The sequence below is a fragment of the Pseudomonas sp. G3-39 genome (assembly GCF_054790485.1).
The window spans coordinates 692,542-750,212 of record NZ_CP186497.1 but is presented as its reverse complement, the minus strand read 5'-3'; the positions used below and the strand labels follow the sequence as shown (position 1 = coordinate 750,212).

The following is a 57,671-nucleotide window of genomic DNA, read 5'->3' as shown; positions in this document are numbered from 1 at the left end:
GTCGCGTTCTTCAGGGTGTTGTCATACAGCCACTGCGGCGCCGAACCCGAGCGACGCGACGGGTAGACCGGCATCTGGAACGTGTCCGGGTAGCTGTTGAACAGCGCAATCTGACCGGGGCTGAGGTGGGCCTTGTACTGGTCGAGATTGGCCTTGGTAATGGTGAACAACGGCTTGTCCGCCGCATATGGATCCGGGTGATGTTGGCCCGGTTTGTAGCCGGCGGGCGCCTGGGTGATGCCGCCGGTCCAGGCCGGAATGGTGCCGGCGGCGTTGCCCGCGCGCTCGGCGCCCATAGGCGTGAGGGTGGTTTTCAGTTGTTCGGCTTGTTGCGGGGTGATGGCGGCGAGGGCGCTGCCGGCGGTGAGGCCCAGAACCAGCGCCAGCGAAATTCGGGTCATGCTTGAAGTGTGAAACATGATCTTCTCCAAAGTACAAAAACCTGTGGGAGCGAGCCTGCTCGCGAAAGCGGTGTATCAGTCGACATCAATGTTGAAGGTGCCTGCCTCTTCGCGAGCAGGCTCGCTCCCACAGGGGGGATGAGGTGTTGCTGAAATCTCGTGTAGTCCCTTAAAGGAAATACTTGAGATTGAACCCGACGTTGTCGCGGTCGCGAATCCCGTTGTTCTGCCCGCCGCCCCAGAAGTTGGTGTACTGCACCTCGGCTTCGAGCTTGTTCTGGTAGTTGGCCTTGATCCCCAGGGTGTAGGCCTTACGCCCGTCGATGGTGTTGCCGGCCTGATAGCTGTTGCCCTTGAAGTCGTCCTTGTAGACGACGTAAGGCGACACGTTGACCCCGGCGTACACGTCGTTCCAGGTGCCGTTGAACATCACCGTGTAGCTGTAGGAGTTGCGGTTGACCTGATCATCACGATCACCGCCGGACACATAAGAGGTGTTGCCGGTACCGGCGTAATAGCGCGTGCTGCCGTCGTAGGCGGTGTATTGCAGACTGCTGCCGCGCAGGTGTTCGGAGGCCAGTTCGAAGATGCCGAACATCGAGTCGAACGACAGCGTCGGGCCGAAGTTGTAGATGCTGCCCAGTGAGGTGTTGAACGCTTCCACGCGCTCGGCGTTGTTGATCTCGCTGTCGAGGGTGACCATCTGCCCGCCGACGTTGATCGCCTTGCCGGTCACCGCCACAGCGGCACCGTTGGCCAGGTCGCCGATCAGATCGTTGGTGGCAGCGACACCGATCGGCAGGTTCGGTCGATAGGCGATCTCGCCGAATACTGAAGCCTGACCCAAAGTGGTGTTGAAGCTGAAACCATACATGCGGATGTCTTCGGCATAACGCCGATGCGCCTGAATGTTGCCCATCACATCGGCCGTCGCCAGACCGTTGGCCAGCGCCCCGGCCTGACTGCCGGCCACACCGGCGAGCATGTTGGTCAGGGCATTCATGTCGATGCCCTTGTAGCCACCGAGGTCAGCGGCGATGGTCGGCTCCTTGGCGTGGTAGTTAACCAGATACAGGCCGAACTCGGTGCTGTTGAGCTCCTCGGCGATGTAGCGAAACGCAAAGCCAAACTGACCATCGTTGCGCGCGTTGTAGTCCTTGCCGATCGATGCCACTTTCAGCGTATTGCCGTAGGCCGGTGTCACGCCGTTGGCGTACAGGCCGGTGCTTTTCAGCGCCGGGCCGAGCAATGGGTTGTTGCCCAGTGCGCTGTACAGACCGATAACGTTGCCGAAGCCCGGCACCGGGGTATCAAGCGCGGTGCCGCTGAAGTTGTTGTAACCGGTGTTGCCGCCATCGGCGAACAAGTCGGTCTGCGAGTAGAAAGTCCCGACCGGGTCGATGCGGGTTTCCTTCCAGTTGGTCTGGTAGAAGCTCTCCAGGGTCAGCGAATCGCTGAGGCCGATGTTGAAGCTCACCGCCTCCACCGGCATCAGCACTTCCTTGACCTCGGCCCCCGGCAAGCGGTACTTGGCGGCGTCCACCGGGTTGGTGGTGTTGATCCCGCCGCGATAGAAAATCCCCTCGCCCCAGTTGAACACCTGACGACCGACCCGCGCGGTGACCGGCATCTGCGCCACGTCCCAGTTGCCGTAGACATAGGCGTCGAGCATCTCGATCCGGCTGCCGGCGATGTCGCGGGTCTGGCTGGTGAAACGGTCGTCCTGCGGATAGCTCTGACTCGGTTGCGACGGGTTGTTGTTGCGGTAGTAATCGTTGCGCTTGTCCATCAACTGGGTGTCGTAGAACGCCGTGCCGCGCAGGAACATCCCGTAGTTCTGGTAGTTGGCCTCAAGCTCGGAAGTGATCTTGTACACCTCGGAAACCAATCCGGTGTCGAAGTTGCGATTGCCGTCGTTGGTGTTGACGTCGTCGTTGTTCTTGTCACGGCCCTGCACCCGCCACAAGCGACCATAGGACAGTGTCGTGTCGATGGAGCCGGTGACCTGATTGTCCAGCACGCTGAACTCCGCAGCCTGCAGCGCATCCACCGCGCAGAGTTGCAGCAGTCCTGCCAAGCCGACACCGGGCAATGCCACGCCGGTGAGGCGCAATCGAGTGTTGATCATGGGTTCCCTCCTTCCTTGTTCTTATTGTTTTTTGCGTGGCCGCGATGGCTACGGTGCCAGTCCAGCGCGGACATAAATCCGGCTGTGCGCGCCGAAATGGCTGAGCAGTTTGAACAGCTGCTGATTGAGTGCCGGATGCTCGAACGTCTCGCGCTGCAACTGATTGCCGCTGCTGAAATCACTGGTCACCGGGGCCGTCTCCAGCCACTGGCCGATGGTTTCATCGAACGCCGCCGAGTCTTCGACCGACTCGGCGCTGACCACGTCGCGCAGGTAGTCCACCGAGTACGGCGGATAGTGTTGGTCTTGAGCGACATCGGCGTAGGCCGCGAGCATCGGATGCGCCTGACCGGTGCGCAGCACGCGGCGCAACCAGGTCGACTGGTACTTCTCGATTTCCATATGGCGGGTGGCGACGCGCTCGATCGAGGCTTTTTTATCATCGGCAAAACCGGCCAGCGCCTTGCCTTCCAGCAGCAACAGACTCGGCAGTTCTACGCCGGGCAGCGGCTTGGCGTGATACGGCTGGGTCAGGTCCTGCACGTGGTGCGCGCCCCATCCGAGAAAGCGGTAACCCCAGTAGGGATGGCCAGAGGCAAATGCCAGTCGCGCCAGGCCCAGGTACTGATAGGCGCGCCAGTCCGGCCAACTGCGCTGAAGAAATCCGGCAGCGGCATACACCACCGCGCTTTCATGGAAGAAGCCCATGTGGAACGGCGCCTGCGAGCTGTACTGAAAACGCGCATCGCCGAACGGCTGCGGGCCGAAGCCATACAGCGCGCCGACCTCGCCGGGGTTGTCGCTGAACAGGTTGATGTCGTGACCGTAATCCGGCTCGTCGGCGGCGCTTGCCAGCACCGCCAGCGGTGCAACTTTCTCGCCGTCCGCCACGCGGATGAAACGCTGGCGATTCCATGGCGAAAGCGTCTGTTCGACCATCACCTGATCGGCACTGAGATGTTCGCGTTCGGGCAGGTCTTGGCCCGGCAGCGGCTGAATGACCATCGCCAGATGAATGCGCGGATTGAGCCGCAACGCGGTGAGAAAGTCGTGGCGCAGATGGTCGCTTGGTACGGCGGGCAGCTTCAGGTTGTCGGGGCGCGGCGGGTATTGGGTGAAGTGTTCACGGGCGAAGCGTTCCTGCTGGTCCAGCAACGCGACCACGGCCGGATACTGTTCAGCGAGAAAACGCTCCAGCGGCTCGACCTCAACCGCTGGCGCATCGCGCAGCGTCGGCAGTGCCTGCAACGCCAGATAGCTGCCCACCGTGTGGTTCGACCAGCCCCACGCCGTCGGGGCCGTGGCACAAAGCAGCAACAGGAGAAAGGTCAGCTTCATTGCTTTTAATTCTTATTGGAGGTGCTGTGGGGGTTGAGCCTAACAACCACCTCCGGCGCTGACACTGTCCGATCTCACCAGAAAAAGTCTCCGATAGCGCCATTTCAGGCTCACCGTCCATCCGTGTAGGAGCTGCCGAAGGCTGCGATCTTTTGACTTTGATTCTTTAAAAACAAGATCAAAAGATCGCAGCCTTCGGCAGCTCCTACAGGGGATTTCCAGTGTCTGGTTACGCGGGGTAACCGGTGATTTTGCGGATGCTCTGGTACAGCGGCTTGAGCTGGCGATACATGCGCAGGTACACCTCGTTGTACAAACGCTCATAGACCTGCTGCGCCTCGGGCTGCGGTGTGAACACCGCGCCCACCCGCGTCATCGCGGCGATTGCCGTGGGGAAATCCGCATACAAGCCCAACCCCACCGCACAACAGATCGCCGCGCCCAGCCCGGACGCTTCGTACACATGCGGACGCTCCGCCGGCAGGCCAAAAATATTCGCCGTCAGCTGCATCGCCGCATCGCTCTGCGAACCGCCACCGGCCACCCGCAGACGCTTGACCGACACCTTCGAACGCCTCTCGATGTTCTCCAGGCCCTGGCGCAACGCATACGCCAGCCCTTCCAGAATCGCCCGGTAAATGTGCGCGCGGGTGTGCACGTCGCCGAAGCCGATCATCGCGCCTTTAGCCTCGACGCCCGGCTCACGAATCCCCGGCGACCAATACGGTTGCAGCATCAGCCCCATCGACCCCGGCGGCACCGCGTTGACCAGCGCATCGAACAGTTGCTCGGGTTCAATGCCCTGCTCTTTCGCCTGCTGCATCTCGCGCAGGCCGAACTCGTTCTTGAACCAGCTGACCATCCAGTAACCGCGATAAATCATCACCTCGCAGTTGTACTGATCGGGCACCGCCGAGGGGTACGGCGGGATCAGCGGGACGATTTCCAGATAGCGCGAACGGGTGCTGGTGATCGTCGCGGTGGTGCCGTAAGACAGGCACACGGTGCTCGCATCGACCACGCCGGCACCGACCACTTCGCAGGCCTTGTCAGCGCCCGCGGCAATCAGCGGCAAGCCCTCGGGAATTCCGGTGTGACGGCTAGCTTCAGCGCTGATATAGCCAAGGGTTTCGCCGGGTTTGTGCAAGGTCGGCAATTGCTCCGGACGCACCGCCAGCGCCTGCCATTTCCAGTCGCTGGGCGCGGCCCATTTCAGGCGCTTGAAGTCGAACGGCAGATAGCCGACGCAGCAACCCACCGAGTCGACAAAGCGCCCACACAAACGATGGGTGAGAAACCCCGAGAGCAGCAAAAACTTGTCGGTCGCCGCCCAGATTTCCGGTTGATGTCTAGCGATCCAGTTGGCCTCGGCCTGCGCGCGAAAATAATCCACCGTCGCCTGCGCGCCGACCAGTTTGAACAGCCAGCCCCACGGCCCCTTGATCCCGCCCTCGACTTCGCTCTGGCGCTGATCGAGCCACAGAATGGCCGGGCGCAGAGGCTTGCCCTGAGCATCGACGTTGATCACCGTGCCGCGCTGGGTGGTCAGCGACACCCCGGCAATCTGCGAGCGATCAATCCCGGTTTGCGCCCATACCTGCTGGCAAGCCTCGCCGAGTTTCGCCCAGTAATAGTCCGGATCCTGCTCGGCCCAACCCGGTTGCGTCGAGTAGTACGCCTGCAATTCGACCTTGCCTTTGCCCAGCAGATTGCCCTGCAAATCGAAGAGCAATGCGCGCACGCTCTGGGTGCCGTTGTCGATCGCCAGCAGGTAGCGCTTGTTCGAGTGGTTATCCATGGCGCTCTCTTCAAGGGGCATCAAGGCGTGGCATCCGGCAGACCGTGATGGCGTTGCCACAACGCCCGGTAACGCTGCAGCTCTTGCTGCCAGTGTGCATCGTCCCAGCCCAGTCTTGGCTGGCAGAGTTGGCGGATGGCAGCGAAATATTCTTCACCACCGCGCGCCAGCAACAGGCCCAGACGGGTGCGGCGCAGCAACAGATCATCGAGGTGCAGCACCATTTCCGCTTCGCAGGCAAAGGCCAGCTCTGCCCACAAGGTGTCGGTGTTGCCGACCGTTTCGTGACCCAACTCGGCGATCAGCTGCGCCAGTCGCGGCAGGTCGCGACCGTGGCGTCCGGCCAGCCGTCGCCACTGTTGCGGGCTGAGTCCGGGAATCGTCAGCGGCGGCACCGGTGCGAACACTGGCGCGGCATCATCTTCGAAAGAGCGACCGAGCATATCGGCACAAGCCTTGAGCACTTCGATGGCTTGCGGGCGAAACGTCGTCAGTTTGCCGCCAGCTAACGTGACGCACCCCGGCTCCTGCCACAGCACATGTTCACGGGTTTCATTCGACGGTTTGCCTTGCTGCTCACCCGCCGCGCTGCCCACCACCGGACGTACGCCGGACCAGGTCGACAGCACATCGCTCGCCGTCACTTCGGCACCTGGAAATTGTTGCGTGCAGGCCGCCAGCAGATAGTCGAGTTCTTCGGCGCTGATGCTCGCGCTCTGATCCAGATTCTCGCGATGATCGAGGTCGGTGGTGCCAACCACCGTCGCCCCTTCCCAGGGAAAAACGAACACTGGCCGACGGTCGCGCTCATGCAAAAAAGTGAAGGCCTGCGCCACCGGCAAACGCCAGCCCGGCAGCAGCAGATGGCTGCCACGCAGCGGGCGCAATTGCCGCGGAGCCTCGGGCAAACGCAGGCGCTCAGCCCACGCTCCGGTCGCCACCGCCAACACGCCGCAACGCAATTGCAGCGATCCACCCGCTTCGCAGTCCTCGATCTGCACCCCACACACCCGACCGTTTTCGCGCAGCAAATGTTCGACGCGCACCCCGTTGAGCACTACCGCGCCATCGGCTCGCGCTTCGCTTAACACGCGCATCACCAGCCGTGCGTCATCGGTCAGCGCATCGACAAAACAGGTGCCGCCGAGCAGGTAATTTTCCTTCACCCCCGGCGCGAGAAAACGCAGTTGCTGCGCGTCATGAAAACGATGGCTGCGGCGTCCGGCCAACGCGTCGTAAACCGACAACAAGCCACCGAGCACACGCGGCCCGGGAAAGCCGCCGCGATAGTGCGGCATCATGAAACTCATCGGTTCCACCAGTCCCGGCGCTTCGTCGAGCAGACGCTGACGCTCACGCACCGAATCGCGGGTCAGGCGCCACTGGCCCTTGGCGATGTAACGCAAACCGCCGTGAACCATTTTCGACGATCGGCTGGAGGTGCCCCAGGCGAAATCCCGTTGCTCCAGCAGCAGACAACGCCAGCCACGCCGTGCCGCTTCGCGCAGAATTCCAGCACCGCTGATGCCGCCGCCAATCACGATCAGGTCCCAGGTTTCGTCGGTCAATGTCGGCAAGGTTTGCTGGCGCCACGCGGCGTTCCAGTCCGGGGGCATGATCGTCACTCCTGCAACAGCGTGCCGGGGTTGAGGCGCCCGGCCGGATCGAAGTGCCTGCTCAGCGCCTGCAAGGTATCCATCGCCAGCGCGCCTTTTTCGCGCGGCAGGTACGGCGCGTGATCCTTGCCGACCCCATGCTGGTGGCTGATGGTGCCGTGGTTGTCGACGATGGTCTGGCTGGCCGCGTGCTTGAGCGCCTGCCAGCGCGCCAGCGTCGCCGGATAATCCGCCGCCGGGCGAAACACGTAAGTGGTGTAGATGCTCGAGCCTTCGCCGTAAACGTGGGACAGATGGGTGAACACATGCACCCGCTCGCCCTGCGCTGCCAAGGCATCGCGCAGGCTGTTTTCGATCAGGTTGAGCAGGTGGTCGACGTTGCTCCAGTCGGTGGCGGTTTCCAGGGTGTCGACCACGTAACCGGCGTTCCACAGGTTCTCGCGCAGGTAGGGGAAACGGAAGCGGTTCTGCGCCCACTTGTTGCCGAGCAACGTACCGGTAAACACGCCACCGAAGGCTTTCAGATGCTGGCGCGCCTGGCTCAGCGACAGCGCGTTTTGCCGACGGTTGCCGGTCACGCCGAAGGTCAACAGGCACTTGCCTTCACCGGCGCCGCGCAAGCTCAAGTACTTCTCCAGCCAGGCGATCTGCTGCGGATGACCGGCCAGCGCCAGTTGGGTTTCGGTCTCTACCGCGTTCGACAGGCGTAACATCGACAGCGGCACTCGTGCCTGGGCCAATTGGCGGATCGCTTGCAGCGCCTTGCTCCAACTGGGCAGGAACACTCCGTAAAAACGTTCATCAGCAGGCAGCGGACTGACTCGCACTTTGACCTCGGAAATGATCCCGAAACGACCCTCGCAACCGAGCACCACTTCGCGCAGATCAGGCCCCGCCGCCGAAGCTGGGAACGTCGGAATTTCCAAGGGCCCGGCGAAAGTTTCCAGGGTGCCGCCAGCGAACAATTGCTCGATACGCCCGTAGCGCAACGACTGCTGACCGCTGGAGCGACTGGCCACCCAACCGCCCAGCGTCGACAGCTCCCACGACTGCGGGAAATGCCCCAGCGTGTAGCCGCGAGCGCGCAGCTGACTTTCCACCTGCGGACCACTGGCACCGGGGCCGAACGTCGCCAGTTGGCTATGCTCGTCGAGGTCGATCAGGCGATTCATCCGCGCCAGCGACACGGTCACCACCGGCCGCGCCGAATCCGGCGGATTGATGTGCCCGGCCACCGAAGTGCCGCCGCCGTAGGGAATCAGGCACAGGTCCTGCTCATGGGCGAGCGCCAGCAATTGGCGGATCTGTTCGGCAGTTTCGGGAAACGCCACCGCATCCGGATAGTTGCCCAGCGCACCTTCGCGCAGCGCCAGCCAGTCCGGCAGGCTCTGGCCTCGGGCGTGCAGCAGACGGTCATGGGCATCGACGCTGTACAAGGCGTGCGCCGCCAGCCGCGAGAGCGGCACCCGCGCCAATGCCGACTCCAGCGTGGCATTGGGCAACACGTGCCCGGCCCCCAACCGTTCATGGAGAAAGCTCGCACCCTGCGCCGGCAGTTCGACCACCGTTGTTGCCTCTCCCCAGCCGTTCCAGCGTCGCATGCGTGTGTCCTTCTTATACAGTCTGATCAGTGATGTGGCAGGCCTCCATACTAGTCAGCGGCCAAAAAGTGTCACGGTCGCATCCGGCCAGTTCGAGTAGCCAATTGAGTCAAACGTCGCGCAAGTGCCAGCCATTTACTTTAGTCGGGGTTTCAAATTACCTTTCAGGCATTCATTCGCTCACGCAGGCCTTGATCAAGGGATTCGGATCATGCAATCGCTCGGCTTCACCTCGGTTCCGCCGCTGCTCAAATACGTGCGTCATGCCGAGCAACTGGGCATGGCCATCGAGCCGGCGTTGGCGGCGGCCGGTTTGCAGGCGCAGCAACTGAGCGACAACAGCCTGCGCCTGCCGGGCGAAACCCATGAACGCCTGCTCGATTATTTCTGCGAGCACTCGGGCGATCCGCTGTTTGGTCTCAACGCGGCCAATTTCGTCCTGCCCAATTCCTGGAGCGTGCTCGGTTACATCACCATGAACTGCGCGACCCTGGGCGATGCCATGAGCCGGATCATGCCGTTCGAAAAACTGGTGGGCGACATGGGCGTCAGCCGCGCCGAAGTGCAGGACGGCCACGTGCATCTGATCTGGACTTGCCGCTACGAGCGTCCGCGGATTCGCCGGCATCTGGTGGAAAACGTCCTCGGCTCCTGGCTGCAATATGCACGCTGGATCGCCGACACACAGATGTCACCCGCCGCCGTGTGGCTGGAACATCCGTGCCCGCCAGATGCTACCCAGGCGCAGTACGAAGCGTTTTTCGATTGCCCGGTGCTGTTCGAGCAGGCGTATTCGGCGCTGATCGTGCCGCTGGCGTATCTGCAATTACCGCTGCGCCAGGCCGATGCGCAATTGCTGCGTACCCTGGAAGAACACGCGATGGGCTTGATGGCGACGCTGGAGGATGCATCGCTGCAGCAGCGGGTCAAAAGCATCCTGCGCCAGTTGCTCAAGGAAGGCTTGCCGCGCAAGGAACAGGTGGCCGAGCAGCTCGCGGTGTCGGTGCGCACGTTGCAGCGCCAGTTGCATCAGGCGGGGACGTCGTATCAGCAGATTCTTGATGACTTGCGTCAGGAGCTGGCCGAGCATTATTTGCTCAACAGCACCTTGCCGATTCAGGACATTGCGCAGTATCTGGGGTTTACCGAACCACGGTCGTTTCATCGCACGTTCAAGAGCAGGCGCGGGATGCCGCCGGGGGAGTTTCGGCAGATGCATCGCGGGTGATTATTCTGGCCTCATCGCTGGCAAGCCAGCTCCCACAGTGACCGGGTCGTACACAAAATCTGCGGCTCGCACATAACCCTGTGGGAGCTGGCTTGCCAGCGAAGGCGCCAGTGGCCACACCAAAAACCCGACAGACAATTCCTCAATTTCAGCAACCCAATAAACCCACTGCAACCCCCGTGTTTAAAGACACTCAGTGTTACGCCCTACTGCCTACAAATCCTTGCGCCACTGCCTACGGCTACGCCAGAATCCGCCGGCTTGTGCGCCCCGGAGGCCGTCGGTAACTTGAGTCCGTCACTGATTTCCAGTGATCGGGTTTAGTAGCCCGAGGTTCTTCCAGGGTGCATTGCACATCAAACAGTCAGGCATTTTCCGTCTGCGCTCTATGGTGGCTGTGCGCAGGGCGCTTTCGAGCGCGCCGGTTCCCTGGGTCCCCGGTCTACTAACCTGCGCACAGCTGCCACCTCTTCTTATTAGTAGAGAAGCGGTGATGGCTCCTACTTCAGGACCCAAAATCATGTTCAAAGTTACGCCCAACCCGCCGCCCACCGACGCGGCCTCCCCCTATGAATCCCCCGAATCAAGGAAATTCCACGAAGCCGCCGAGCGCGCCCTCGACCACTACCTCGGCCCACCGAGGCCCGCGATCATGGCCACCCCGTACCAGCCCAATCGTCTCTACATGGCCAATCCGGCCAGCGGCACCGAACCGTTGCTGGCCGACGCCTGCGAATCCCTCGGCTCGGCCACCGTGATGCTCAACGACTTCGCCGGGCTACTGGAAGGCTCGCACCGCAAGACTCTGCAAGGCATCGCGCAAGTAGTGATGGTGGCGGAGATCGCCGTCAACCGGGTGCTGGACAAGTTAGTGCCGACCGAATAAACGAAAAAGCCCGCGGCCAGACCTTGATGGTATGGCAGCGGGCTTTTTTGCCTGTCTCGAATCAGACACTGATCGCGTTGGTGAACACCAGTCGATTACCAAACGGATCGGCAATGGTCATGTCCTGACTGCCCCACGGCATCGCCTGAATCTGTGGGTGCGAGAATTTATATTCCTTGGCCATCAGTTGCTGCTGAAACGCCTCCAGCTCATCGGTCTCGATGCGCAACGCCGAGCCAGGCGTCGCATCGCCATGATGCTCGGACAGGTGCAGCACGCACTCGCCACGGGACACCTGCAGATACAGCGGGAAGTTCGCTTCGAAACGATGCTGCCAGTCGATCTTGAAACCGAGGAAGTCGACGTAAAACTCCAACGCCTTGGCTTCATCGAAGATCCGCAGGATCGGGGTGGTTTTGCCGAAGCTCATGGGGTGCTCCCTGACTTGTTTGGCCCAAAAGTGTAGACGGGCTGGATGTCAGCAATTCGGCTTGGCGGTGGCTTTCTTTAATTGCAATGTGCCACCACTGTGACGCACTCCGCGAAACGTCAGCGAAAGTTGTTGCGCAAATCCCCGTCCCGCGCCAGAAACCGCCCTTCCCGGCGACCATTCGCCTGCCCGTCGCGATAACTCAACACACCATTGACCCACACCCCATCAATCCCCTGCGCCGCCCGCTGCGGATCAGCGAAATCTGCCACATCGCGCACCGTCGCCGGATCGAACAGCACCAGATCCGCCCAGTGCCCCTCGCGAATCTCGCCGCGCTCTTTCAAGCCAAACCGCACCGCCGACAGGCCGGTCATCTTGTGTACCGCCGTGTGCAGCGGAAACAACCCGAGATCGCGACTGAAATGGCCGAGCACTCGTGGGAAAGCGCCCCACAGGCGTGGATGCGGGAATGGGTCTTCCGGCAGTCCGTCAGACCCGACCATCGACAGTGGATGCGCGAGGATTTTTCGTACATCGGCCTCGTCCATGCCGTAGTACACCGCGCCCGCCGGTTGCAGGCGCTTGGCGGCTTCGAGCAGTGGCACGTTCCATTCGGCGGCGATGTCGATCAGGTCGCGACCGCTGACTTCGGGGTGCGGCGTCGACCAGGTGATGGTGATGCGGTGGGCGTCGGTGACTTGCTTCAGATCCAGCGTCGAAGAACTCGCCGCGTAGGGATAGCAATCGCATCCTACGTGCTGGGTTTTCGCCGCTGCTTCCAGCGATGCGAGCAACTGCGGACTACGCCCCCAGTTGCCGACACCGGCGCATTTGAGGTGGGAAATGATCACCGGGGATTGTGAGTGACGGCCGATGCTGAACGCTTCCTCCATCGCCTCCAGCACCGGCTCGAACTCACTGCGCAGGTGGGTGGTGTACACCGCGCCAAATGCGGTCAGTTCTTCGGTCAGTTGCTTCACTTCGTCGGTGGAGGCGTTAAAGGCGCTGGCGTAGGCCAGGCCTGTGGATAAACCGAGCGCGCCGGCTTCAAGGCTTTCACGCAACTGCTCGCGCATCGCGGCGATTTCGTCAGGCGTGGCGGTGCGCAACAGGTCGTCGAGGTGATTGCTGCGCAGTGCGGTGTGACCGACGAGTGCGGCGACGTTCAGCGTGGTGTTCGCCGCTTCGACGGCGGCGCGATAATCGCTGAAGCGCGGATAGACGAACGCCGCTGCGGTACCGAGCAGGTTCATCGGGTCCGGCGGATTGCCTTTCAAACTCACCGGCGAGGCGCTGATCCCACAGTTGCCGACAATCACCGTGGTCACGCCCTGGCTGAGCTTGGGTAGCATCTGCGGCTGGCGGATGACCACGGTGTCATCGTGGGTGTGCACGTCGATGAAGCCTGGGGCGAGCACGCGGCCGGCGGCGTCGATTTCCTCCGTGGCGCGGGCATCATGCAGGTCGCCGATACGTTCGATGCGCCCGTTGAGAATCGCCACATCGGCGCGGTAGCCGGGCGTGTTGCTGCCATCAATGACGGTGGCGTTGCGGATCAGCGTGTCGTACTGCATGTCTGTCTCCCGGCGGGAGTCAGCGTCAACTCCTGCCCTTGATCAAATGGTGATCGAAGCCTTGCTCCACCAGATACCGCCAGGCTACCTGAACCTCTTCGGGGATCGCCTGTTCGACCTGAAAACCCAACGCAGGGTAAACCATGATGCGGTGCACATCGCCGACCATTTCGTCGATCAGGCCCAGCACCCCGATCAGGTTGCTGACGTCATCAGGAAAATCGAACGACGGCGCATCCACAAAGGCTTCCAGTCCGGGCCACTGCACGGGCAGGGTCAACGCCACGCGCCGGATCGAATTGGGTTTGGTCAGAAACGTCGCACGACGCACGTCGGGAAACATCGCTCGGGCAAACGCGATGTTTTCGGCAAAGTTGGTCGCGCGGGTTTCCAGGGTGAACTGCTGCGCCGTCACCCCTTGCGCCAAGGCGCGTTGGGCAAAAATATCGGCTTCGGAGCGTTCCCACAAATGCCGGGTCCAGTTGCCGGTATTGCCGGTGAACAACAGGTGGGGTGCCACGCCGTCTTTCAACAGTTGGCAAGCGTAATCGCAGACCCGCAGGTCGTAGGAGCCGCAGACCACAATCAATTCACAAGCGCTGTGTTGGCGCCCCGCACCGAGGAATTTCCAGAGCACGCTGGCGTGCTGCAACGTCAATGTCATGAGCGGGCAAACCTCCGGGTCGGGTGCGCGTTGATGAACAGCGCTCCATCGGCATAACCGTGCGCGCCCCTGCCGTCCAGCCTGAGCGCAAGCCGGGTGAAATCGGCATACACACCTGCGGCGCCATGCGCGGTCAGCGTCGGGTCGTCGCCAATGCCGATACACAGCGCACCGCTGCTGACCGCCGACTGCACGCCGCTGACAGAGTCTTCGAACACCAGGCATTCATCACTTTGCCGACCCAGTTGTGCCGCCGCCAGGCGATAGGGATCGGGGGCCGGTTTGCCGCTGCGTACGTCGTCGCGGCAGATGATGCTGTCGAACGCCGACATCAGGTCGTGTTGCTGCAGAACGTGGTCAACCCGCGCCCGCCAACTGCTGGTGACCAGCGCCAGGGGCACGGCGTGCTCGCGGAGTCGGGCGATCAACGCCGCGACGCCCGGCACCAGCGCACAGTTCGTCACCTGCTCGATGGCGTCGACTTCACGCTTGATCGCCACCTGCTGCGCTTCGCCAAACTCTGCGAACAAGGTCTTGAGGGTATAACCGCCGGGACGGCCATGGATGTGCTCGTCGATGAAATCCTGATCGACGCTGACCCCGTACTCGCGCGCCACGGTGGTCCAGGCGTGTTCAATCACCTCGCGGGACTGAATGAGCACGCCGTCCATATCAAAGCAGACGGCTGTAAACGTTTGTTGAGCCATGAGTTGAACTTCGCATTTTCTGATGAGCAATGAACGCCAGCACCGTTCCGACCAACGCGAACAGCGCCATCACGTAGTAGGACCACTGCGGCCGGGTCTGGTACAGGTAGCCGGCGAAAGGTGTGGCCAGGCCCATGGGCAACGCCACCGCCAGGGAGTAATAAACCCCTTGAGTAAAGACCTGAATATCCTGCGGTGCCTGGTCGCGAATAAAGCGCATGATCGCCGCGTGGTAGGCGGCAAAGCTCAGCGCGTGCAGACACTGCCCCAGCAGGATCAGCGACACCGCGTCGCTGTTGGAAAACAGCGCCCAGCGCAGTGCCGCACAGACACTGGAAAACATCACCAGGGACAACGGCGCGCAAAACGCCAGGACCTTGTTGGAGAGCGCGAACCAGGTGATTTCCGCAATCACCGCCACCGCCCAGAACATGCCAATCGCTGAGGAAGAGAAGCCCTTCACTCCCCAACCGATCGAAGCCGTGGAAAAGTACAGGGTGTGGCTCAACTGAATGAAGCTGGCGGCGGCAATCGCGATCAGCAGGCTTTTGTGTGCCAACAGCGCTTTCCAGTCCGGCCGTTTGCGCGCCGGGCCGGGCGGCGCCAGATGCGCCCGCGCCACCTGGCGCTTCAGGCGCAGACACGCCACAGCGGTGATCAACATGCTCGCTGCGATCACCAGCGGCACCCACGACTGGCTGTACTGCGCAAACAGAAAACCACCGAGGGTCGAGGTCAGGATAAAGGCCGATGAGCCTACCGCCCGCACCCAACCGTAATTCTGCAGGGCCAGTTTGTCGCGCTTGAGCAGATAGGACTCGGACAGCGGCAACACCACCATCCATACCCCTCCAAACAGCACACTCAGGCACACGAACATCCATAAGTGCGCCGGGATGAAGTAGAACAGCAACGTACACAACGCGGCGGTAACGCTCAGAACAGCGGCGAGCCGCAACTGATCCACGCGCCAGTCGGCCACATAGGTGATCAGCACCCCGGTCACCACCTGCGGCCAATACGCTGCGGCGATCAGCAAACCGATTTCACTGGCACTGAAACCCAGTGAATCCAGCCAGGTCGGCCAGAACGGATAGATGATCCCTTCCGCCGCAAAGAACCCGAAAAAGATTAAATACATTCGTCAACCATACGCCCGGTACTCCTGAAGCAGGGCTCCCGGGGAGCCCTGCATACCATCCGTTTATTCGAAGCGTTGCTGAGTGAAGCTGTTTTTGCCCTTGCGCCAGACGATCAGCGATTCACTCATGACCACCAGATCGACCATGCCTTCTTTCAGCGCATCCAGTGCGTCCTGGGAAGAGCACACGATCGGTTCTTCGTGTCGATTGAACGAGGTGTTGATCAAGGCTGCCTGACCGGTTTTCTGGTGCCAGGCCGTCAGCAGGCGATGCATGAACGGGTCGCTCTGCGGGCGAATGATCTGCGGGCGCGCCGTGCCGTCGATGTGCACCACCGCCGGACTTGCCTCGCGAAATTGCGGATGGCAGTCGTAGGTCATAGTCATGGTATCGGCAGCCACTTGCTCCTCGTCCCAACCGACGTAGCAGGCCGGTGCTTGCTCAATGGCGGTGACCGGGCCGAACGGCATGAACTCGGTGCGGTGCATGCGTTTGTTGAGCCAGTCGTTCACCTCGGCATCCTGCGCGTGATAGACGATGCTGCGGTTGCACAGCGAACGCGGGCCGAACTCCATCTTGCCCTTGAACATGCCCAGCACCTGATTTTCCGTCAGGGCCTCGGTCAACACCTCGATGATGTTCGACGGCGTGTGATAACCGAGTTCAGGGTAGTCGCGATTGATCAGGTTGATGTTCTGCGAAACGCTGCGCGATTCCGGGCCAAGCATCATCGACGGATTCTTGAAGCGGGTGCCGTTTTCCAGGTACGCGGTACCGACCGCAGCAGCCAGTGCCAGGCCGCCATCGCCCATGCACGGCAGCACGTAGACGTCTTTGACGCCCGGGATCTCACGCAGACGCTGGTTGAGTTTGACGTTGCCAAACACGCCGCCGGCCAGGCACAGGTTGGCACTGCCGCGCTGGGCCAGATGATGGCTGACGGTGGCCACCAGCAGGTCTTCGCTGTGACGCTGTACAGCGGCGGCGATGTCCTCGGGGGTTTCCCGGGCAAACAGGGTTTCCAGCGGCTCGCTGTAGGTGTTGTAGGACGGCAGGAACATATCGCCGCAGCGCGCCTTGATGCGGCCGTCTTCGAAACGGATCATCTGCTGCATCACGCCCAGCAGTTTCTGCGGATCGCCGAATGCGGCCAGACCGGTGACCTTGCCTTCGTGGCGGTTGGGTTTGTAACCGAGCAGGTGGGTGATCCGGCCGTAGAAATAACCGAGGCTGTCGACACTGGTTTCGCGTTGCAGCACCGTGGTTTCTGACGGGCTGTACCAGGTGACGGTCAGCGACTGAAAGTCGCCGCGTCCGTCGCAGGTCAGGGTCAACGCGTCCTCGAATGGCGAGCAGACATAGGCACCGAGCGCATGGCACTCGTGGTGATCAATGTAGTACGCCTTGCCTTGCAGACCGTTGTCGACGATGAACTGGTCGAATTCGCCGCGCTTTGCCTTGTCGTTGTTGATTTCATCGGTCACACGCTGACGGAACTGCGCAAGGCCCTGGGGGTTGCTCCGGACTTCCTCGACGATGCGATCGAAGTACAACGCCAGATGTTTGTCGGCACTGAAACCGGCGTTCCATCCATAGGCGACATGATCGACGTCTTCCAGCGACACGCCGGCCTGGCTCAACACAAACTCGATGGACTTGGCCGGCCAGATTTTATGATCCTTGATGCGGGTGAAGCGCTCTTCACTGACCGCTGAAAGAATCTGACCATCACGTACCAGGCAAGCACCCGCCAAATCATTGTTTGTAATACCCAAAATGATCATAACTATTCCTTGTTTTCGCCAATTGAGGTGACGGCTTCGCCCACGCGCGTAGCGTGCAATGCAATAACCAGAGTCAATGACAGATGCCGGCCGTCATGGCCGACCATTACTCATCGAGAGATCGCGGATTCATGTAGGTCCGCCGGGGGAATACGCCTTTACGAGAAGGCATCAATGTGTCTCGCCATCGCAAATTCCTTTTGCCAGAAAACTCCATGGGCGGTGCCGTGCTGCACGGGCCTCATGCCTGCAACACGTGGAGGGCGACATCCATCGCAGCCGTCCTCGTTTCATCGCGGTAGCAGCCTAGCCGGTAATTTCCCGAGCACCCGGCGAAGTCCCCGCTAAAAATTAAATTCCACTGGCATGCGGCGTATTTGCGGGGGTTTACCGGGACAAAAAAACGGACGATGACGGCGTGCCATTCAACTTTTCTGTTTTTGTTCCACCGCTTTCGCGAGCAAGCCCGCTCCCACCGGTTGATCGCATTCCGTCAGCCAGAATGCGGTTAACCTGTGGGAGCGGGCTTGCTCGCGAATGGCTTCACGCGGTGCAGCGTGAACTCACACCATCTCGTTACGAATCCACTCCACCACCGACGTACGCTTTGGCGCCCAGCCCAGCAGTTCACGAGCGTGTTTGCCGCGTACGCGACTGTTCGAGCCAAGGCCGTAGTTGGCCATTTCGTAACCCCACTCGGCTTCGGCGTCTTGCAGCGGCCAGTCTTGTGGCTCGCCGAGATTCAGCGCTTCGGCCATGGCAGTGGTCATGTCAATGAACGACGCTTCGCCGCTTTCGACGAAGTAGAAAGTGCCCGGGACGTTTTTGGTCAGCGCCAGCAGGTACAGGGCGACGACGTCGTCGATGTGCACGTTGGACCAGATGTTCTGGCCAGTGCCGACATGGCGCACCACACCACTTTTGCGTGCTTGTTTGAGCAGGCGCGGCAACTGCACGCTGTCGCGATTGACGCCCAGGCTGTGGCCATAGATCAGGGTGTTGCAGATCACCGCCGAGTTCACCCCGTCCTTCGCGGCGGCGAGGATCAGGTTGTCGATCGCCACACGGGCAGCCTTGTCGACGGTGGGCTCCGGCAGGTTGTCTTCGTAGTAGATGACATCGCTGGACTTGCCGCCCGAGGCATCGCCGACGATGCTCGAACCGCTGGTGTGCAGGAACACTTTGTTCGAACCGCGCAGGGCACCGAGCAACGCTTCGACAGCACCGCGATGGTCGCTGCTGGCGGCGTTGATCACCGCATCGGCGGCGCGGGCCTGTTCAGCCAGCAATGTGCTGTCTTCGAGGGTGCCGATCACCGGGGTGATGCCCAGTGCCTTGAGCTCTTCGGCCTGTTCGGCGCTACGCACCAGGCCGGTGACATTATGTCCTGCCTGAACCAGACCGGTGGCGATCGAGCCGCCGATAAAACCGGCAGCGCCGGTGATGAATACGTTCATGGAGAAACTCCCTGCGTGAATAAGTGATGCAGCGAGTATCGACCGGCCACCCCGATGGAAAAACCCGCCCTCGCCCAAATCACTGTTGCGCAGGGGTCACGAATCAGCCCTTGAAATCCGCACTGGCGTACGCCGCGAGTTTGCTCTGGATGAAATCGAGGAAGCACTGGATGCGCAGCGCCAGTTGCGAGTTACGGTAGTACACCGCGTTGATCGGCTGGCGATAACCGCTGTTGAATTCCGCCAACAGCACCTTGAGGCGCCCGGCGCGAATGTCGTCGATGGTCATGAAGTGCGACAGGCAGGCAATGCCCTGGCCTTCCAGCGCCAGATGGCGCACGGTCTCGCCGCTGGAGGCGCTGATCGCCGGAGTGATCGGCCAACGGTCGCCATGCACGTAGCGCAGCGGCCACTGGTTGAGGCCTTCGTTGTGGGTGAAGCCAAGCAGAGTGTGTTCACTCAAGTCGGCGACCTGCTGCGGCGCCCCGTGTTTCTCAAGATAGGCCGGGCTGGCGACGATCAGCAGCGGACTGCAACCCAGTGAGCGCGCATGCAACGTCGAGTCGGCAAGAGTGCCGATGCGGATGGCGACGTCGGTGCTTTGTTCCAGCAGGTCAATGATCAGGTCATTGCTGTTGAGTTCGAGCTGGATGTCCGGGTACAGGCCACGGAACTCGTCGATGTACGGCACGATGGCGTGCAGCATGAAGGGCGACGCGGCGTTGATCCGCAGGCGTCCGGACGGGGTTTGCTGGCGTGAGGACAGTCGCTCTTCGAGCGCATCCATCTGATCGAGAATCAGCTTGGCCTGCTCGAAGAAATACTTGCCCTCCTCGGTCAGGTCCATGCGCCGCGTGGTGCGGTTGATCAGCGTGGTGTCGAGCTTGGCTTCGAGCCGCGACAGTGTGCGGCTGACCGCCGAAGGGGTCTGGCCGACCTGCTCGGCAGCGGCGGAAATCGAACCGCATTCGATCACGCAGACGAAAATCTGCAACTCATCGGATCTGGCTTTCACGGGTGTCCCTTATTGATCAACTGCACAAATCCATTGTGGAGAGAGAACACCCCTGTGGCGAGGGGATTTATCCCCGATGGACTGCGCAGCAGGCCCCGCTTTTCGAGATCAAGATCAGGGGGCCGCTGCGCGACCCATCGGGGATGAATCCCCTCACCACATTTAAAACCCTCACCCCAGTTACAACCGTAACCACATGAAATCACCTCAAGCCTTGAGACCAAACACCTGTTTCAGATGCTGCTCATACCGCGCCACATCATTCTCGATGTTCGGGCGCTTCATCACGTCCACACAGAGGAACGTCGGCAACCCGCTCATGCCCAAGAACTCGTTGGCCTTGTGGAACGGGAAATACACCGCATCCACACCCTTGGCTTCAAAGAAATCGCTCGGGTCATCAAACGCCTGCTGCGGTGCGTTCCAGGTCAGCGACAGCATGTATTGCTTGCCCTGAATCAGGCCGCCGCTGCCGTACTTCTGCGACGCGTCGGAACGGGTCCGACCATCGCTGGCATAGAGGCTGCCGTGGCCTTCGGTGAAGACTTCGTCGATGTACTTTTTCACCGTCCACGGCGCGCCCATCCACCAGCCCGGCATCTGATAAATGATCACGTCGGCCCAGAGGAATTTGGCCACTTCTTCAGCGACGTCGTAACCCTCGTCGATGAACGTGGTTTTGACATCCAGACCGCCACGATCCAGCACGCTCAGCGCGGTTTCGTGCAGGGTGGCGTTGTAACGACCGTCGGAGTGAGCGAATTTTTTGCCACCATTGAGCAACAACACTTTTTTCATCGGAACGCCTCGCGCAGCCATTGGGCTGGAGAAAGATGGGAAAACGAATGGCGGCAGGTTAACCATCCATCTCGCGCGGAATAAGCCGCGTCGGCGCAAAATACATTTGATCAAAAAGCACGAATCGAATGCCGATTGTTGCAATAGCATTCCCGGCCATCTGCATTTGAGGAGTTGTTCTGATGAGTGAACGCCACGGTTTCATCCTGCATGCCAAGACCCGCCCGGAAAAAGCCGAGGCCTTCGAAGCGCTGTTTCGCGCCTATGTCGAGCCGAGCCGCGCCGAGCCAGGCTGCATCGAGTACCACATGCTGCGCGACAAGGAAGACCCGACGCTGTTCATCTTTTACGAGATCTGGGAAAGCCAGGCGCACCTCGACGTGCATTCGAATCTGCCGCACATGCGCGAGTTTTTCGACAACCGCATGACGTATCTGGAGCGTGATTTCGATATCCGTCGGATCGACATGCTCAGCGCCTCGTCGGCTAGCCGCTAATCAGCAAATGGGCGCCGAGTGCGCCCAGTCCGATAAAGAACACCCGCTTGAACAGCACGGCGCTGATGCGCTGACGTAGCCATTGGCCGAACCCCATGCCCAGCATCGCCGGGATCAGCACCAGCAGCGACGCACTCAATTCGCCACTGCCCAGTGCGCCGCGCCAGAACAGGCCGCCGGCCAGCGCCAGAGTCGACACGGTGAACGACAGGCCCAGCGCCTGCACCAGCTCATCGCGACTCAAACCCAGCGCCTGCAGGTACGGCACCGCCGGAATCACGAACACACCGGTGGCCGAAGTGATAACCCCGGTAATCAACCCGCACAGCGGACCCAGCCACGGTTCATGCCGAGGATTGACCTGCAGCGTTGGCAGCAACAACCCGCTCAACGCATACAGCAGCAACGCCGCGCCCAGCCCACGCACCACCCAATGTCCGCCTGCCATGCCGATCGACAACGTGCCGACGGCGGTGCCGAGGAAGATCATCAGCAACAGCGGCCACAGGCGTTTGAGCAGCCCCTTCAGATGCCCGCCGAACGCCAGTTGCCAGACATTGGTCAGCGTCGCCGGAATGATCAGCAACGCGGCTGCCTGTGACGGCGCCATAGCAAGACCAAGCAGGCCCATGGCGACGGTGGGCAGGCCGAGGCCAATCACGCCTTTGACCAGTCCGGCCATGATGAAGGTGGCGATGACCAACAGGGACAGGGCCAGGCCGAGGTTCTGGTAGAAGTCTGCGAGTGTATTCATGGCGCTACTGTGCGCTTTGGCGGGGGCGTTGAAAATCTGCCATATACTGAGGCTGCCTCTGCCAATGCAAGAGGCTAAGTATTTGTTAAGACTTTTGGCCTCATCGCTGGCAAGCCAGCTCCCACAGGTTTCAGTGTGGATCACAGGATTTGTGCACAACACAAAATCCTGTGGGAGCTGGCTTGCCAGCGATAGGGCCCGCCCAGACACCACAAAAACCACAGGCGGCCCCATGCACTTCGACCTCACCGACCTGCGCCTCTACCTGCACATCCTCGACACCGGCAACATCACCGCCGGCGCCGCCCGCAGCCATCTGTCACTCGCCGCCGCCAGTGCGCGCATTCGCGCGATGGAAGCCTCGCTGGGCACCGAGTTCCTGCAGCGCGGCCGCCGTGGCGTGAGCCCGACGCCCGCTGGCAAGGCACTGGCCCACCACGCGCGCATCCTCCTGCAACAGGCCGAACGCATGCAGCAGGATCTGGCCGACTACGCGCAGGGCGTCAAAGGACAGGTGCGACTGTTGTGCAACACCACGGCGATCACCGAATACCTGCCGGAAGTGCTCGCGGACTTTTTGCGCGAGCATCCCAACCTCGACATCGATCTGCAGGAACTGCCCAGTGCCCGCATCATCCACGCCTTGCGCCAGGGCGCAGCCGATATTGGCATCGTCTCCGATGCGGTGGACACCACCGATCTGCAGACCCAGCCGTTTCGCGACGACCCGTTGCGACTGATCGCGCCGCACGGACATCCACTGGCCGACGCCGCCGAGGTCAGTTTCAGCGCCGCTTTGCACTACGATTTCGTCGGTCTGAGCACCGACAGCGCGCTGGCGATCTACCTCGAAGAACAGGCGCTGCACAGCGGCTCGCGCATGCAGGTGCGGATCCGCGCCGACGGTTTCGAAGGGGTGCTGCGCATGGTCGCCCGAGGCGCCGGCCTCGCCATCGTGCCGCTGGCGGCCATTGAACGCGCGACGCCGCGCTCATTCAACAGCATCACCCTCAACGAGCCATGGGCCCGCCGCACCCTGATGCTCTGCGCCCGGGACTTCAGCGCGCTGCCCGGTTATGCCAAAGCCTTGCTGCAAGCCTTGACTCTCCCCTGAGGGGCAGACTTCATCCTTGGCGTTCAACGGCAAGGAGCATGACCATGGGCAAACGCATTCTGCTGATTCTCGGCCATCCCGGCGCGACGAGTTTCTGCGCCGCACTCGCCGAGCGCTATGCACAATCGGCGCTCGATGCCGGACACCAGGTGCGTCAGCTACGCCTGGGAGAGATGGCTTTTGACCCGGTGTTGCGCCAGGGGTATCAACAGGTTCAAGCGCTGGAAGAAGACTTGAGCCGCGCGCAATCCGACATCCTTTGGGCCGAACATCTGACGCTGGTCTACCCGATCTGGTGGGGCGGCATTCCAGCGCTGCTCAAAGGTTTTTTTGATCGGGTGTTGCTGCCGGGATTCGCCTTCAAATACCGAAAAGGCAAACCCTTTCCCGATCAGTTGCTCAAGGGGCGCACCGCGCATTTGCTGGTGACGATGGACACGCCACTCTGGTATTACCGCTGGATCTACCGGATGCCGGGACTGCATCAGGTGCGCAAGACCACCCTGCAGTTCTGTGGTATCACCCCCCTGCGCACGCTGACCTTCGGCCCGCTGCTTGAGTCCAGCGACCGGCAGCGCCAGCGCTGGCTGCAACAGGCGCACGCTATCGCCCGCCGCTAAGTCTGCCGATAATGCGCCGCACGGTTTCACATTGAAAAAGGACTTTTATGTACATCGGCCAAGCCGCGCAACGTGCCGGCACCACCATCAAAAGCATTCGCCACTACGAGTCGATCGGTCTGCTGCCCGCGCCCCGGCGCCAAGGTAAATATCGCCTCTACGACCAACAAAGCATCGGACTGCTGATCTTCATCAAATGCGCAAAAGAGATGGGCTTCAGGCTCCGGGAATTGCAGACGATTTTTGCCGCGCATCATGGCGAGGCCATGCCATGGGATCTGGCCCAACAGGCTATCGAGGCAAAAAAACGCGAGATCAACAGCAGCATCGCTGAGCTGACGCGGCAATACGCGCAACTGGAAGGTTTCGAAATCGACCTTGAACGGGCGCGGGTCGAATGCCCGCTGGAAAACCTTTGACGGTTTGCGCGTTTCTGAGCAGCTCGATGTCGAGCACAGACAACTGAGCGGCAACCGGGCGCTATAGGGTGCGAGTTGGTTTCTTTGCCATCCGCCCACTGCCCGGAGTTCTCATGACCGCGACCGCCCCCATCACCGTTCTGCGCGACACCCACCCGCTGCCGGTACTCGATGCCTGCAAATGGGAAAAACTCGAAGGTGACCCGCACACCGTCAACCTCAACGCTTACACCAGCGAAGACGGCAGCAAGATCATGGGCACCTGGATCTGCACCCCGGGCAAGTGGCGGGTCGATTATGTGAAGTGGGAGTACTGCCATTTCCAGGAAGGCTACTGCATCATCACCCCGGACGGCATGGCGCCGATTCACCTGCGTGCCGGCGACATCTTCGTGGTTGAACCGGGGATGAAAGGCACCTGGGAAGTGGTCGAGACCGTGCGCAAATATTTCGTCTTCGCCTGATGCAAAAAAAGCCGGGAAACCACCCGACGTGATTTCCCGGCAACACCTACTGCATTCTGGCTGACGCCATGGTTGTGGCGCCTGTGAGATTTGTGGCGAGGGGATTTATCCCCGATGGGCGCAAAGCGCCCCCCGCATTGTGTCAGTTGAAACGCAGGCTCAGTGGTTGCGACTGCTACACAGTCGATCGGGGATAAATCCCCTCACCACAAAGTCTCCGTTGCCACAAAAAGTATTGATGTCCAAGTTACTGTGGCTTGCGATAGCTGTTGATAATCGCCGAGAAGTCCTTGCCGCCCTCCCCGCGCTGGCTCATCGCCTGATACAACTGCTGCGCCACCGCGCCGAGCACCACCGGTTGATGCGCCTGACGCGCCGCTTCGGTGGCCAGCCCCAGATCCTTGAGCATCAGCTCGGCACCGAAACCACCGGTGTAACCGCGCGAGGCCGGCGCCGTTTCGACGATGCCCGGCCACGGGTTGTACATTTCCGAACTCCAGCAACGCCCGGTCGAGCTGTTGATGATTCCGGCCAGCACCGAGGTGTCGATCCCCAGTGCATCGCCCAGCGCCATGGCTTCGCTGACGCCGACCATCGAGATCGCCAGCAGCAGGTTGTTGCAGATCTTGGCGATCTGCCCGGTGCCGACTTCGCCGCAATGCACGATGTTGCGGCCCATCTGCGCCAGCACCGGTTGCAGGGTGGCGAACAGTTCCGGAGTGGCGCCGACCATGAAGGTCAGCGTGCCGGCGGTCGCGCCGCCAGTGCCGCCGGAGACCGGTGCATCAGCCATGGCCACGCCTTGTTTGGCAGCAGCGGCGGCCACATCGCGGGCGGTTTGCGGATCTATGGTGCTGCAATCCACCGCCGGCACGCCTTTGCCGATACCGGCCAGCACACCGTCCTCACCGAGCCAGACGCTACGCACATGCACCGCCGCCGGGAGCATGGTGATCACCAGCTCGGCGTCTTCGGCGGCCTCACGGGCCGAGGCGCGGATAGTGCCGCCCAGTTGCTCAAGCTCCGCCAGCACCGTCTTGTTCAGGTCCACCAGATTCAGCGAATGGCCGGCCTTGATCAGGTTGCGCGCCATCGGCGCGCCCATGTTGCCCAGACCGATAAATGCGATTTTCATGGCCAGTCCTCAGCGCAGGTTGATGGTGGTGTTCACGCCGTCGTTGACGCTGTCGTCATCGAACCAGCGCGCCGTGACCGTTTTGGTCTGGGTGTAGAACTGCACCACTTGCTTGCCGTACGGGCCGAGGTCGCCGAGTTTCGAACCGCGCGAACCGGTGAAGCTGAAGAACGGCACCGGCACCGGAATCGGGATGTTGATGCCGACCTGGCCGACGTCGATTTCCGTCTGGAATTTGCGCGCCGCCGCACCGCTCTGGGTGAACAGGCCCGTGCCGTTGCCGAACGGGTTGGCGTTGACCAGTGCGATGGCCTGATCGAGGGTGTCGACTTCCAGCACCACCAGCACCGGGCCGAAGATTTCCTGGGTATAGATCTGCATGTCAGTGGTCACGCCCGAGAACAGGGTCGGGCCGACGAAGTTGCCTTGCTCGTAGCCCGGCACCTTGATGTCGCGACCATCGAGTTCAAGCTTTGCGCCTTCCTTGATGCCGCTTTCGATCAGATCGAGAATCCGCGCCTTGGCTTTCTTCGAGATCACCGGGCCGACATCGGTGCCCGCCTCGCTGCCGGCGTTGACCTTGAGTTTCTGCGCCAGCGCTTTCAGATCCGGCAGCCACTGTTTCGCCGCACCGACCAGCACCACCACGGAGGTGGCCATGCAGCGTTGCCCTGCCGCACCGAAACCGGCGCCGACCAAGGCATTCAGCGCTTGCTCGCGATTGGCGTCCGGCAGCACCACGGCATGGTTCTTCGCACCCATCATCGATTGCACGCGTTTGCCGTGTTTGCCGGCCAGGTCGTAAACGTGCGTACCGACGGCGGTCGAACCGACGAACGACACCGCTTTGATGTCCTTGTGGGTGCACAGACCATCGACGACGTCCTTGCCACCGTGCACGACGTTGAGCACGCCTGCCGGAACGCCCGCCTCAATCGCCAGCTCCACCAGCAGCATGGTCGACAGCGGATCCTGTTCCGAAGGCTTCAAGACGAAGGTGTTGCCGCAGGCGATCGCCATCGGGAACATCCACAGCGGAATCATCGCCGGGAAGTTGAACGGGGTGATACCGGCGCACACGCCGATTGGCTGGCGCAGGGTGTAGGTATCGACGCCGCCGGCCACGTTTTCGGCGAACTCGCCCATTTGCAGGGTGCCGATGGAACAGGCGTGTTCGACCACTTCCAGGCCACGGAAAATATCGCCCTCGGCGTCGGCAATAGTCTTGCCCTGCTCGGCGCTCAGCACTACGGCGATGCGCTTGGAGTGCTCGCGGATCAGTGCCTGCAGCTTGAGCATGATGCGCATCCGCGCGCCGATCGGGGTCAGTTTCCAGGTCTGGAACGCGCGGTGCGCGGCACTGATGGCGGCGTCGACTTCAGCGGCAGTGGCGAACGGAACCTTGGCCAGCACTTGCTGGGTCGCCGGGTTGACGATGTCGTGCCACTCGGTGGTCTGCGATTCGACCCACTCGCCGTCGATCAGCAACTTGACCTTCTGGACCGTGGTTTCGTTGGGCGTAAGCGATGCGTTCATGCTGGTCTCCGAAACTTGTTTTTATCGTAGGAGCCAAGGCGAAAGGGTTCGCCTTGAGATGAGGCGTGTGTCACGAATTGGTTGTCGGACTGTTTTTGGAGTATAGATGTGCAAACTTCTAATAAGAACGCACATATAAGCCCGTCCATCATGCAAAAAAACATCACCTCCCTGGGGTCGCTGAACTGGGACGACCTGAAGTTTTTCCTCGAAGTCGCCCGTACCCGCAAGGCCAGCACCGCGGCCAAACGGCTCGCCGTCGACTACACCACAGTGTCGCGACGCATCAGTTCACTGGAAGCGGCATTGGGTACGCTGCTGTTCGAGAAATCACGCACCAGCGGTTTTGTGCTGACCACCGAAGGCCAGCGCCTGCTGGGTTATGCCGAGTCGATCGAAAGCACGTTGCACATGGCTTGCGAGCAGGTCTCGGGCTCTGGTGTGGCGCTTTCCGGGCATGTACGCATGGGCTGCACCGAAGGTTTCGGCAGCTTTTTCATCACCCCGCAACTGAGCCACTTCGTCGACGCCTACCCAGCGATCTCGGTGGACATCCTGCCGCTGCCGCACTTCATCAGCCTGTCCAAACGCGAAGCCGACATCGTCATTGCCCTGGAACGCCCGGAACACGGCCCGTACGTGTGCTGCAAACTCTGCGACTACCGCTTGCAGCTGTACGCGACCCAGGACTATCTCGACCAGCACCCACCGATCCGCCGCCCGGCCGATTTGGGCAAGCATCAATTCATCAGTTACGTGGATGACCTGGCGTTCAGCTCGGAGCTGCTGTACCTGGCGAACGTGCTGCCCGGCGCCAGCGCAAACCTGCGCAGCACCAGCGTGATCGCGCAGTTCGTCGCGGCGCAGCAAGGGCGCTCACTGGCGATTCTGCCTTGCTTCCTCGCGGCGCAGGATCCGCGCCTGCTGCCGGTGCTGCCCGAGGAAATCGACATCACCCGACAGTTCTGGATGTACTGCAGGGAGGATCTTCGGAAGTTAAAGCGGATCACCCTATTGTGGGATTACATCCGTGAGGTGACCGAGCGTAATCAGGGTCTGCTGATGGGGCAGACCCGCGAGATGCGGTTTGCCGATTAATCGGCGCTGACCACAATCGACACCCGGCGATTTTCGGTGCGTCCGGCGGCAGTGTCATTGGACGCCACCGGCTCGCTGCTGCCCAGTCCGCGCAGCTGAATGTTCTCTTCCTTCATACCGACGGTGGTCAGCACTTTGGCCACGCTTTTGGCCCTACGCAGCGACAGTTGCTGGTTGTAGGTTTCCTTGCCCGAGGCATCGGTATGACCGTCGACCCGCACCCGCTCGATACCGACGCCGAGCAGTGCCTTGCCGATGCGTTCGACGATTTCGGTGCTCTGGTTGTTCAGGCTTTCGATATCGCTGCCAAACAGCACTTTGCCGGACAGGCCAAACTCCCAACCCTCGTCGGTCGCTTCGAAGCCTTGTTGTTTGAGGACGGCGATCTGCGCCGGGGTCAGGCCTTTCTGCGGTGCGGTCTGGCACCCGGTCAGCGCCAGTACGGCGATCATCAGCAAGGCGGAAAACAGTCGAGCGGGAAATGTGAACACGGGAATCAGCTCCTGGTTTGCAGATTGACGACCGGGCTCTCCGACCCGGCAGTAAATTGAGCGCCACGCGACAGGCGCTTGGCCTGATACATCGCGGCGTCGGCGGCGTTGAGCAAGGCACCTGGCGTGGCGCCATGATCGGGGAAAACCGCAATGCCGATACTGAGCGACGTCACCACACTGGTGTCGCCCGGCAGCGCGATGGGCATGTCCATGCTGGCGAGAATCTTGTCGGCAATGCGCTCGGCGTCCTCGATCTTGTGCAGCGGCGCGAGCAGTACGGCGAACTCGTCGCCGCCGAGCCGCGCCACCAGATCCTCTTCACGCAGTTGCGCGCGGATCCGATTGGCGACCGCCACCAGCACCGCGTCGCCAGCGGCGTGACCGAAGTTGTCATTGATGCCTTTGAAGCGGTCGCTGTCGAGAAACAGCACCGCCACCCGCTCATTGAGCTTGCCGGCGTTGCGCAAGGCGCGAATCAATCGCCCCTCGAAAAACGCCCGGTTGGGCAAACCGGTGAGGCTGTCGTGGCTGGCCTGATGGGCGAGGGTTTCGTTCTCGCTTTGCAGATGTGTCTGCCAGGATTCGAGTTCGTCGAGCAGGGCATTGAAGTCGTTGCCGAGGTTGTCGAGCTCGGCGATCTGCGCCGGTGGTACCCGGCGATCCAGCGCACGCTCGCTGCGGGCGGCATGAGCCACCGCCGCGAGGCTGCGAAGCGGGCCGGTAATGCTGCGCAGCTGTCGGCGCGCCAGATACAGCGCGACCCAGGCACTGATTGCGGTGCAGAGAATGATCCCCGCCAGACCGCTGAGCAAGAAGCGCATCAGGCTACCGCCGTGACCGACCAGCAGGATGCGTCCGATTTCACGATCCTGATGCACGATCGGCAGGCTGATCGGCTTTTCCAGAATGGTCCGGGCAGCCTGCATTTCCAGTTGGGAAAACAGACCGTTTTCGGGCCGCTGCCAACGCGCCAGCAACTGCCCCTGTGTGTCGAACACCTGGGCATCCGCCACCTCTTCGGTGGACGCGATCAAGGCCAGCGCTTCGGTGGCGGCGTCCTTATCGTTGAACACCACCGCCGCTTCCACGGTGTAGCTGATCGAACGTGCAATCAGATGCAGGTTGTGATCGGCGTACACCCGCAGCGCGAGAACGCCCAGCAGGGTCAGCGACACGCTGGCCATCGTCACGGCCACCAGCGCGACAATCAAATGGCCGCGGCCGATGACCGAGCCCAGTGTCGGGCGGCTCCTGGAACGAAACAGCTTCATGGTGCCGCCGGTTTGCGGCGCGACAACTGCAGTACGCTCGGGTGGATGCGTACACCGCTGCGGGCGACGGAGTCGAGATTGACCTCGAAGGAAACCTGCTGATCGCCGACCCGCAGGCAGAACAGGCTGCCGACCGTGCACTGATCGCCACCTTCGCTGATGCTCAGCACCGGATGGCCGATCAATGAGGTGAACAGCCGACTGCGTTCATCTGCGGTGAGTTTGCCGATGTACACCGCATCGCATTCGCTGACGATCGCCGGGTTGTCGGCCAGCAGTCGGCGCACAGCCACCGGACGACCGGTGGCTTGCGTAGTGCCTTTGACCAGGTCATCGGTGTACTCGGTGGGGCCGACGATGCACAGGCGCAATTGTGCGGGTTCCACCGGCCAGCGCGCGTAACTGAGGATGCCCAGCACAACCTGCGTCACCGACTGGGCGCGCTGCTCGGCCATGCCCACCGGCGTCTGTGCCTGCGCCATGGCGGCGCCGGTCAGCAAACAGAGCAGACCGACAAGCAATGCGTGCTTGCAGCGAACCACGCGCTCTGTCGCCCAGACAGCCACCTTCATGCAGGGATTCTCTTGGATCGTACCGAAATGATGCCGCAACGATAGCACAGCGCAGTAACACCAGCGAGACAGCAGCTGCTGACCAGTTGGTCAGTAATCGGCACCGAACATCAGGCTATTTCATTCCCGAACCTCGCCACCTTCCTCCAGTTCCAGCATCAATCCGCTCAGGCGCTTGACCTTGCGCTGCACCGCCTCTTCAAACACGCCGGCCCGGGGTTCGATCAAAGTGAACCAGTGTTTGGCCCGGGTAATACCGGTATAGATCAATTCCTTGGTCAACACCGGATTCAAGGCGTCCGGCAGGATCAGCGCGGTGTGGGCGAACTCGGAGCCCTGGGATTTGTGCACCGTCATCGCGTACACCGTTTCCACGTCGTTGAGCCGGCTCGGCAGCACGAAACGCACACCGCCCTGCCCGTCGTTACGCGGAAAGGCCACGCGCAGCACCGGTTTGCCGGCGTCCGGGCCTTCGCGCTCGGGCAACTTGAGGGCGATGCCAATATCGCCGTTCATCAGACCCAGACCGTAATCGTTGCGCGTCATCAGCACCGGCCGGCCTTCGTACCATTGCTGGTCATGCTCGATCAGGCGTGCCTTGACCAGCGTTTCGGTGATCCGCAAATTCAACCCTTCAACGCCCCAAGGCCCCTTGCGCACGGCACACAACAACTGGAAGGTGTCGAACGCCTGCAGCACTTCCCGCGCCCAGTTGCTCCAGTCCGGATGCTCCAGCGGTCTTTCCGCTGGCGGGCGTTGTTGGCGCAGGATATTCAGATAGTGGCGATAACCCTTTGGACCTTCCCCATGACCGTCGAGCAGCAGCCGCTCGAACGTGTGATCGTGTTCGCCCTTGAGCGGCAGGGAAAACACGTCATCATAGTGACCGGCCGCCAGCAACTGGCGCGCCTCCTCCGGCAACTGCTGATTGACCCGCCGCGCCAGCTGACCGATGCCGCTGCCTTCACCGAAGCGTCGGGAATGGCGCAGCATCACCAGTTGCTGCGCCAGCGGATGCGAGCCGTCGCGGTCCTCGTGCAAGCCACTGTCCTGCAAGGACTCTCCACTGACCGACTCCAGCCACTGCCGGGTCTGCGGGTTGTACCAGCCCGCCTCGGCATCGCGGCACAAATCGCCGAGCACCGCCCCGGCCTCTACGGAGGCGAGTTGATCCTTGTCACCGAGCAACACCAGACGCGCATGCGCCGGCAACGCATCGAGCAGGTTAGCCATCATTTCCAGGTCGATCATGGAAGCTTCATCGACCACCAGCACATCCAGCGGCAAGCGGTTGCCGGCATGGTGGCGGAAATGTCGGGTGCCGGGCCGACTGCCCAACAAACGATGGACAGTGGTCACGTCGCAGGGGATCTTCTCGCGCACGTCTTCGGTGACTTGCAGCGACTGCACTTGCTGGCTGATGGACTCGGTCAACCGCGCAGCAGCCTTGCCCGTGGGCGCCGCCAGACGAATGCGCAACGGCTGACCGGCTTCCACCGCCGGCGCCTGAAGCAGCGCGAGCAGACGCACCACCGTGGTGGTTTTGCCAGTTCCCGGGCCGCCCGTGATGATGCTGAAGGCTCCCCGAGTGGCAAGCGCGCAGGCGAGTTTCTGCCAGTCGATCACTGCTCCGGGCCCGGCGGGGCCGAACAATTCATCGAGACGCTGGGGCAAGTCATCCGGCGGCGTTTCGCCTTGGGCCAGACGTGTGCGTAACGCCGCATCGATACGCCGCTCATAGGCCCAGTAGCGCCGCAGGTACAGACGCTTGCCGGACAGCACCAACGGTCGCTGATGCGCCGCTTCGCTATTGTCCGCAGCCAGTGCAACCAGAGCGCTGCTCGCCAGCACCTTGCACCAATGGGCGCCATCCAGCGTTTCAAGCAACTGCGACGGCAGGAGCAAGACATCACTTTGCTCATCGCCTTCAGGAGGTAAAGACAGGGCGAAATCCGGGGCCTTGAGGGTTTCGAACAAGTCGAGGCAGACATGTCCGTGACCCAGTTGATGGCTGGTCAGTGCGGCAGCGAGCAACACCAGTGGATCGGACTGGGGTGCGAGTTCGTACAGAAAACCGATAAAGGCCTTGTCCAGCGAACGAAGCCAGCCTCGCTCGACCCAGCGATCAAGCAAGATCAGCAGATCCGAGGCACTGGTCAGTGGCGCCAGGCTCGACGGGTTGTCGATAGCCGATGACAGATCGGCGAAGGTACGGCTCATAGCAGGACTCCCTGTTCCCATGCGGGTTCGGCCTTGGGTTCCGGCTTACCCTGGAAAAGGCGATCCAGGCGCTCGATCAGTTCGCGCGGCGGCCGCGCAAAATACACGCCGCGACTGTCTGCCCGGGTCCCGCGCAGGAACACATACAACGCACCACCGACATGTCGATCGTAATCGTAGTCAGGCAACCGCGCCTTCAGTTGTCGATGCAACGCCAGCAGATACAACACGTATTGCAGGTCATAACGGTTGTCGAGAATCGAGCGCTCCATGGCTTGCTCGGTATAGGCCGCATCGTCGACACCCAGCCAGTTGGATTTGTAGTCGGCCACGTAGTAGCGCCCTTCATGTTCGAAGGTCAGGTCGATGAAGCCTTTGAACATGCCGTTGAGCTGTACTGGCTCGGCGGCCACTCGTGCCACACCGTTGTGAGTGTACTGGCGCACCCACTCATCGAGTTTGAGAACATCGACCTTGTGGCTGGCAAACCAGAACTCCATCTCGACGCGGTACTGTCTGAGTTGCTCGAGAACCACCGGAGGCTGTCCGCTACCTGTTGGCAGCGACGACTTGAGCAAGTGTTGCAGCCAATCACTCAGGGTGGTGATCCAACCCTCCCAACCACGCAGGTTGCAGCGCCGGCCAATCGCATCCTTGAGCGTTTCAAAAGGAACGGCAAAACCTTCGTCTCCGGCCCATTCGAGCAGACCATGAAGAAAGGTTCCCGGATTCGGGCCGCGAGGAAAACGATGAATATCGGCGCCACCGGCCACGATCTCGCGTGGCGCATCCGGGTCGAGGCGCTCATCATCAAACAGCTTTTGCGCTTGTGGACTGTCCGGCGCCTCATCGCTGCCCACGCTCAATACGTCACTGATGCGCAAAGCACTGTAGGAGGCAATCCACCAGTTTTCGCTGGCCTTGCGCTTGGGCACCAATGTAGCGCTGAGGATCGCTTCGTTACGCTCGGGCCGGTAGATCTCCTGAGTGGCTTGAGGCAACTCCCCCAAACTGATGGCCGCGCAGTTCTGTTGCAAATCCTGCAGCCAGCGGCTCAGACCGGTTGACTCATCCAGCCTTGCGCCGCCACCCAGGAGATAGCCAAGCGCCGAAAGATGAAGCACCGAACCGTTGTTGTTACCGCGTTTGAGGTCCGTGACACCCAGCCAGCAGGCATGTTGCGCGCGAGTCAGGGCGACGTAGAGCAGACGCAGGTCCTCGGCCAGACGCTCGTCATCCGCCAGGGCGATCAATTCGGCGGTCGGCTTCAGTGTCACCTGGGCTTTGCCGGAGGCATCGTGGTAATGCAGCGGCAAGCGACTGCCATCCACCGGTTTTGCCGAGCAGATGAAAGGCAGGAACACCAGTGGATACTCAAGCCCTTTGGACTTGTGAATGGTCACGACCTTGACCAGTTGCTCGTCACTCTCCAGACGCAATATCTGCTCTTCGCCGGCCTGACCGGACAACGCCAGAAGCTCGGCCAGATGACGAATCAGCGCTTGCTCGCCATCAAGCTCAGCGGCAGCCTGCTGCATCAGTTCCGACAAGTGCAAAAGGTTGGTCAGTACCCGCTCGCCATCACTGCGTGCGATCAGGGTCTGCGGCAGGTGAAAGTCGTGCAGCAGGCGCCGTAACATCGGCAACACACCTTGCTTGCGCCACAGTTCGCGATAGCCACGAAACTGCATGACCCGGGCTTCCCAGACCAACTCGTCCTGATTCAATCGTTCCAGTTCAGCCAACGGCAGATTGAGAGTGATGCAAGCCAGCGCAGCCTTCAGAGAGCGCTCGACATCCGGCTCCGCGCAGGCCTTGAGCCAGGAGAGCAGGTCATGCGCTTCCTGGGCGGCGAACACCGAGTCCTTGTCCGACAGGTAAACGCTGCGCACGCCACGGGCCGCGAGTTCTGCGCGTACGGCTTGGGCCTCTTTGCCGTCGCGTACCAGAATCGCAATGTCAGAGGGTCGCAAGCCTCTGAAGTCTTCTCCGTCGCGGACAAATCCCGCCGCACCGGTTTGCCCGCCATTGAGCAACGCGGTGATTTCGCTGGCACAGGCCGCCGCCAATTGCTGGCGATAGACCGCGCCCGACAGCGGCTGATCCGTCGACAGGTGCCAGACATTCAGTGCCGCGACATCGTGCCCCGCAATCTGCAGCCGCTCTTTACGCCCCTGAGACTCAACAGGCTGGAACGGCACCGGGTTTTCCCCGGTTTTTTCCCGAAACAAAAACGCGCCGCGTCCCTGCTCGCGGGACTCGGCGCGTTCGAATACGTGATTGACCGCGTTGACCATGCCATGGCTGGAGCGGAAGTTGGTGCCCAGCGTATGCAGGCGGCCGGCAGTGGCCTGACGCGCACGCAGGTAGGTGTAGATATCGGCGCCACGGAACGCGTAGATCGCCTGCTTGGGGTCACCGATCAGGAACAGACCGGTATCCGGACTGTTGTCCTCGATGCGGTAGATGCTCTCGAAGATCCGGTATTGCACCGGGTCGGTGTCCTGAAACTCATCGATCAGAGCAACCGGAAACTGCTCGCGGATCACCGCAGCAAGGCGCTCGCCGCTGTCGGATTGCAACGCCGCATCGAGGCGCAACAGCATGTCGTCGAACCCCATTTCCGCACGACGACGCTTCTCTTCCTCAAAACGCGCGCCCACCCATCTCGCCGCATGTTGCAATACGGCGGCATCGGGGGTGGGAAGCGCGTCGAGGCTCGACTTGAGCCCCGGCATCGCGTCGAGACCCGGATGACTCGGTGCCTGGCCCTTCCAGGCTTCGGCCATTCCGTCAGGGGTCAATCGGGTGAAACCGGTGCCGATGTCCAGTTGCTCCATGGCCTCGTCTTCGGCCCACGCCTTGAGTTTCTCGAACCAGGGCTCGAAGTAGCGCGCCTGCATCTTGCGTCCGTCGACGGCTTTGCTCGCAACGCCTTCGTGACAGATCACCAGCAGCTCATCGGCCCACTGACGCCACGGCATCTTCAGCTCGAGCAACGCGGCACGCCGTTCTTGCAGACACTCATTGATCAATTCTGCAGGGGCCTTGCCGTCATCACTGTCGCGCTCACTGCCAAACAGGCCGCGCACTCGTGGCAACAACGCTGCCGGCCCGCCCCAGTTAGCGCGAACCCAGTTCAGCGCGTCGCCCTGCATCGGGTAACAGAACAGTCGCCAGTAATCGCGCAGTACTTCACCGAGCAGATCGCTGTGATCGGTTTCCAGGGACTGGGTAAACAGGCTGCCGCTGTCGAACGCGTGTTCGCGCAGCATGCGCTGGCACCAACTGTGGATGGTGGAGACGGCCGCTTCATCCATCCATTGCGCGGCGATGTCCAGGCGATTGGCGCAACCGGGCCATTGTGCCGGGTCAAACTGCTCGCGCAGCTCGGCAATCAAGCCATCCGGCGCCGGGGTTTCTTCACGGAAAAACCGCGCAGCCTCGGCCAGTCGCGTACGGATTCTTTCACGCAGCTCCTTGGTGGCGGCATCGGTGAAGGTCACCACAAGAATCTGCGGGGGCAGCAATTCACGGCCGAAGCCGCTCGATTCGCCGCCGTGGCCAAGGATCAGCCGCAGATAGAGAGCAGAAATGGTAAAGGTCTTGCCGGTACCCGCACTGGCTTCGATGAGTTGACTGCCGTGCAGTGGGAAGGCCAGAGCCAGCGGTGTTTTGGTACTCATGCGCGTGCCCCTTCGCTGGCCAACGAGCGCCATGGCGCTTCAAACAGGGGGCGATACAACGCGTCGCACCAACCGGAGAATGTTTCGTCGGCACTCAATGCGTCAAAGTCAGCGAATTGGCGTGACAGCGCAGGGCTTTCACGGCGCTCACCTTCACTGGTCTGGCCGTCGCCTTCGTAGGCTTTTCTGGCAGCCGCCTCAGCCTTGAGCGGATCAGTCTGCGCAAGCCAGGCGAAGGCCGTCTTGACCGCGATCGGCAGCGGCTGGCGCATGCCGGCCTGCCAGGCGAGCAGCAGATCACCCAGAAAACGAACCGCTCGATCCTTCTCCAGCGGCTCAAGCAGCAGCGTATCGTCACTCGCCACCAGTGCCGTGGTCAGGATAAGTCCGCTGGCGCAGGCCACCAGGTGATTGACCCACGGCTTGATCAACCGATGCCATTTTCGACTTTTGATCGAGCCGATGCTGTTGGGAATGGTCGTGACCGACAACACGCCACCGTCAGCGCGTTGATGCAAACCGGCGAGCCAGCCTTCAACACGCACGCCCTGCAACTCAAGACTGACCGGGAGCGCGCTGGTCAATGGTGTCGGCCATAACGCCAGAAGGTGTTGGTAACGTTGCAGCAAGTCCGGTAACGGCTCGATCAACTCTCGTTGCAGGCATTCGCCGAAGCCGGCCATGGGCAGCAATCCGCTGTTTTGCAAACGCCGCGCCTGATCTTCGAGTGCCCGATCGATATTGTCGGGCTGCCGGAGTGCGGCGTTGAGCAGGCTGTCGCTCAGTGTGTAGCGTTGCAATGCGTCCAGCACGAACGGTTCTTCGTCAGCCAGGGGCGCCTCGGCGGCCTCGAAGTACACTTTGAGGCGCTGCGTGAAAAAGTGCCGGACCGGGTTACGCAAGAAATCCTGCAGCAGAGCCAGACTCAGCGGCTCCTCCTGAACATGGGGCGCGAGTAGCTCCGTCTCATGTTGTGGCGCATGCACCTGGTGCAAAACCTGCCATTCACGGGCATAACTGAATAGTTGATCGCCGTCATGGAAATAGCGCGAACTGAACGGTTGCAGGGGATGCTCCTCGGTCATGGAGGTCAACATATCCTGATGCTCATCGAGCGACCGCCAGCCACTGGCGAGGTGATCGCGCAACTGCCCGATCAGCACTGAAGCAGGCCGTTCACTGTTGTCGCGAATGCTGCGTCCGACCCAACTGATGTACAGCTGATCGCGCGCAGACAGGAGCGCCTCGAGCAACAGATAGCGATCGTCTTCACGCCGGGAACGGTCCCCTGGCCGGTAGTCACTGCCCATGAGGTCGAAATCCAGCGGGGGTTGCGCCCGGGGATAATCGCCATCGTTCATCCCCAGCAAACAGACAAGCTTGAACGGGATTGCCCGCATGGGCATCAGCGTGCAAAAGTTTACTGCGCCGGCGAGAAAACGCTGGGACAGACGCCCCTGATCCAGCCCCGCGAGCCAGGCTTCGCGAACCACCGTCAGCGGCAATTCATCGACCAACCCAACGGATTCACAGGTCTGCAGCCAGGTTTCGCGCAACTCCTCAAGTTGCGTGAGCAGATAATCGTCGTGCTCGTTACTGGCCTTGAAAAACAGCTGCATCAGGATTTGCAGGCGCTGGCCCCACACCTTGGGCTGAGCGACTTGAGTGAGTTCGTGATGGGCCAGTTCCAATGCATCGAGCAGGGCAACCAACGGACCGATCAACGCAGCATCCAGACCACCGATTTCATCGTAGGGTTCGATACCGGCACAGGCGCTGGAGCTGCCAACTGCGTACCCCAACAACATCCGCCGCAAACCGAAATGCCAGCTGTTCTGTTCAAGCTCATCCGGCAAGCCCAGGCCGGCACGTTGCCCGGCGTTCATTCCCCAGCGCACGCCTGCTCCTTCGATCCAGCGATGCAGAGTAGGCAAATCACGCTCTTGTACGCCAAATCGGGCGCGCAACGCAGGGACGTCGAGCAGATCGAGGATCTCGCTCACCGGGAAACGACTATCGGGCAGCTTCAGCAGGTGCTCGACAGCAATCAGCAACGGATCGCGGCCCCGCTGGCCCTGGTCGGCCAAGGTAAATGGAATGAAGCGTGGATCATGTCGATCCAGTTGTCCGAACACCGCCCGGATATGCGGCGCATAGCTGTCGATGTCCGGCACCATCACAATTACATCTCGTGGGCGCAGATCTGGATTAGCGCTGAAGCGTGCGAGTAACTGATCGTGAAGGATTTCCACTTCGCGCTGGGCACTGTGGGCTATGTGAAAGCGGATCGACCCATCCTGCGTCAAGTCAACGGCAGGCCAGCGCTCACGCGTTTCATTCAGTGGCCGCAACTCGAGGATGTCGTCCTGAAGTTGGTTGAGCATGTTATGTGGCTGATTTTCGCTGAACAGATCAATGCGCCCATCACGAAACGCCGCGCGATAGCTGTTGGGGTCATCGTAACTGTCGAGCAGGTTGATATAGTCGCGGCCTTGCTTGCCCCAGGCGGCGAGCAGCGGATGAGCATGTTGGTGCAACGTTTCAGGATCGAGTACGACCGGCATGCCGTTCTTGCGGCTCTGACGCTTGTATTGATGACGCAGCAGATCCTTGTCGGCGACGATATCGGCCCAGTGGTGTCGGCAAGGGTTGTGTACACACAACAGCACCTGACTGAAACGTGCGAGTCCGGCCAACGCTTCAAGCACCTGGGCGGGCAACGAGGATATACCGAACACGATCACCCGCGAGGGTAGTCCTGCTGGTGCATGTTCGAGGGAATTTATGCACTCGATAAATCGTTGATGAACACCGGCGCGGCTCTGGGCCATGCCTTGCTCACCGACATCTTCCAAAAGAGCACGCCACAATTCAGCCTGCCAGCAACTGACTGGAGGCAGTGGCTTTATCTCGCCTCGAACATTACGTAACTGATGCCGGCCCTCGGCCCAATCTTCGAGCCAGTCGGCCCGATACACCTGATATTGGTCAAACAGGTCTGCCAGGCGCTCGGACAACTGGTAGCGCTTGCGCAAGTCGGTGTCATGGGTGAGGAAGCGTTGTAGCGGTTCGAAATGGGGGCGATCAATCACTTGCGGCAACAGGCGCATCAGCCGCCAGGTCAGGGGAGCTTTGTCGAGCAAGGATGTGGCGGGGATTTCGTCTCGGCCCAACACCATACGGTAGAGCTGCCACATGAAACTGCCTGGAAGCTGCACATCGATGGCAGCGGCTATTCCGCAACCACCGAGATCGTCCTCTTCAGGATCTTCTGCCAATGCCAGCTTGAGCCATTGGGCGATACCGTTGCTTTGGACCAGAGCGATTTCATTCTCCAAGGGAGCCAATGGGTAGCGCCGCATGATGCTGACCACCAGGCTGCGCAGCTCGTCCAGGCTATTGCTCTGAACCACCATGAATGCAGCGTTGAGGGACGAGGCGTCCGGCATAAAAGCTTCCTTGGAAAAGTACAAAAGCCAAGGCAGAACCTTAGCACTGTCGGCAGGCTGTGACAGCCGGAAGGGCCTACCGCAGGCTGTAGGAACTTTCCTGCGGGCAAAACAAAACCCCAACTGCTTTCGCAATTGGGGTTTCGGAATTTAATCTTGACGATGACCTACTCTCACATGGGGAAACCCCACACTACCATCGGCGATGCATCGTTTCACTTCTGAGTTCGGGATGGGATCAGGTGGTTCCAACGCTCTATGGTCGTCAAGAAATTCGGGTACTGACTCGTGACCGGCTGGCCTCGCTTCAGCAAATCGGGTATGTGATACAGGTGTTTGTGAGCAGCGCGAACTTTCGGTTCATTGCGTCTTCACACACCGCAATCTGGTCTCTTTCGAGCATGCAGATTGCTTGGGTGTTATATGGTCAAGCCTCACGGGCAATTAGTATTGGTTAGCTCAACGCCTCACAGCGCTTACACACCCAACCTATCAACGTCGTAGTCTTCGACGGCCCTTCAGGGAACTCAAGGTTCCAGTGAGATCTCATCTTGAGGCAAGTTTCCCGCTTAGATGCTTTCAGCGGTTATCTTTCCCGAACATAGCTACCCGGCAATGCCACTGGCGTGACAACCGGAACACCAGAGGTTCGTCCACTCCGGTCCTCTCGTACTAGGAGCAGCCCCTCTCAAATCTCAAACGTCCACGGCAGATAGGGACCGAACTGTCTCACGACGTTCTAAACCCAGCTCGCGTACCACTTTAAATGGCGAACAGCCATACCCTTGGGACCGGCTTCAGCCCCAGGATGTGATGAGCCGACATCGAGGTGCCAAACACCGCCGTCGATATGAACTCTTGGGCGGTATCAGCCTGTTATCCCCGGAGTACCTTTTATCCGTTGAGCGATGGCCCTTCCATACAGAACCACCGGATCACTAAGACCTACTTTCGTACCTGCTCGACGTGTCTGTCTCGCAGTCAAGCGCGCTTTTGCCTTTATACTCTACGACCGATTTCCGACCGGTCTGAGCGCACCTTCGTACTCCTCCGTTACTCTTTAGGAGGAGACCGCCCCAGTCAAACTACCCACCATACACTGTCCTCGATCCGGATAACGGACCTGAGTTAGAACCTCAAAGTTGCCAGGGTGGTATTTCAAGGATGGCTCCACGCGAACTGGCGTCCACGCTTCAAAGCCTCCCACCTATCCTACACAAGCAAATTCAAAGTCCAGTGCAAAGCTATAGTAAAGGTTCACGGGGTCTTTCCGTCTAGCCGCGGATACACTGCATCTTCACAGCGATTTCAATTTCACTGAGTCTCGGGTGGAGACAGCGCCGCCATCGTTACGCCATTCGTGCAGGTCGGAACTTACCCGACAAGGAATTTCGCTACCTTAGGACCGTTATAGTTACGGCCGCCGTTTACCGGGGCTTCGATCAAGAGCTTCGCGTTAGCTAACCCCATCAATTAACCTTCCGGCACCGGGCAGGCGTCACACCCTATACGTCCACTTTCGTGTTTGCAGAGTGCTGTGTTTTTAATAAACAGTCGCAGCGGCCTGGTATCTTCGACCGGCATGAGCTTACGGAGCAAGTCCTTCACCCTCACCGGCGCACCTTCTCCCGAAGTTACGGTGCCATTTTGCCTAGTTCCTTCACCCGAGTTCTCTCAAGCGCCTTGGTATTCTCTACCCAACCACCTGTGTCGGTTTGGGGTACGGTTCCTGATTATCTGAAGCTTAGAAGCTTTTCTTGGAAGCATGGCATCAACCACTTCGTCACCTAAAAGGTAACTCGTCATCAGCTCTCGGCCTTGAGATCCCGGATTTACCTAAGATCTCAGCCTACCACCTTAAACTTGGACAACCAACGCCAAGCTGGCCTAGCCTTCTCCGTCCCTCCATCGCAATAACCAGAAGTACAGGAATATTAACCTGTTTTCCATCGACTACGCTTTTCAGCCTCGCCTTAGGGACCGACTAACCCTGCGTCGATTAACGTTGCGCAGGAAACCTTGGTCTTTCGGCGTGGGTGTTTTTCACACCCATTGTCGTTACTCATGTCAGCATTCGCACTTCTGATACCTCCAGCAAGCTTCTCAACTCACCTTCACAGGCTTACAGAACGCTCCTCTACCGCATCACTTGCGTGATACCCGTAGCTTCGGTGTATGGTTTGAGCCCCGTTACATCTTCCGCGCAGGCCGACTCGACTAGTGAGCTATTACGCTTTCTTTAAAGGGTGGCTGCTTCTAAGCCAACCTCCTAGCTGTCTAAGCCTTCCCACATCGTTTCCCACTTAACCATAACTTTGGGACCTTAGCTGACGGTCTGGGTTGTTTCCCTTTTCACGACGGACGTTAGCACCCGCCGTGTGTCTCCCATGCTCGGCACTTGTAGGTATTCGGAGTTTGCATCGGTTTGGTAAGTCGGGATGACCCCCTAGCCGAAACAGTGCTCTACCCCCTACAGTGATACATGAGGCGCTACCTAAATAGCTTTCGAGGAGAACCAGCTATCTCCGAGCTTGATTAGCCTTTCACTCCGATCCACAGGTCATCCGCTAACTTTTCAACGGTAGTCGGTTCGGTCCTCCAGTCAGTGTTACCTAACCTTCAACCTGCCCATGGATAGATCGCCCGGTTTCGGGTCTATTCCCAGCGACTAGACGCCCTATTAAGACTCGCTTTCGCTACGCCTCCCCTATTCGGTTAAGCTCGCCACTGAAAATAAGTCGCTGACCCATTATACAAAAGGTACGCAGTCACCCAACAAAATGGGCTCCCACTGCTTGTACGCATACGGTTTCAGGATCTATTTCACTCCCCTCTCCGGGGTTCTTTTCGCCTTTCCCTCACGGTACTAGTTCACTATCGGTCAGTCAGTAGTATTTAGCCTTGGAGGATGGTCCCCCCATATTCAGACAAAGTTTCTCGTGCTCCGTCCTACTCGATTTCATGACTAAGAGACTTTCGCGTACAGGGCTATCACCCACTATGGCCGCACTTTCCAGAGCGTTCCGCTAATCTCAAAGCCACTTAAGGGCTAGTCCCCGTTCGCTCGCCACTACTAAGGGAATCTCGGTTGATTTCTTTTCCTCAGGGTACTTAGATGTTTCAGTTCCCCTGGTTCGCCTCTTGCACCTATGTATTCAGTACAAGATAACCATCTTATGATGGCTGGGTTCCCCCATTCAGACATCTCCGGATCAAAGTCTGTTTGCCGACTCCCCGAAGCTTTTCGCAGGCTACCACGTCTTTCATCGCCTCTGACTGCCAAGGCATCCACCGTATGCGCTTCTTCACTTGACCATATAACCCCAAGCAATCTGGTTATACTGTGAAGACGACATTCGCCGAAAATTCGCAAAACTCTTAAGAGTCACTCACAAATTTTACCTTAGCCTGATCCGTTACCAGTGAAAGTAACGTTCAGTCTATCTTTCTATCACATACCCAAATTTTTAAAGAACGATTCTGAAAAAGATCAGAGCTAATTATTCGATTCGAATATTTAGCTCTGCACTTTTACAAACGCATGAATCAAGCAATTCGTGTGGGAACTTATGGAGCAGCTGATGTCGTCGATTAAGGAGGTGATCCAGCCGCAGGTTCCCCTACGGCTACCTTGTTACGACTTCACCCCAGTCATGAATCACACCGTGGTAACCGTCCTCCCGAAGGTTAGACTAGCTACTTCTGGTGCAACCCACTCCCATGGTGTGACGGGCGGTGTGTACAAGGCCCGGGAACGTATTCACCGCGACATTCTGATTCGCGATTACTAGCGATTCCGACTTCACGCAGTCGAGTTGCAGACTGCGATCCGGACTACGATCGGTTTTGTGGGATTAGCTCCACCTCGCGGTTTGGCAACCCTCTGTACCGACCATTGTAGCACGTGTGTAGCCCAGGCCGTAAGGGCCATGATGACTTGACGTCATCCCCACCTTCCTCCGGTTTGTCACCGGCAGTCTCCTTAGAGTGCCCACCATTACGTGCTGGTAACTAAGGACAAGGGTTGCGCTCGTTACGGGACTTAACCCAACATCTCACGACACGAGCTGACGACAGCCATGCAGCACCTGTCTCAATGTTCCCGAAGGCACCAATCCATCTCTGGAAAGTTCATTGGATGTCAAGGCCTGGTAAGGTTCTTCGCGTTGCTTCGAATTAAACCACATGCTCCACCGCTTGTGCGGGCCCCCGTCAATTCATTTGAGTTTTAACCTTGCGGCCGTACTCCCCAGGCGGTCAACTTAATGCGTTAGCTGCGCCACTAAGAGCTCAAGGCTCCCAACGGCTAGTTGACATCGTTTACGGCGTGGACTACCAGGGTATCTAATCCTGTTTGCTCCCCACGCTTTCGCACCTCAGTGTCAGTATCAGTCCAGGTGGTCGCCTTCGCCACTGGTGTTCCTTCCTATATCTACGCATTTCACCGCTACACAGGAAATTCCACCACCCTCTACCATACTCTAGCTTGCCAGTTTTGGATGCAGTTCCCAGGTTGAGCCCGGGGATTTCACATCCAACTTAACAAACCACCTACGCGCGCTTTACGCCCAGTAATTCCGATTAACGCTTGCACCCTCTGTATTACCGCGGCTGCTGGCACAGAGTTAGCCGGTGCTTATTCTGTCGGTAACGTCAAAATTGCAGAGTATTAATCTACAACCCTTCCTCCCAACTTAAAGTGCTTTACAATCCGAAGACCTTCTTCACACACGCGGCATGGCTGGATCAGGCTTTCGCCCATTGTCCAATATTCCCCACTGCTGCCTCCCGTAGGAGTCTGGACCGTGTCTCAGTTCCAGTGTGACTGATCATCCTCTCAGACCAGTTACGGATCGTCGCCTTGGTGAGCCATTACCTCACCAACTAGCTAATCCGACCTAGGCTCATCTGATAGCGCAAGGCCCGAAGGTCCCCTGCTTTCTCCCGTAGGACGTATGCGGTATTAGCGTTCCTTTCGAAACGTTGTCCCCCACTACCAGGCAGATTCCTAGGCATTACTCACCCGTCCGCCGCTGAATCCAGGAGCAAGCTCCTTTCATCCGCTCGACTTGCATGTGTTAGGCCTGCCGCCAGCGTTCAATCTGAGCCATGATCAAACTCTTCAGTTCAAACATCTTTGGGTTTTTAAGAAACCCTAAACTTGGCTCAGCAATCGTTGGTTACATCTTTGATTTCTCGCGGAGTAACTTGTGATGCTGATAATCTTGTTGACTATCAGTCTGACTCCACAAGCACCCACACGAATTGCTTGATTCAGTTGTTAAAGAGCGGTTGGTTAAGATCTTTCGTCTCAACCGAGGCGCGCATTCTACAGCAGCCTCATTTGCTGTCAAGTGATTATTTTCAGAAGTTTTCGAAGATTTCTTCAACAACTTCAACCACTTGCGCTTCCGATCTCTCGTTAGCGGGAGGCGAATTCTACAGCGTTACACGCTGCTGTCAACACCTCTTTTTCTCCGCTTTCGACCGAGAAGATCGAACCGTCAAAAGAGCCAAACATCACCGCCCTTTCAACTCCTTCCAGGCTTCGATGAACTGAAGCAAGCCGCTGCCGAAAACTGCGTAACTCATTGAATCTCAAGGAGTTTTACGTTTCGACTGCGCCGGAAGTGGGGCGAATTATAGACCTCCAGAATCTGCCGTCAACCGCTTTTTTCACATTTCTGTCATATCGGTCGAAAAAACACGAAAACACGAAGGCCGACCTCTAGAGGTCGGCCTTCGTCCTGCCCTGCTACTTACAAGCTAGGGAAAGCAAACTGCGAAGCCTCATGGCTCGCACGCTGAGGCCAACGCTGAGTGATGGCCTTGCGACGGGTATAGAAGCGCACACCATCCGGGCCATAGGCATGCAGGTCGCCGAACAGCGAGCGCTTCCAGCCGCCGAAGCTGTGGTAAGCCACCGGAACCGGCAGCGGTACGTTGACGCCGACCATGCCGACTTCGATCTCGTCGCAGAACAGGCGCGCCGCTTCACCATCACGAGTGAAGATGCAGGTGCCGTTACCGTATTCGTGATCGTTGATCAGCTTCATCGCCTCTTCCAGGCTATTGACGCGAACCACGCACAACACCGGTCCGAAGATCTCTTCCTTATAGATGCGCATTTCAGGGGTAACGTTATCGAACAGGCAGCCGCCGAGGAAGAAGCCCTCTTCGTTACCTGGAATGCTCAAGCCGCGACCGTCGACCACCAGGGTCGCTCCCGCTGCCACACCGTCATCGACATAACCACTGACCTTGTCCCGCGCCTGACCGGTTACCAGTGGGCCCATGTCGAGACCGCACGAAGTGCCGGCACCGATTTTCAGCGCCTTGATCTGTGGAACCAGTTTCGCCACCAGCGCATCCGCTACCTGATCGCCGACACACACTGCGACCGAAATCGCCATGCAGCGCTCACCGCAAGAACCATAGGCCGCGCCCATCAGCGCGCTGACTGCGTTGTCCAGATCCGCATCCGGCATCAGCACCGCATGGTTCTTCGCGCCGCCCAGTGCCTGAACGCGTTTGCCGCGCTTGGTACCTTCGGCGTAGATGTATTCGGCAATCGGCGTCGAACCAACAAAGCTCAGCGCTTTGACTTCCGGCGCTTCAATCAGCGCGTCCACTGCAGTCTTGTCGCCATGCACCACGCTCAGCACGCCTTTCGGCAAACCGGCTTCCAGCAGCAGTTGGGCGATCAGCAGCGTCGAGCTTGGGTCACGCTCGGACGGTTTGAGGATAAAGCAGTTGCCGCAGACGATCGCCAGTGGGTACATCCACAGCGGGACCATCGCCGGGAAGTTGAATGGCGTGATGCCGGCAACCACGCCCAGTGGCTGGAAGTCCGACCAGGCGTCAATGTTAGGGCCGACGTTGCGGCTGTATTCGCCCTTGAGGATTTCCGGGGCGGCGCAGGCGAACTCGACGTTCTCGATACCGCGCTTCAGTTCACCGGCGGCGTCTTCGAGGGTCTTGCCGTGTTCTTCGCTGATCAATTGCGAGATGCGTGCTTCGTTCTGCTCCAGCAATTGCTTGAAGCGGAACATCACCTGGGCACGTTTGGCCGGAGGGGTGTTGCGCCATGCCGGGAACGCGGCCTTGGCGGCGTCGATCGCGTGTTGAATGGTTTCGCGGGTGGCCAGCGGCAGCTTGTGGATCGCCTGACCGGTGGACGGGTTGAACACATCAACCGCGCGACCGTTCTCGGTCACCAGTTCGCCATTGATCAAATGCGGGATAACGCTCATCGAAAACTCCTGAATTCTTGTGTACAGACGCCCACATGGGGCGCCTGTTATTCGCAGGTATATATAGAGGGAAAAATCAGTCGAGCTTGTTCAGCACTTCGCCAACCGCGTCGAACAGACGATCGAGGTCTTGCGGCTTGCTGTTGAAAGTTGGGCCGAACTGCAGAGTGTCGCCGCCGAAGCGTACGTAGAACCCGGCTTTCCATAGGGCCATGCCGGCTTCGAATGGACGCACGATGGCGTCGCCGTCACGGGCCGCAATCTGGATCGCACCGGCCAGGCCGTAGTTACGGATATCGATGACGTTCTTCGAACCTTTCAGGCCGTGCAGGGCGTTTTCGAAATGCGGGGCGACGTCGGCCACGCTCTGCACCAGGTTTTCCTTTTGCAGCAGGTCGAGTGCCGCCAGGCCAGCGGCGCACGCCACCGGGTGGGCCGAGTAGGTGTAGCCGTGGGGGAATTCCACCGCGTATTCCGGAGTCGGCTGATTCATGAAGGTCTGGTAGATCTCGGAGCTGGCAATCACTGCGCCCATCGGAATCGCGCCGTTGGTGACTTGCTTGGCGATGCACATCAGGTCCGGGGTCACGCCAAAGCTCTCGGCGCCGAACATCGAGCCGGTGCGGCCGAAACCAGTAATCACTTCGTCGAATACCAGCAGGATGTTGTGCTGATCGCAGATCTCGCGCAGACGCTTCAGGTAACCCTGAGGCGGAACCAGCACACCAGCGGAACCGGCCATTGGCTCAACGAAGACCGCCGCTATGTTCGACGCGTCGTGCAGTTCGATCAACTTCAGCAGCTCATCGGCCAGGGCGATACCGCCCTGCTCCGGCATGCCACGGGAGAATGCGTTGCTGGCCAGCAAAGTGTGCGGCAGGTGATCGACATCCATCATCGCCTGACCGAACAGTTTGCGGTTGCCGTTGACGCCGCCGAGGCTGGTGCCGGCGATGTTCACGCCGTGATAACCACGGGCACGGCCGATCATTTTGGTCTTGGTCGACTGACCTTTCAGACGCCAGTAGGCACGAACCATCTTCACCGCAGTGTCGGCGCACTCGGAACCGGAGTCGGTGAAGAACACGTGGTTCAGGTTGCCCGGGGTCAGGTCAGTGATCTTTTCCGCCAACTGGAACGACAGCGGATGGCCGTACTGGAAGCCTGGCGAGTAATCGAGGGTGCCCAGTTGTTTGGATACCGCTTCCTGAATTTCCTTGCGGGTGTGCCCGGCGCCGCAGGTCCACAGACCGGACAGCGAATCGTAGATCTTGCGGCCCTTGTCATCGAACAGCCAGCTGCCTTCGGCACCCACGATCAGACGCGGATCGCGCTGGAAGTTGCGGTTGGCGGTGTACGGCATCCAGTGCGCGTTCAGCTTCAGTTGGCTGGCCAGTGGCGACGGCGCGTTTTCAGGCATGTTCATCGGGCAAAACCTCGCAGGGCATAAGCATCAGGGAGATAAAAAGCGTTGTTGCAGCTAAATTGCCACGCGGATAAAGTCGGTGAAATCCAACTTTTCTAACCTTCAGTTAGAAGCCTGCTAAACAATGAGAACAACAGCATGAGCAGTCGCCGCCCCGATCCGCTGGCCCAGGTCAGTGATTTTGATATTCGCCTGCTGCGGATTTTCCGCAGCGTGGTGGAGTGCGGCGGCTTCTCGGCGGCGGAAACCGTGCTTGGCATCGGTCGCTCGGCGATCAGCCAGCAAATGAGCGATCTCGAACAGCGCCTTGGCCTGCGTTTGTGCCAACGCGGCCGCGCCGGGTTCTCGCTGACCGAAGAGGGCCGCGAGGTTTATCAGTCAGCGCTGCAACTGTTAAGTGCGCTGGAAAGTTTCCGCACCGAGGTCAACGGCCTGCACCAACACCTGCGTGGCGAGTTGATCATCGGCCTGACCGACAACCTCGTCACCCTGCCCCACATGCGCATCACCCACGCCCTCGCACAGTTGAAGGAACGCGGGCCGGACGTGCAGATCCAGATCCGCATGATCGCACCCAATGAAGTCGAACAAGGCGTGCTCGACGGTCGCCTGCATGTCGGCGTGGTGCCGCAGGCCAGCGCACTGTCGGGGCTGGAATATCAGCCGTTGTACAGCGAACGCTCGCTGCTTTATTGCGCGGTCGGCCACCCGCTGTTCTATGTCGATGACAAGCAACTGGATGACGAACGTCTTAATAGTCAGGACGCGATTGCCCCGACGTTTCGTTTGCCGGCGGAGATTCAGGCGCATTACCAGGCGCTCAATTGCACCGCCAGTGCGTCCGACCGTGAGGGCATGGCGTTTCTGATTTTGACCGGGCGTTATATCGGTTACCTGCCGGATCATTACGCCAGCCTGTGGGTGCAGCAAGGTCGCTTGCGTGCGCTGAAATCGACGACACGTTTTTATGATTTGAGTCTGGCATCGGTCACGCGCAAGGGGCGGCGCCCTCATTTGGTGCTGGAAAGTTTTCTGGAGAGTCTGGCGGCGACGCGTTGAAAAATCCTGCAAGGCCCGACAGATCAGGTTTTCAACCACAAAATCACTGAATAACCTGAGCAAGTGGACAGCTTTTTGCAAAGCAGGATCAACCCCGATCCTTCAACAAGAAGCCTTAAGCCATGCAGCCAGATTCTGAACCGTCCAGCGACCTGATCTACGGCCTCGACGACCGCCCAAAACCACCCGCCGCGATCCTCGCCGCCCTGCAACACGTGCTCGCCAGTTTCGTTGGCATCATCACCCCGCCGCTGGTGATCGGCTCGGCCCTCGGCCTGACCGCACACTTGCCGTACCTGATCAGCATGGCGCTGATGGTTTCCGGGGTCGGCACCTTTATTCAGGCGCGGCGGCCGTTCGGCATCGGCGCCGGGATGATCTGTTTGCAGGGCACCAGTTTCGCCTTTCTCGGCGCGGTGCTGTCGGCCGGGTTTCTGGTCAAGCAGCGTGGCGGCAGCCCGGAGGACATTCTGGCGATGATCTTCGGCGTGTGCTTTTTCGGCGCGGTGGTGCAGATCGTCCTCAGCCGTTTCATCGGTCAATTACGCCGGGTTGTTACGCCGCTAGTGACCGGGATCGTCATCACCCTGATCGGCGTCAGTCTGATCAAGGTCGGCATCACCGATCTGGGCGGTGGATTCAATGCGTCGGACTTCGGCGCGCCGGGCAATCTGGCGCTGGGGGTGTTCGTGTTGCTGACGATCATCCTGTTCAACCGCTCGAACACGCCGTGGGTGCGGCTGTCGGCCATCATTATCGGACTGCTGCTTGGCAGTCTGGCCGCGTGGTTCAGCGGGAAACTGGTTCCGCAGGCATTGCCTGACCTGCCGCTGGTGAGTCTTCCTGCACCGTTCAAGTTTGGTTTCAGCTTCGACTGGACGGCTTTCCTGCCGGTCGCGCTGATTTATCTGATCAGCACCATCGAAACCGTCGGCGACCTCACCGCCAACTGCATGCTCGCCCGCCAGCCGATCAGCGGCCCCTCTTATATAAGCCGACTGCGCGGCGGCGTGCTCGGTGACGGCGTGAGCTGCATGATCGCGGCCACTTTCAGCGCCTTCCCCAACACCACGTTTGCGCAGAACAACGGCGTGATCCAGTTGACCGGCGTGGCCAGCCGCTATGTCGGGCTGTACATCGGCGCGATTCTGTTTTGTCTTGGCCTGTTCCCCATGATCGGCGCGGTGCTGCAGCAGATCCCCAAACCGGTGCTCGGCGGCGCCACCCTGGTGATGTTCGGCAGCGTGGCGGCAGCCGGTGTTCGGATCCTCGCGCAGTCGCCGCTGGACCGACGCAGCATGCTGATCATCGCCACCTCGCTCGGCGTCGGCCTGGGCATTGCCGCGCAACCGAACCTTCTGCATCTGTTGCCGAAACTGGTGCAAAACCTGTTCGATTCGGCGATCACCAGCGGTGGCCTGACCGCGATCATCCTGTGCCTGTTGCTGCCGGAGGCGAAAACTACCCGCGTCGAATCCGCCGCAGCGCTGAACAAGATCGAACAGGCGTAACGGTTTTATTGCATCAGCACTTGTCGGATGCCTGTGGGTGCGCTATCAACGCAACTGGTTGCACCCACAGACAAACCGGAAGTGCCTATGACCTTTGAAGTCCCTGCTCACGGCGGCAAACCCGCCAGCCGCATTCGTCAGAAGAACGAAGAGACCATCCTCAAAGCCGCCGAAGACGAGTTCGCCCGTCACGGTTACAAAGGCACCAGCATGAACACCATCGCGCAGAATGCCGGGTTGCCCAAGGCGAACCTGCATTACTACTTCACCAACAAGCTTGGGTTGTACGTGGCGGTGCTGAGCAACATCATCGAGCTGTGGGACAGCACCTTCAACACCCTGACCGCCGAGGATGATCCGGCCGAAGCGCTGACCCGCTACATTCGCGCCAAGATGGAATTCTCCCGCCGCCAACCGCAAGCCTCGCGGATCTTTGCGATGGAAGTGATCAGCGGTGGCGAATGCCTGACCGAGTATTTCAACCAGGATTACCGCGCCTGGTTCCAGGGCCGCGCAGCCGTGTTCCAGGCCTGGATCGATGCCGGCAAGATGGACCCGGTGGATCCGGTGCACCTGATTTTCCTGCTGTGGGGCAGCACCCAGCATTACGCCGACTTCGCCACGCAGATCTGCCGCGTCAGCGGTCGCAGCAAGCTGACCAAGCAGGACATGGAAGACGCCGGCAACAACCTGATCCGCATCATTCTCAAAGGCTGCGGCCTCACCCCGACTATTTAAGACGTTTATGCCTTTCACCCTCAGCGGTTTTTGCGAGTACCGCGAAGAGATTCGCAAAAGCCGCTTCATCACCGTCGCCGCGCCGATCGCCAGCCCCGCCGACGCGCAGGCGTTCTTCGAACAACACAGCGACTTGAATGCCTCGCACAACTGCTGGGCGTGGAAACTCGGTGCGCAATACCGCAGCAACGACGACGGCGAACCCGGCGGCACCGCCGGACGGCCGATTCTGGCGGCCATCGAAGCGCAGGATTGCGATCAGGTCGCGGTGCTGGTGATCCGCTGGTATGGCGGCATTCAACTGGGCACCGGCGGTTTGGCCCGAGCCTATGGCGGCGGCGCGAACAAGTGCCTGCAAGCGGCGGCAAAAGTCGAGTTGATCAGCCGGGTACCGCTCAGTTGCGCCTGCGGCTTTGCCGAGTTGGCGCTGGTGAAGCTGCGGGTGGCGGATCTGGGTGGTCTGGTGGTGGAAGAAAACTTCACCGCCAATGGCGTTGAGTTGCAGTTGGCGGTGGGTGAGGCGCAGATCGAGTTGCTGCAAACGCAGCTGGCGGATTTGAGTCGGGGGCGGATTGTGCTGCAGCGTTAGAAGAGCAAAAGATCGCAGCGTGCCGCAGCTCCTACATTGAAAATGTGCTCTCCCTGTAGGAGCTGCCGAAGGCTGCGATCTTTTAGGGCGTGGACGGATTTCTTTATTCCAGCAACTTGCCCACATCTGCTGTGCACCCGGCTGTGGATAACCTGAGCACATATGGCTGTAACCCTTCTGTCACGTGGCTTTGCGCGATTTGCTCACTTTCCGTCCATTGCGCATGAAAAAAGAGAAATCCCACGTAAAAACAGATAGTTAGCGCTGTTTATCACCATTGGGAGATAGCACCGCAGCGCTTATGCCGAGGATTTCCAATTGCGCACAAATACTGTGGAACAACCTGTGGATAAGCCGTTCATGGCTGGCGCAGTCGCAGGTTCTGTATAGCTTCGACCCGGCTGCTCGTTTTTTAACCAGTTCGTCACGGTGCAAAAGTGGAGCCGGATCAACGGCTTTGCGCTGAATTGGTGCCCGCTCCCCCTGCGTTTTTCAGCGCGAAGCTCTGCCGCCGGCACGCGGCAACAGTTACGGCGGGCGTTCCTGACTCAATGGCCAGGAAATTGCTTTATCCACAGGTACAACTCCAAGTCAGTCGAGCCTGTCATGCCAAGCCCAGATTCAACGCCGCGCCTGCAACTGCGCCAGATCAGCAAACGCTACCCCGGTTGCCTGGCCAATGACGCCATCGACCTGAGCATCGCGCCGGGGGAAATCCACGCCCTGCTCGGTGAGAACGGCGCGGGCAAAAGCACACTGATGAAGATCATCTACGGCGTGACCCAGGCCGATACGGGGGAAATGCTCTGGCAGGGTCAGCGAGTAAATATTCGCAACCCGGCGCAGGCCCGGCAGTTGGGGATCGGCATGGTGTTCCAGCATTTCTCGCTGTTCGAAACCCTCAGCGTCGCGCAGAACATTGCTCTGGCAATGGGCGCCGAGGCCGGTACGCCGAAACAGCTTGAGCCGAAAATTCGCGAAGTGTCGCGCCGCTACGGCATGGCGCTGGAGCCGGAGCGACTTGTCCACAGCCTGTCGATTGGCGAGCGGCAACGGGTGGAGATCATTCGTTGCCTGATGCAGGACATTCGCCTGCTGATCCTCGACGAGCCGACGTCGGTGCTGACGCCACAAGAGGCCGACGAACTGTTCATCACCCTGCGCCGCCTCGCCGCCGAGGGTTGCAGCATTCTGTTTATCAGCCACAAGCTCGCGGAAGTGCGCGCCCTGTGCCATAGCGCCACGGTTTTGCGCGGCGGGCGGGTCGCCGGGCATTGCCGGCCGGCCGAATGCTCGGATCAGCAATTGGCGCAGATGATGGTCGGCGAAGCGGCGGCGTTGATCGGCGAATATCCGAAGGTCAGTGGCGGCGCGGACTTTCTACAGGTCAACGGCTTGAGCTGGCACAACCCCGATCCCTTCGGCTGCTCGTTGAGCGACATCAATCTGCAAGTGCGCGGCGGCGAAATCGTCGGCATCGCCGGGGTCGCGGGCAATGGCCAGGATGAGTTGCTCGCCCTGCTCAGCGGTGAACAAACCCTGCCCCGCGACGGCGCGACAACGATTCGTTTCGCCGGGCAAGCGGTCGCCGATTTGCGCCCGGATGCGCGGCGCCAACTCGGTCTGGCGTTCGTCCCGGCAGAACGCCTGGGCCACGGCGCAGTGCCGGAACTGAGCCTTGCCGACAACGCCTTGCTCACGGCCTTTCAACAGGGGCTGGTGAGCAACGGTTTGATCGAGCGCAGCAAAGTCGAAGCCCTTGCCCAACAGATCATTCAGCGCTTCGGGGTGAAAACCCCGGGCACTCACGCGGCCGCGCGCAGCCTGTCCGGCGGCAATCTGCAGAAATTCATTCTCGGCCGGGAAATCCTCCAGCAACCGAAACTGCTGATCGCCGCGCACCCGACCTGGGGCGTGGACGTTGGCGCAGCGGCGACCATTCACCGCGCGCTGATTGCCCTGCGCGATGCCGGCGCGGCGATCCTGGTGATCTCCGAAGACCTCGACGAACTGTTCCAGATCAGCGACCGCCTCGGCGCCCTGTGCGCCGGGCGTCTGTCGCCGCTGCAGAACACCACCGACACCCTGCTGAGCGATGTCGGCGGCTGGATGGCCGGGCACATCAACCCCACGCATTCATCGGCCACGGCCTGACGGAGTTTTCCCAACATGCTGCTTTCCCTCGAACCCCGTGGCCAGCAATCGCGCCTGATGTTGTGGTGCTCGCCGTTGCTGGCAGCACTGCTGACACTCGGTTGCGGCTCGCTGTTGTTCATCGCTCTGGGACATGACCCGCTGCAAACCTTGCACACGCTGTTGATCGCACCGGTCAGCGATCTGTATGGCGTCTCCGAACTGCTGGTCAAGGCGCTGCCGATTCTGCTTTGCGCACTCGGTCTGTCCGTGGCTTATCAAGCGCGAATCTGGAACATCGGCGCCGAAGGCCAGTTGCTCCTCGGTGCACTCGCCGGCAGTGCCTTGGCGGTGAACATCATCGACCTGCAGAGCCGTTGGGCGCTGGTGCTGATTCTGCTCACCGGGACCTTCGCCGGGGCCGCTTGGGCCGGGCTGACGGCATGGCTGCGCACGCGCTTCAACGCCAACGAAATCCTCACCAGCATCATGCTCAATTACATCGCGCTGAACCTGTTGCTGTTCTGCGTGCACGGGCCGCTGAAGGATCCGGCCGGCTACAACTTTCCCGAGTCGGCGATGTTCGGCGACGCCAGTCGCCTGCCGCTGCTGATGGAGGATGGCCGGGTGCATGCCGGGGTGTATTTCGCCCTGCTCGCGCTGGTTGCGGTGTGGGTGTTGTTGCAGAAAAGCTTCGTCGGTTTCCAGATCAAAGTGCTCGGTCTGGATAAACGTGCGGCGGGTTTTGTCGGCTTTCGTGAGAAGCGTCTGATCTGGCTCGCGCTGTTGATCAGCGGTGGTTTGGCCGGGCTGGCCGGGGTTTGCGAAGTGACCGGGCCGATCGGGCAATTGGTGCCGCAAGTCTCGCCGGGCTATGGCTATGCAGCAATCACCGTGGCGTTTCTCGGGCGGTTGAACCCGATCGGGATTCTGTTCTCCAGCCTGCTGATGGCGCTGCTGTACATCGGCGGTGAAAGCGCGCAAATGACCCTCAATCTGCCGCAAGCCATCACCCAACTGTTTCAGGGAATGATGCTGTTTTTCCTGCTGGCCTGCGACGTGCTGATTCTCTATCGGCCACGTCTGAAACTGCGCTGGACACGGCGCGCGTCGACCACCGCCGTAACCACCGGAGCGCTGTGATGGATATCGATCTGCTGAGCAATATTTTCTACGCCATGGTGCGTTGCGGCACGCCGCTGTTGGTGGTGGCGCTGGGTGAGTTGATCTGCGAGAAGAGCGGCGTGCTCAATCTCGGCCAGGAAGGAATGATGCTGTTTGGCGCGGTGATCGGTTTTATCGTCGCCCTTAAAAGCGGCAACTTGTGGCTCGGCGTGTTGTTGGCGATGCTCGCGGGAATGTTGTTGTCATCGCTGTTTGCCCTGGTGGCGCTGGTGTTCAACGCCAATCAGGTGGCGACCGGGCTGGCGCTGACGATCTTCGGTGTGGGCCTGTCGACCTTTGTCGGTGCAGCGTGGGTCGGCAAGCCGTTGGCCGGATTCGAGCCGTTGGCGATTCCGTACTTGAGTGAGATTCCGCTGATCGGGCGCATGCTGTTTGCTCAGGACTTGCTGGTGTACCTGTCGTTCGCGCTGTTTGCGCTGGTGGCGTGGGTGATCATCAAAAGCCGTGTCGGGCTGATCATTCAGGCCGTTGGTGAGAACCCGGACGCGGCCAGTGCGATTGGCCTGCCGGTGCTGACCGTGCGCACGCTGGCGGTGCTGTTCGGCGGGGCGATGGCCGGTTTGGCCGGTGCCTATCTGTCCCTGGCTTACACGCCGATGTGGGCCGAGAACATGACCGCCGGACGCGGCTGGATTGCCCTGGCGCTGGTGGTGTTTGCCAGTTGGCGGGTGTGGCGCTTGTTGCTCGGGGCTTATCTGTTTGGCCTCGCCAGCATCCTGCATCTGGTGGCGCAGGGCTTGGGGCTGGCGATTCCGTCGAGTCTGCTGGCGATGCTGCCGTATGTGGCGACGATTGTGGTGTTGGTGCTGTTGTCGCGCGATGCCGTTCGGACTCGGTTGTATGCGCCGGTGTCGTTGGGGCAGCCGTGGCAGGCGGGGCATTAAAGCGATGACCCTGCCGGCCTCTTCGCGAGCAAGCCCGCTCCCACAGTGTGGTGTTGTGTATCTGACTTGCGAACACCGCTGAGGGTCCTGCGAATTCGAGAAGCAACCACGCTAAAGTCTGGAGTATGCTTCGGGATCAACAGCTCTTTTGAGACCCGGCTCGATGTGTTGCGACGAGTGTTGCAACTACGGCTCGGTCAGGCGTGTCCATTGAATCCGTGAACCGTAACTTTCAAGGAACCCCGTCATGTCCCAGGCAAAAAACGCACTGATCATCGGCGCCTCCCGTGGCTTGGGCCTCGGGCTGGTGAAAACCCTGCTGGCCGACGGCTGGCAAGTGACCGCCACCGTGCGCAATCCGCAAAAGGCCGAGGCGCTGCAAGCGCTGGGCAAGGTGCGGATCGAGAAACTCGACATGGACGACCAGCAAGCGGTGATCGCCCTGAGCCAGCAGCTCAAGGGCGAGACCTTCGACCTGCTGTTCGTCAACGCCGGGGTCAAAGGCCCTGAAGTGCAAACCCCGGGTGGCGCGACACTGGCCGAAGTCGGGCAACTGTTTTTCACCAACGCCGTGGCGCCGATCAACCTGGCGCAACGCTTCGTCGGGCAGATCCGCGACGGCAGCGGCGTGCTGGCGTTCATGAGTTCCGGCCTGGGCAGCGTCACCGTACCCGACGCCCCGGAGCTGGCGCTGTACAAGGCGAGCAAGGCCGCGCTGAATTCGATGACCAACAGTTTTGTCACCCAGTTGGGCGAGCAGAAACTTACCGTGCTGTCGCTGCATCCGGGCTGGGTGAAGACGGATATGGGCGGTGAAGGTGCTGACCTGGATGTAGAGACCAGCACCCGTGGGCTGATTGATCAGGTGAATGCGTACACCGGCAAGGGCGGCCATCACTTCATCAACTACAAGGGTGAAACCATTCCCTGGTAAGCACTGAAAATCCCAATGTGGGAGCGAGCCTGCTCGCGAATGCGGTGTGTCAGACAATGG

42 protein-coding genes and 3 rRNA genes (1 of these 45 running past the window's edge) are annotated in these 57,671 nt (G+C 60.2%); 16 read left to right on the top strand and 29 right to left on the bottom strand.

The window, feature by feature from the left end; genetic code table 11:
* The 6 genes from ACOYXG_RS03270 to ACOYXG_RS03245 form a co-directional block, all read right to left on the bottom strand.
* Positions 1–419 carry the start of a DUF1329 domain-containing protein gene (locus ACOYXG_RS03270; protein WP_460355895.1) on the bottom strand. The gene continues 955 nt to the left of window position 1, outside the view, so the window shows 419 of its 1,374 coding nt (coding positions 1–419); its start codon is at positions 417–419; the stop codon falls past the left edge of the window.
* Positions 420–570: 151 nt separating this feature from the next.
* The gene (locus tag ACOYXG_RS03265; RefSeq protein ID WP_115988249.1) at positions 571–2,529 is read right to left on the bottom strand and encodes a DUF1302 domain-containing protein; all 1,959 of its coding nucleotides are present in this window, start codon (positions 2,527–2,529) and stop codon (positions 571–573) included.
* A gap of 48 nt (positions 2,530–2,577) precedes the next feature.
* Positions 2,578–3,867: a phospholipase gene (locus tag ACOYXG_RS03260; protein ID WP_460355892.1), complete on the bottom strand. Its 1,290-nt coding sequence runs from the start codon at positions 3,865–3,867 to the stop codon at positions 2,578–2,580.
* 229 nt (positions 3,868–4,096) lie between these two features.
* Positions 4,097–5,665 (bottom strand): FGGY-family carbohydrate kinase, encoded by a 1,569-nt coding sequence (locus ACOYXG_RS03255; RefSeq protein ID WP_460355889.1) that lies wholly within the window; start codon positions 5,663–5,665, stop codon positions 4,097–4,099.
* Between the two features lie 20 nt (positions 5,666–5,685).
* Positions 5,686–7,281, bottom strand: coding sequence for a glycerol-3-phosphate dehydrogenase/oxidase (locus ACOYXG_RS03250; protein ID WP_460355886.1), 1,596 nt, complete (start codon positions 7,279–7,281; stop codon positions 5,686–5,688).
* A 5-nt stretch (positions 7,282–7,286) separates the two neighbouring features.
* A complete protein-coding gene (locus ACOYXG_RS03245; protein WP_460355883.1) occupies positions 7,287–8,882 on the bottom strand; it encodes an FAD-binding oxidoreductase in 1,596 nt (531 codons plus the stop codon).
* Between the two features lie 211 nt (positions 8,883–9,093).
* On the opposite strand from ACOYXG_RS03245, the gene gliR reads away from it, so the two are divergent.
* Together gliR and ACOYXG_RS03235 are read left to right on the top strand one after the other, a co-directional pair.
* Complete coding sequence (gene gliR / locus ACOYXG_RS03240) at positions 9,094–10,110, top strand: AraC family transcriptional regulator GliR (protein WP_150370239.1); 1,017 nt, start codon at positions 9,094–9,096, stop codon at positions 10,108–10,110.
* Between the two features lie 520 nt (positions 10,111–10,630).
* The gene (locus ACOYXG_RS03235) at positions 10,631–10,996 is read left to right on the top strand and encodes a DUF6124 family protein (RefSeq protein ID WP_027614134.1); all 366 of its coding nucleotides are present in this window, start codon (positions 10,631–10,633) and stop codon (positions 10,994–10,996) included.
* A 61-nt stretch (positions 10,997–11,057) separates the two neighbouring features.
* On the opposite strand, the gene ACOYXG_RS03230 is transcribed toward ACOYXG_RS03235, so the two are convergent.
* From ACOYXG_RS03230 to ACOYXG_RS03190, 9 genes are all read right to left on the bottom strand, one after another.
* Positions 11,058–11,426 carry a glyoxalase superfamily protein gene (locus ACOYXG_RS03230; RefSeq protein ID WP_095139854.1) on the bottom strand — a complete coding sequence of 123 codons (369 nt, stop codon included), beginning with the start codon at positions 11,424–11,426 and terminating at the stop codon, positions 11,058–11,060.
* A gap of 119 nt (positions 11,427–11,545) precedes the next feature.
* Complete coding sequence (locus ACOYXG_RS03225) at positions 11,546–13,003, bottom strand: N-acyl-D-amino-acid deacylase family protein (RefSeq protein ID WP_103367741.1); 1,458 nt, start codon at positions 13,001–13,003, stop codon at positions 11,546–11,548.
* Between the two features lie 25 nt (positions 13,004–13,028).
* Positions 13,029–13,667, bottom strand: a complete 639-nt coding sequence (locus ACOYXG_RS03220) for a YdcF family protein (protein WP_027614137.1) — start codon at positions 13,665–13,667, stop codon at positions 13,029–13,031.
* Positions 13,664–14,374 carry an HAD family hydrolase gene (locus ACOYXG_RS03215; protein ID WP_460355879.1) on the bottom strand — a complete coding sequence of 237 codons (711 nt, stop codon included), beginning with the start codon at positions 14,372–14,374 and terminating at the stop codon, positions 13,664–13,666. Before ACOYXG_RS03215 ends, ACOYXG_RS03220 begins: the two co-directional genes overlap by 4 nt.
* The gene (locus ACOYXG_RS03210) at positions 14,340–15,515 is read right to left on the bottom strand and encodes an MFS transporter (protein ID WP_336837855.1); all 1,176 of its coding nucleotides are present in this window, start codon (positions 15,513–15,515) and stop codon (positions 14,340–14,342) included. Before ACOYXG_RS03210 ends, ACOYXG_RS03215 begins: the two co-directional genes overlap by 35 nt.
* A 63-nt stretch (positions 15,516–15,578) precedes the next feature.
* Positions 15,579–17,300 carry a carbamoyltransferase family protein gene (locus tag ACOYXG_RS03205; RefSeq protein ID WP_027614140.1) on the bottom strand — a complete coding sequence of 574 codons (1,722 nt, stop codon included), beginning with the start codon at positions 17,298–17,300 and terminating at the stop codon, positions 15,579–15,581.
* Between the two features lie 563 nt (positions 17,301–17,863).
* Positions 17,864–18,757 (bottom strand): NAD-dependent epimerase/dehydratase family protein, encoded by an 894-nt coding sequence (locus tag ACOYXG_RS03200; RefSeq protein WP_460355876.1) that lies wholly within the window; start codon positions 18,755–18,757, stop codon positions 17,864–17,866.
* 103 nt (positions 18,758–18,860) lie between these two features.
* Complete coding sequence (locus tag ACOYXG_RS03195) at positions 18,861–19,772, bottom strand: LysR family transcriptional regulator (RefSeq protein WP_027614142.1); 912 nt, start codon at positions 19,770–19,772, stop codon at positions 18,861–18,863.
* Between the two features lie 207 nt (positions 19,773–19,979).
* A complete protein-coding gene (locus ACOYXG_RS03190) occupies positions 19,980–20,570 on the bottom strand; it encodes an NADPH:quinone oxidoreductase MdaB (RefSeq protein WP_095139858.1) in 591 nt (196 codons plus the stop codon).
* A 182-nt stretch (positions 20,571–20,752) separates the two neighbouring features.
* Between ACOYXG_RS03190 and ACOYXG_RS03185 the strand changes: the two genes are divergently transcribed.
* Complete coding sequence (locus ACOYXG_RS03185; protein ID WP_027614144.1) at positions 20,753–21,067, top strand: putative quinol monooxygenase; 315 nt, start codon at positions 20,753–20,755, stop codon at positions 21,065–21,067.
* Here the strand turns inward: ACOYXG_RS03185 and ACOYXG_RS03180 are convergent.
* Positions 21,057–21,821 carry a sulfite exporter TauE/SafE family protein gene (locus ACOYXG_RS03180; protein WP_460355872.1) on the bottom strand — a complete coding sequence of 255 codons (765 nt, stop codon included), beginning with the start codon at positions 21,819–21,821 and terminating at the stop codon, positions 21,057–21,059. The two genes, ACOYXG_RS03185 and ACOYXG_RS03180, sit on opposite strands and share 11 nt — an antisense overlap.
* A 232-nt stretch (positions 21,822–22,053) precedes the next feature.
* Between ACOYXG_RS03180 and ACOYXG_RS03175 the strand changes: the two genes are divergently transcribed.
* From ACOYXG_RS03175 to ACOYXG_RS03160, 4 genes are all read left to right on the top strand, one after another.
* On the top strand, positions 22,054–22,935 hold the full coding sequence (locus tag ACOYXG_RS03175) for a LysR family transcriptional regulator (RefSeq protein WP_460355868.1): 882 nt from the start codon (positions 22,054–22,056) through the stop codon (positions 22,933–22,935).
* A gap of 44 nt (positions 22,936–22,979) precedes the next feature.
* A complete protein-coding gene (locus ACOYXG_RS03170; RefSeq protein ID WP_027614147.1) occupies positions 22,980–23,555 on the top strand; it encodes an NAD(P)H-dependent oxidoreductase in 576 nt (191 codons plus the stop codon).
* Between the two features lie 47 nt (positions 23,556–23,602).
* Complete coding sequence (locus tag ACOYXG_RS03165; protein ID WP_027614148.1) at positions 23,603–23,974, top strand: MerR family transcriptional regulator; 372 nt, start codon at positions 23,603–23,605, stop codon at positions 23,972–23,974.
* A gap of 113 nt (positions 23,975–24,087) precedes the next feature.
* Positions 24,088–24,438, top strand: a complete 351-nt coding sequence (locus tag ACOYXG_RS03160; RefSeq protein WP_003221437.1) for a cupin domain-containing protein — start codon at positions 24,088–24,090, stop codon at positions 24,436–24,438.
* Between the two features lie 247 nt (positions 24,439–24,685).
* Here ACOYXG_RS03160 and mmsB read toward each other — a convergent pair whose 3' ends face one another.
* Entirely contained in the window at positions 24,686–25,573 is an 888-nt protein-coding gene (gene mmsB / locus ACOYXG_RS03155; RefSeq protein WP_007962098.1) for a 3-hydroxyisobutyrate dehydrogenase, read from the bottom strand.
* 9 nt (positions 25,574–25,582) lie between these two features.
* On the bottom strand, positions 25,583–27,109 hold the full coding sequence (locus ACOYXG_RS03150; protein WP_007962100.1) for a CoA-acylating methylmalonate-semialdehyde dehydrogenase: 1,527 nt from the start codon (positions 27,107–27,109) through the stop codon (positions 25,583–25,585).
* Between the two features lie 150 nt (positions 27,110–27,259).
* Between ACOYXG_RS03150 and ACOYXG_RS03145 the strand changes: the two genes are divergently transcribed.
* Positions 27,260–28,207, top strand: a complete 948-nt coding sequence (locus tag ACOYXG_RS03145; RefSeq protein ID WP_007962101.1) for a LysR family transcriptional regulator — start codon at positions 27,260–27,262, stop codon at positions 28,205–28,207.
* On the opposite strand, the gene ACOYXG_RS03140 is transcribed toward ACOYXG_RS03145, so the two are convergent.
* The 11 genes from ACOYXG_RS03140 to aptA all read right to left on the bottom strand — a co-directional run bounded on the left by ACOYXG_RS03140 (position 28,204) and on the right by aptA (position 48,578).
* Positions 28,204–28,659 carry an OmpA family protein gene (locus ACOYXG_RS03140; protein WP_171061906.1) on the bottom strand — a complete coding sequence of 152 codons (456 nt, stop codon included), beginning with the start codon at positions 28,657–28,659 and terminating at the stop codon, positions 28,204–28,206. The genes ACOYXG_RS03145 and ACOYXG_RS03140 overlap by 4 nt on opposite strands.
* A 44-nt stretch (positions 28,660–28,703) precedes the next feature.
* Complete coding sequence (locus ACOYXG_RS03135) at positions 28,704–29,972, bottom strand: diguanylate cyclase domain-containing protein (protein ID WP_097090438.1); 1,269 nt, start codon at positions 29,970–29,972, stop codon at positions 28,704–28,706.
* Positions 29,969–30,544, bottom strand: coding sequence for a YfiR family protein (locus ACOYXG_RS03130; RefSeq protein ID WP_027614152.1), 576 nt, complete (start codon positions 30,542–30,544; stop codon positions 29,969–29,971). Before ACOYXG_RS03130 ends, ACOYXG_RS03135 begins: the two co-directional genes overlap by 4 nt.
* Before the next feature lie 120 nt (positions 30,545–30,664).
* Positions 30,665–32,764: an exodeoxyribonuclease V subunit alpha gene (gene recD / locus ACOYXG_RS03125; protein ID WP_460355860.1), complete on the bottom strand. Its 2,100-nt coding sequence runs from the start codon at positions 32,762–32,764 to the stop codon at positions 30,665–30,667.
* A complete protein-coding gene (recB, locus tag ACOYXG_RS03120; protein WP_103367731.1) occupies positions 32,761–36,450 on the bottom strand; it encodes an exodeoxyribonuclease V subunit beta in 3,690 nt (1,229 codons plus the stop codon). Before recB ends, recD begins: the two co-directional genes overlap by 4 nt.
* Positions 36,447–39,899: an exodeoxyribonuclease V subunit gamma gene (gene recC / locus ACOYXG_RS03115; protein WP_103367730.1), complete on the bottom strand. Its 3,453-nt coding sequence runs from the start codon at positions 39,897–39,899 to the stop codon at positions 36,447–36,449. Before recC ends, recB begins: the two co-directional genes overlap by 4 nt.
* A gap of 154 nt (positions 39,900–40,053) precedes the next feature.
* Positions 40,054–40,169 (bottom strand): 5S ribosomal RNA (gene rrf, locus ACOYXG_RS03110).
* 153 nt (positions 40,170–40,322) lie between these two features.
* Positions 40,323–43,214: ribosomal RNA gene (locus ACOYXG_RS03105) — 23S ribosomal RNA — on the bottom strand.
* 277 nt (positions 43,215–43,491) lie between these two features.
* Positions 43,492–45,028: ribosomal RNA gene (locus ACOYXG_RS03100) — 16S ribosomal RNA — on the bottom strand.
* The 16S, 23S and 5S rRNA genes sit together here, the layout of an rRNA operon.
* 630 nt (positions 45,029–45,658) lie before the next feature.
* Positions 45,659–47,152, bottom strand: coding sequence for a CoA-acylating methylmalonate-semialdehyde dehydrogenase (locus ACOYXG_RS03095; protein ID WP_041067919.1), 1,494 nt, complete (start codon positions 47,150–47,152; stop codon positions 45,659–45,661).
* A 76-nt stretch (positions 47,153–47,228) separates the two neighbouring features.
* On the bottom strand, positions 47,229–48,578 hold the full coding sequence (gene aptA, locus ACOYXG_RS03090; protein ID WP_460355857.1) for an omega-aminotransferase AptA: 1,350 nt from the start codon (positions 48,576–48,578) through the stop codon (positions 47,229–47,231).
* A gap of 138 nt (positions 48,579–48,716) precedes the next feature.
* Here aptA and ACOYXG_RS03085 point away from each other — a divergent pair, with 138 nt between their 5' ends.
* From ACOYXG_RS03085 to ACOYXG_RS03050, 8 genes are all read left to right on the top strand, one after another.
* The gene (locus tag ACOYXG_RS03085) at positions 48,717–49,637 is read left to right on the top strand and encodes a LysR family transcriptional regulator (RefSeq protein WP_007968115.1); all 921 of its coding nucleotides are present in this window, start codon (positions 48,717–48,719) and stop codon (positions 49,635–49,637) included.
* A gap of 122 nt (positions 49,638–49,759) precedes the next feature.
* Positions 49,760–51,148: a uracil-xanthine permease family protein gene (locus ACOYXG_RS03080; protein ID WP_460355854.1), complete on the top strand. Its 1,389-nt coding sequence runs from the start codon at positions 49,760–49,762 to the stop codon at positions 51,146–51,148.
* Between the two features lie 87 nt (positions 51,149–51,235).
* Positions 51,236–51,886 carry a TetR/AcrR family transcriptional regulator gene (locus tag ACOYXG_RS03075; RefSeq protein ID WP_027613646.1) on the top strand — a complete coding sequence of 217 codons (651 nt, stop codon included), beginning with the start codon at positions 51,236–51,238 and terminating at the stop codon, positions 51,884–51,886.
* A gap of 7 nt (positions 51,887–51,893) precedes the next feature.
* The gene (locus tag ACOYXG_RS03070) at positions 51,894–52,475 is read left to right on the top strand and encodes an IMPACT family protein (RefSeq protein ID WP_460355851.1); all 582 of its coding nucleotides are present in this window, start codon (positions 51,894–51,896) and stop codon (positions 52,473–52,475) included.
* Positions 52,476–53,081: 606 nt separating this feature from the next.
* On the top strand, positions 53,082–54,629 hold the full coding sequence (locus tag ACOYXG_RS03065) for an ABC transporter ATP-binding protein (protein ID WP_460355848.1): 1,548 nt from the start codon (positions 53,082–53,084) through the stop codon (positions 54,627–54,629).
* Positions 54,630–54,644: 15 nt separating this feature from the next.
* The gene (locus tag ACOYXG_RS03060; RefSeq protein ID WP_460355845.1) at positions 54,645–55,751 is read left to right on the top strand and encodes an ABC transporter permease; all 1,107 of its coding nucleotides are present in this window, start codon (positions 54,645–54,647) and stop codon (positions 55,749–55,751) included.
* Entirely contained in the window at positions 55,751–56,677 is a 927-nt protein-coding gene (locus ACOYXG_RS03055) for an ABC transporter permease (RefSeq protein WP_460355843.1), read from the top strand. The genes ACOYXG_RS03060 and ACOYXG_RS03055 overlap by 1 nt, the downstream gene beginning before the upstream one ends.
* 247 nt (positions 56,678–56,924) lie before the next feature.
* Entirely contained in the window at positions 56,925–57,611 is a 687-nt protein-coding gene (locus ACOYXG_RS03050) for an SDR family oxidoreductase (protein WP_095138233.1), read from the top strand.
* Positions 57,612–57,671 lie beyond the last annotated feature (60 nt).

Excerpts from the sequence above, each read along its gene's own strand:
- ACOYXG_RS03165 (WP_027614148.1), top strand. The coding sequence starts at position 23,603 with ATGTACATCGGCCAAGCCGCGCAACGTGCCGGCACCACCATCAAAAGC.
- ACOYXG_RS03080 (WP_460355854.1), top strand. The coding sequence starts at position 49,760 with ATGCAGCCAGATTCTGAACCGTCCAGCGACCTGATCTACGGCCTCGAC.
- ACOYXG_RS03220 (WP_027614137.1), bottom strand. The coding sequence starts at position 13,667 with ATGACATTGACGTTGCAGCACGCCAGCGTGCTCTGGAAATTCCTCGGT.
- ACOYXG_RS03260 (WP_460355892.1), bottom strand. The coding sequence starts at position 3,867 with ATGAAGCTGACCTTTCTCCTGTTGCTGCTTTGTGCCACGGCCCCGACG.
- ACOYXG_RS03210 (WP_336837855.1), bottom strand. The coding sequence starts at position 15,515 with ATGTATTTAATCTTTTTCGGGTTCTTTGCGGCGGAAGGGATCATCTAT.
- ACOYXG_RS03070 (WP_460355851.1), top strand. The coding sequence starts at position 51,894 with ATGCCTTTCACCCTCAGCGGTTTTTGCGAGTACCGCGAAGAGATTCGC.
- ACOYXG_RS03255 (WP_460355889.1), bottom strand. The coding sequence starts at position 5,665 with ATGGATAACCACTCGAACAAGCGCTACCTGCTGGCGATCGACAACGGC.
- ACOYXG_RS03160 (WP_003221437.1), top strand. The coding sequence starts at position 24,088 with ATGACCGCGACCGCCCCCATCACCGTTCTGCGCGACACCCACCCGCTG.
- ACOYXG_RS03265 (WP_115988249.1), bottom strand. The coding sequence starts at position 2,529 with ATGATCAACACTCGATTGCGCCTCACCGGCGTGGCATTGCCCGGTGTC.
- ACOYXG_RS03175 (WP_460355868.1), top strand. The coding sequence starts at position 22,054 with ATGCACTTCGACCTCACCGACCTGCGCCTCTACCTGCACATCCTCGAC.
- recD (WP_460355860.1), bottom strand. The coding sequence starts at position 32,764 with ATGAGCCGTACCTTCGCCGATCTGTCATCGGCTATCGACAACCCGTCG.
- ACOYXG_RS03230 (WP_095139854.1), bottom strand. The coding sequence starts at position 11,426 with ATGAGCTTCGGCAAAACCACCCCGATCCTGCGGATCTTCGATGAAGCC.
- recB (WP_103367731.1), bottom strand. The coding sequence starts at position 36,450 with ATGAGTACCAAAACACCGCTGGCTCTGGCCTTCCCACTGCACGGCAGT.
- ACOYXG_RS03135 (WP_097090438.1), bottom strand. The coding sequence starts at position 29,972 with ATGAAGCTGTTTCGTTCCAGGAGCCGCCCGACACTGGGCTCGGTCATC.
- ACOYXG_RS03055 (WP_460355843.1), top strand. The coding sequence starts at position 55,751 with ATGGATATCGATCTGCTGAGCAATATTTTCTACGCCATGGTGCGTTGC.
- ACOYXG_RS03050 (WP_095138233.1), top strand. The coding sequence starts at position 56,925 with ATGTCCCAGGCAAAAAACGCACTGATCATCGGCGCCTCCCGTGGCTTG.
- ACOYXG_RS03190 (WP_095139858.1), bottom strand. The coding sequence starts at position 20,570 with ATGAAAAAAGTGTTGTTGCTCAATGGTGGCAAAAAATTCGCTCACTCC.
- ACOYXG_RS03095 (WP_041067919.1), bottom strand. The coding sequence starts at position 47,152 with ATGAGCGTTATCCCGCATTTGATCAATGGCGAACTGGTGACCGAGAAC.
- ACOYXG_RS03140 (WP_171061906.1), bottom strand. The coding sequence starts at position 28,659 with ATGATCGCCGTACTGGCGCTGACCGGGTGCCAGACCGCACCGCAGAAA.
- ACOYXG_RS03075 (WP_027613646.1), top strand. The coding sequence starts at position 51,236 with ATGACCTTTGAAGTCCCTGCTCACGGCGGCAAACCCGCCAGCCGCATT.
- ACOYXG_RS03225 (WP_103367741.1), bottom strand. The coding sequence starts at position 13,003 with ATGCAGTACGACACGCTGATCCGCAACGCCACCGTCATTGATGGCAGC.
- gliR (WP_150370239.1), top strand. The coding sequence starts at position 9,094 with ATGCAATCGCTCGGCTTCACCTCGGTTCCGCCGCTGCTCAAATACGTG.
- mmsB (WP_007962098.1), bottom strand. The coding sequence starts at position 25,573 with ATGAAAATCGCATTTATCGGTCTGGGCAACATGGGCGCGCCGATGGCG.
- ACOYXG_RS03205 (WP_027614140.1), bottom strand. The coding sequence starts at position 17,300 with ATGATCATTTTGGGTATTACAAACAATGATTTGGCGGGTGCTTGCCTG.
- aptA (WP_460355857.1), bottom strand. The coding sequence starts at position 48,578 with ATGAACATGCCTGAAAACGCGCCGTCGCCACTGGCCAGCCAACTGAAG.
- recC (WP_103367730.1), bottom strand. The coding sequence starts at position 39,899 with ATGCCGGACGCCTCGTCCCTCAACGCTGCATTCATGGTGGTTCAGAGC.
- ACOYXG_RS03245 (WP_460355883.1), bottom strand. The coding sequence starts at position 8,882 with ATGCGACGCTGGAACGGCTGGGGAGAGGCAACAACGGTGGTCGAACTG.
- ACOYXG_RS03150 (WP_007962100.1), bottom strand. The coding sequence starts at position 27,109 with ATGAACGCATCGCTTACGCCCAACGAAACCACGGTCCAGAAGGTCAAG.
- ACOYXG_RS03215 (WP_460355879.1), bottom strand. The coding sequence starts at position 14,374 with ATGGCTCAACAAACGTTTACAGCCGTCTGCTTTGATATGGACGGCGTG.
- ACOYXG_RS03200 (WP_460355876.1), bottom strand. The coding sequence starts at position 18,757 with ATGAACGTATTCATCACCGGCGCTGCCGGTTTTATCGGCGGCTCGATC.
- ACOYXG_RS03185 (WP_027614144.1), top strand. The coding sequence starts at position 20,753 with ATGAGTGAACGCCACGGTTTCATCCTGCATGCCAAGACCCGCCCGGAA.
- ACOYXG_RS03235 (WP_027614134.1), top strand. The coding sequence starts at position 10,631 with ATGTTCAAAGTTACGCCCAACCCGCCGCCCACCGACGCGGCCTCCCCC.
- ACOYXG_RS03145 (WP_007962101.1), top strand. The coding sequence starts at position 27,260 with ATGCAAAAAAACATCACCTCCCTGGGGTCGCTGAACTGGGACGACCTG.
- ACOYXG_RS03085 (WP_007968115.1), top strand. The coding sequence starts at position 48,717 with ATGAGCAGTCGCCGCCCCGATCCGCTGGCCCAGGTCAGTGATTTTGAT.
- ACOYXG_RS03130 (WP_027614152.1), bottom strand. The coding sequence starts at position 30,544 with ATGAAGGTGGCTGTCTGGGCGACAGAGCGCGTGGTTCGCTGCAAGCAC.
- ACOYXG_RS03180 (WP_460355872.1), bottom strand. The coding sequence starts at position 21,821 with ATGAATACACTCGCAGACTTCTACCAGAACCTCGGCCTGGCCCTGTCC.
- ACOYXG_RS03065 (WP_460355848.1), top strand. The coding sequence starts at position 53,082 with ATGCCAAGCCCAGATTCAACGCCGCGCCTGCAACTGCGCCAGATCAGC.
- ACOYXG_RS03170 (WP_027614147.1), top strand. The coding sequence starts at position 22,980 with ATGGGCAAACGCATTCTGCTGATTCTCGGCCATCCCGGCGCGACGAGT.
- ACOYXG_RS03250 (WP_460355886.1), bottom strand. The coding sequence starts at position 7,281 with ATGCCCCCGGACTGGAACGCCGCGTGGCGCCAGCAAACCTTGCCGACA.
- ACOYXG_RS03060 (WP_460355845.1), top strand. The coding sequence starts at position 54,645 with ATGCTGCTTTCCCTCGAACCCCGTGGCCAGCAATCGCGCCTGATGTTG.